General features: G+C 69.4%; 41 protein-coding genes, 1 pseudogene and 1 riboswitch. Of the genes and pseudogenes, 21 read left to right on the top strand and 21 right to left on the bottom strand.

The annotated features are described in order from the left end of the window. Window positions 1-113 precede the first annotated feature (113 nt). Window positions 114-236: pseudogene (locus ACZ7IB_RS25495) on the top strand (short-chain dehydrogenase); the annotation flags it as partial. 23 nt (window positions 237-259) lie between these two features. Here the strand turns inward: ACZ7IB_RS25495 and ACZ7IB_RS25490 are convergent. The 7 genes from ACZ7IB_RS25490 to ACZ7IB_RS25460 all read right to left on the bottom strand — a co-directional run bounded on the left by ACZ7IB_RS25490 (window position 260) and on the right by ACZ7IB_RS25460 (window position 10903). Beyond that, a complete protein-coding gene (locus ACZ7IB_RS25490) occupies window positions 260-781 on the bottom strand; it encodes a DUF4240 domain-containing protein (protein WP_470916001.1) in 522 nt (173 codons plus the stop codon). A gap of 61 nt (window positions 782-842) precedes the next feature. After that, entirely contained in the window at window positions 843-1814 is a 972-nt protein-coding gene (locus tag ACZ7IB_RS25485; protein WP_470915981.1) for a helix-turn-helix transcriptional regulator, read from the bottom strand. 193 nt (window positions 1815-2007) lie between these two features. After that, entirely contained in the window at window positions 2008-4677 is a 2670-nt protein-coding gene (gene aceE, locus ACZ7IB_RS25480) for a pyruvate dehydrogenase (acetyl-transferring), homodimeric type (RefSeq protein WP_470915979.1), read from the bottom strand. A gap of 257 nt (window positions 4678-4934) precedes the next feature. Beyond that, entirely contained in the window at window positions 4935-5558 is a 624-nt protein-coding gene (locus ACZ7IB_RS25475; RefSeq protein WP_093895367.1) for a GntR family transcriptional regulator, read from the bottom strand. A gap of 147 nt (window positions 5559-5705) precedes the next feature. Then, window positions 5706-7517, bottom strand: a complete 1812-nt coding sequence (sucB, locus tag ACZ7IB_RS25470) for a 2-oxoglutarate dehydrogenase, E2 component, dihydrolipoamide succinyltransferase (protein WP_470915977.1) — start codon at window positions 7515-7517, stop codon at window positions 5706-5708. 61 nt (window positions 7518-7578) lie between these two features. Beyond that, a complete protein-coding gene (gene lpdA, locus ACZ7IB_RS25465; RefSeq protein ID WP_470915975.1) occupies window positions 7579-8967 on the bottom strand; it encodes a dihydrolipoyl dehydrogenase in 1389 nt (462 codons plus the stop codon). A 379-nt stretch (window positions 8968-9346) separates the two neighbouring features. After that, window positions 9347-10903, bottom strand: a complete 1557-nt coding sequence (locus ACZ7IB_RS25460; RefSeq protein WP_470915974.1) for a leucyl aminopeptidase — start codon at window positions 10901-10903, stop codon at window positions 9347-9349. Between the two features lie 257 nt (window positions 10904-11160). Between ACZ7IB_RS25460 and ACZ7IB_RS25455 the strand changes: the two genes are divergently transcribed. Then, the gene (locus ACZ7IB_RS25455) at window positions 11161-11991 is read left to right on the top strand and encodes an endo alpha-1,4 polygalactosaminidase (protein ID WP_470915973.1); all 831 of its coding nucleotides are present in this window, start codon (window positions 11161-11163) and stop codon (window positions 11989-11991) included. Between the two features lie 158 nt (window positions 11992-12149). On the opposite strand, the gene cobS is transcribed toward ACZ7IB_RS25455, so the two are convergent. Then, a complete protein-coding gene (gene cobS / locus ACZ7IB_RS25450) occupies window positions 12150-12929 on the bottom strand; it encodes an adenosylcobinamide-GDP ribazoletransferase (RefSeq protein ID WP_470915971.1) in 780 nt (259 codons plus the stop codon). 88 nt (window positions 12930-13017) lie between these two features. On the opposite strand from cobS, the gene ACZ7IB_RS25445 reads away from it, so the two are divergent. Next, window positions 13018-13779, top strand: a complete 762-nt coding sequence (locus ACZ7IB_RS25445; RefSeq protein WP_470915969.1) for a hypothetical protein — start codon at window positions 13018-13020, stop codon at window positions 13777-13779. On the opposite strand, the gene ACZ7IB_RS25440 is transcribed toward ACZ7IB_RS25445, so the two are convergent. From ACZ7IB_RS25440 to ACZ7IB_RS25420, 5 genes are all read right to left on the bottom strand, one after another. Beyond that, window positions 13722-14456, bottom strand: a complete 735-nt coding sequence (locus ACZ7IB_RS25440; protein WP_470915967.1) for a hypothetical protein — start codon at window positions 14454-14456, stop codon at window positions 13722-13724. The genes ACZ7IB_RS25445 and ACZ7IB_RS25440 overlap by 58 nt on opposite strands. Then, complete coding sequence (locus ACZ7IB_RS25435) at window positions 14453-16258, bottom strand: phosphatidylglycerol lysyltransferase domain-containing protein (protein ID WP_470915966.1); 1806 nt, start codon at window positions 16256-16258, stop codon at window positions 14453-14455. Before ACZ7IB_RS25435 ends, ACZ7IB_RS25440 begins: the two co-directional genes overlap by 4 nt. An 84-nt stretch (window positions 16259-16342) precedes the next feature. Continuing rightward, window positions 16343-17455 carry a nicotinate-nucleotide--dimethylbenzimidazole phosphoribosyltransferase gene (cobT, locus tag ACZ7IB_RS25430; RefSeq protein WP_470915964.1) on the bottom strand — a complete coding sequence of 371 codons (1113 nt, stop codon included), beginning with the start codon at window positions 17453-17455 and terminating at the stop codon, window positions 16343-16345. A 95-nt stretch (window positions 17456-17550) separates the two neighbouring features. Further along, window positions 17551-18390 (bottom strand): class I SAM-dependent methyltransferase, encoded by an 840-nt coding sequence (locus tag ACZ7IB_RS25425; RefSeq protein WP_470915962.1) that lies wholly within the window; start codon window positions 18388-18390, stop codon window positions 17551-17553. Window positions 18391-18452: 62 nt separating this feature from the next. Further along, window positions 18453-19655, bottom strand: coding sequence for a bifunctional adenosylcobinamide kinase/adenosylcobinamide-phosphate guanylyltransferase (locus ACZ7IB_RS25420; RefSeq protein ID WP_470915960.1), 1203 nt, complete (start codon window positions 19653-19655; stop codon window positions 18453-18455). A 127-nt stretch (window positions 19656-19782) separates the two neighbouring features. Between ACZ7IB_RS25420 and ACZ7IB_RS25415 the strand changes: the two genes are divergently transcribed. Further along, window positions 19783-19992, top strand: a complete 210-nt coding sequence (locus ACZ7IB_RS25415) for a hypothetical protein (RefSeq protein WP_470915958.1) — start codon at window positions 19783-19785, stop codon at window positions 19990-19992. A gap of 130 nt (window positions 19993-20122) precedes the next feature. Here ACZ7IB_RS25415 and ACZ7IB_RS25410 read toward each other — a convergent pair whose 3' ends face one another. From ACZ7IB_RS25410 to ACZ7IB_RS25400, 3 genes are all read right to left on the bottom strand, one after another. Further along, window positions 20123-21199 (bottom strand): S1C family serine protease, encoded by a 1077-nt coding sequence (locus ACZ7IB_RS25410; RefSeq protein WP_470915956.1) that lies wholly within the window; start codon window positions 21197-21199, stop codon window positions 20123-20125. Window positions 21200-21292: 93 nt separating this feature from the next. Then, window positions 21293-22051, bottom strand: a complete 759-nt coding sequence (locus ACZ7IB_RS25405; protein ID WP_470915954.1) for a class I SAM-dependent methyltransferase — start codon at window positions 22049-22051, stop codon at window positions 21293-21295. 83 nt (window positions 22052-22134) lie between these two features. After that, window positions 22135-22734 carry a DUF3043 domain-containing protein gene (locus tag ACZ7IB_RS25400; RefSeq protein ID WP_470916000.1) on the bottom strand — a complete coding sequence of 200 codons (600 nt, stop codon included), beginning with the start codon at window positions 22732-22734 and terminating at the stop codon, window positions 22135-22137. A 296-nt stretch (window positions 22735-23030) separates the two neighbouring features. On the opposite strand from ACZ7IB_RS25400, the gene ACZ7IB_RS25395 reads away from it, so the two are divergent. The 5 genes from ACZ7IB_RS25395 (at window position 23031) to ACZ7IB_RS25375 (ending at window position 29544) form a co-directional block, all read left to right on the top strand. Then, window positions 23031-23813, top strand: a complete 783-nt coding sequence (locus ACZ7IB_RS25395) for a PspA/IM30 family protein (RefSeq protein ID WP_093893567.1) — start codon at window positions 23031-23033, stop codon at window positions 23811-23813. A gap of 9 nt (window positions 23814-23822) precedes the next feature. Beyond that, on the top strand, window positions 23823-24101 hold the full coding sequence (pspAA, locus tag ACZ7IB_RS25390) for a PspA-associated protein PspAA (protein ID WP_327275649.1): 279 nt from the start codon (window positions 23823-23825) through the stop codon (window positions 24099-24101). 171 nt (window positions 24102-24272) lie between these two features. Next, window positions 24273-25532 carry a sensor histidine kinase gene (locus ACZ7IB_RS25385; RefSeq protein WP_470915951.1) on the top strand — a complete coding sequence of 420 codons (1260 nt, stop codon included), beginning with the start codon at window positions 24273-24275 and terminating at the stop codon, window positions 25530-25532. Next, the gene (locus ACZ7IB_RS25380; RefSeq protein ID WP_470915949.1) at window positions 25529-26224 is read left to right on the top strand and encodes a response regulator; all 696 of its coding nucleotides are present in this window, start codon (window positions 25529-25531) and stop codon (window positions 26222-26224) included. The genes ACZ7IB_RS25385 and ACZ7IB_RS25380 overlap by 4 nt, the downstream gene beginning before the upstream one ends. Window positions 26225-26388: 164 nt before the next feature. Beyond that, window positions 26389-29544, top strand: a complete 3156-nt coding sequence (locus tag ACZ7IB_RS25375) for an efflux RND transporter permease subunit (protein ID WP_470915946.1) — start codon at window positions 26389-26391, stop codon at window positions 29542-29544. A 107-nt stretch (window positions 29545-29651) separates the two neighbouring features. Here the strand turns inward: ACZ7IB_RS25375 and nadA are convergent, their stop codons facing one another. Then, window positions 29652-30839: a quinolinate synthase NadA gene (gene nadA, locus ACZ7IB_RS25370; protein WP_470915944.1), complete on the bottom strand. Its 1188-nt coding sequence runs from the start codon at window positions 30837-30839 to the stop codon at window positions 29652-29654. A 231-nt stretch (window positions 30840-31070) separates the two neighbouring features. Here nadA and ACZ7IB_RS25365 point away from each other — a divergent pair, with 231 nt between their 5' ends. Continuing rightward, window positions 31071-31427, top strand: coding sequence for a HesB/IscA family protein (locus ACZ7IB_RS25365; protein WP_030933606.1), 357 nt, complete (start codon window positions 31071-31073; stop codon window positions 31425-31427). 79 nt (window positions 31428-31506) lie between these two features. Here the strand turns inward: ACZ7IB_RS25365 and ACZ7IB_RS25360 are convergent, their stop codons facing one another. Together ACZ7IB_RS25360 and ACZ7IB_RS25355 are read right to left on the bottom strand one after the other, a co-directional pair. Continuing rightward, on the bottom strand, window positions 31507-32979 hold the full coding sequence (locus ACZ7IB_RS25360; RefSeq protein WP_470915942.1) for a hypothetical protein: 1473 nt from the start codon (window positions 32977-32979) through the stop codon (window positions 31507-31509). 139 nt (window positions 32980-33118) lie between these two features. Then, window positions 33119-33316 carry a hypothetical protein gene (locus ACZ7IB_RS25355; RefSeq protein ID WP_470915939.1) on the bottom strand — a complete coding sequence of 66 codons (198 nt, stop codon included), beginning with the start codon at window positions 33314-33316 and terminating at the stop codon, window positions 33119-33121. A 160-nt stretch (window positions 33317-33476) separates the two neighbouring features. Here ACZ7IB_RS25355 and ACZ7IB_RS25350 point away from each other — a divergent pair, with 160 nt between their 5' ends. Next, complete coding sequence (locus tag ACZ7IB_RS25350) at window positions 33477-34451, top strand: carbohydrate kinase family protein (RefSeq protein WP_398629689.1); 975 nt, start codon at window positions 33477-33479, stop codon at window positions 34449-34451. Window positions 34452-34465: 14 nt separating this feature from the next. Here the strand turns inward: ACZ7IB_RS25350 and ACZ7IB_RS25345 are convergent, their stop codons facing one another. Further along, complete coding sequence (locus ACZ7IB_RS25345) at window positions 34466-35848, bottom strand: aminotransferase class V-fold PLP-dependent enzyme (RefSeq protein ID WP_470915936.1); 1383 nt, start codon at window positions 35846-35848, stop codon at window positions 34466-34468. A 270-nt stretch (window positions 35849-36118) separates the two neighbouring features. Here ACZ7IB_RS25345 and ctaC point away from each other — a divergent pair, with 270 nt between their 5' ends. The 4 genes from ctaC to ACZ7IB_RS25325 all read left to right on the top strand — a co-directional run bounded on the left by ctaC (window position 36119) and on the right by ACZ7IB_RS25325 (window position 40632). Continuing rightward, window positions 36119-37081: an aa3-type cytochrome oxidase subunit II gene (gene ctaC, locus ACZ7IB_RS25340; RefSeq protein WP_470915934.1), complete on the top strand. Its 963-nt coding sequence runs from the start codon at window positions 36119-36121 to the stop codon at window positions 37079-37081. Next, a complete protein-coding gene (gene ctaD / locus ACZ7IB_RS25335) occupies window positions 37078-38814 on the top strand; it encodes an aa3-type cytochrome oxidase subunit I (protein ID WP_470915932.1) in 1737 nt (578 codons plus the stop codon). Before ctaC ends, ctaD begins: the two co-directional genes overlap by 4 nt. Then, the gene (locus ACZ7IB_RS25330) at window positions 38811-39209 is read left to right on the top strand and encodes a cytochrome c oxidase subunit 4 (protein ID WP_470915930.1); all 399 of its coding nucleotides are present in this window, start codon (window positions 38811-38813) and stop codon (window positions 39207-39209) included. The genes ctaD and ACZ7IB_RS25330 overlap by 4 nt, the downstream gene beginning before the upstream one ends. A 160-nt stretch (window positions 39210-39369) precedes the next feature. Continuing rightward, on the top strand, window positions 39370-40632 hold the full coding sequence (locus tag ACZ7IB_RS25325) for a L,D-transpeptidase (protein WP_470915928.1): 1263 nt from the start codon (window positions 39370-39372) through the stop codon (window positions 40630-40632). Window positions 40633-40689: 57 nt separating this feature from the next. Here ACZ7IB_RS25325 and ACZ7IB_RS25320 read toward each other — a convergent pair whose 3' ends face one another. After that, a complete protein-coding gene (locus ACZ7IB_RS25320) occupies window positions 40690-41091 on the bottom strand; it encodes a hypothetical protein (RefSeq protein WP_470915926.1) in 402 nt (133 codons plus the stop codon). Window positions 41092-41278: 187 nt separating this feature from the next. On the opposite strand from ACZ7IB_RS25320, the gene ctaE reads away from it, so the two are divergent. From ctaE to ACZ7IB_RS25290, 6 genes are all read left to right on the top strand, one after another. Continuing rightward, complete coding sequence (ctaE, locus tag ACZ7IB_RS25315; RefSeq protein WP_093893621.1) at window positions 41279-41899, top strand: aa3-type cytochrome oxidase subunit III; 621 nt, start codon at window positions 41279-41281, stop codon at window positions 41897-41899. A 62-nt stretch (window positions 41900-41961) separates the two neighbouring features. Then, on the top strand, window positions 41962-42771 hold the full coding sequence (qcrC, locus tag ACZ7IB_RS25310) for a cytochrome bc1 complex diheme cytochrome c subunit (protein ID WP_470915924.1): 810 nt from the start codon (window positions 41962-41964) through the stop codon (window positions 42769-42771). Then, window positions 42768-43820, top strand: a complete 1053-nt coding sequence (qcrA, locus tag ACZ7IB_RS25305) for a cytochrome bc1 complex Rieske iron-sulfur subunit (protein WP_470915922.1) — start codon at window positions 42768-42770, stop codon at window positions 43818-43820. Before qcrC ends, qcrA begins: the two co-directional genes overlap by 4 nt. Next, window positions 43817-45442 (top strand): cytochrome bc1 complex cytochrome b subunit, encoded by a 1626-nt coding sequence (qcrB, locus tag ACZ7IB_RS25300; protein WP_470915920.1) that lies wholly within the window; start codon window positions 43817-43819, stop codon window positions 45440-45442. The genes qcrA and qcrB overlap by 4 nt, the downstream gene beginning before the upstream one ends. A 125-nt stretch (window positions 45443-45567) precedes the next feature. Further along, window positions 45568-46632, top strand: coding sequence for an anthranilate phosphoribosyltransferase (gene trpD / locus ACZ7IB_RS25295; protein ID WP_470915918.1), 1065 nt, complete (start codon window positions 45568-45570; stop codon window positions 46630-46632). Window positions 46633-46715: 83 nt separating this feature from the next. Continuing rightward, a riboswitch (SAM riboswitch) is annotated at window positions 46716-46833 on the top strand. A gap of 176 nt (window positions 46834-47009) precedes the next feature. Beyond that, complete coding sequence (locus ACZ7IB_RS25290) at window positions 47010-48476, top strand: aminotransferase class V-fold PLP-dependent enzyme (protein ID WP_470915916.1); 1467 nt, start codon at window positions 47010-47012, stop codon at window positions 48474-48476. Window positions 48477-48614: the final 138 nt, after the last annotated feature.

Raw genomic sequence — 48614 nt, 5'->3', positions numbered from 1 at the left:
GGAGTTCTCCGGGCGGGCAGTCGGCGATGAAGCAGAAACCCCCACGGCGCGAGCCGTAGGAATCCCCCTCGTTCACGAGGGGGAGGAAGTCAAGAAGCTGTCTCCGGCGCTCGGCGCTCGGGGAAGGCTTCGCCAGCCCGGACACCGTCGCGGGCGTCGTCGCGATGCTCGGATCGCAGGACGGGGCGTTCATCACGGGCACGGAGATCCGGATCGACGGCGGAACCCACTTCTGACGGGGGCAGGGCCCAGGGCGCGTTCAGCCGGAGCCGAACCGCTCCCAGAGCAGGGGGAAACGTTCGGCCAGCGCCGCGTCGTCCTCGAAACTGACGGGGGCGCCCTCCGGCTCGGAGGTCTGGGGCGGCAGCCCGAGGTCCGGGGTGACCACGCCGGTGAGCTGTTCGTACGCCTCGTCGGCGGCATAGCCGAGATCCTCGGCGTCCCCGTCGATCTCCTCGTCGAAGTCGTCGAGGAGATCGGCGAGGCTGTCCGGATCGTGCAGAGCGCCCTCGAAGATCTCCCGGCCCTGCCCGATCAGCCAGCAGCGGAAGAAGTCGAAGGCGTCGTCGCTCGCGCCGCCGAGCAGTACGGCGGCGGCGCCCCACAGCTCCCAGCGGTAGGCGCGGTTGTAACGGGCCTCGAAGTGCCTGGCGAAATCCAGCACGGCTTCGGGATCGAGCCGCACCAGCCGTTCGACGAGCAGATCGGCCTGGTCCTCGGGGTCGCCCTCGGCGGCCTCGCGGGTGCTGTCGATGATCTCCCAGAACTCCGTCTCGTCCATCACGGGACAAGCATCGGCCTTGACGGCGGGCGACGCACGCGGACGCGGCGAAAAGAAGCCTTCAGCTATAGAGGTCGCGCAGGCGTTCGGTGGCTGCGGTGAAACGCGCCCGCAGCGCGGCCGGTTCGATGACCTCCAACTCCGGCCCCAGGGCCATCAGTTGGCTGTATGCGACATCGAGGGACTCGACCGGCAGGGTGACGGTGAGCTGTCCCTGTGCGTCGGGCGGGCCGGCCGCGTCCAGCGCGTCGTGGACCGCCGAACGGTCCATCGTGTACGGCAGTCGGCGTACACCGTCCTCCGTCACCCGTACCGTCACCTCGGTACGCAGCAGCGAACGGGCGAACTGGGCGGCCCGCTCGTCCCAGAAGCCAGGAAGATCGAACTGCTCGTCGCGTTCGAACCGTTCGTCCGACACCGCGACGGCCGAGAACCGGTCGATCCGGTACACCCGGAAGTCGTCCGCCACACGGGCGCAGAGATACCAGACCCCGGCCTTCAGGACGAGTCCGTGTGGGGCCAGCTCCCGCTCCACCTCGTCGTCCCGGCCGCTGCGGCGGTAGCGGGCGTGGACGATCCGGTCGTCCCAGACCGCCTCCGCGACGGCGGGCAGCAGTTCGGGGGTGACCGGCTCCTGGTACCAGCCGGGAGCATCCAGGTGGAAGCGCTGGGCGGCGCTGTCCGAGGCGTCGCGCAGGGACGGCAGCAGGGCCGCAGACACCTTTAGCCTGGCGGCGGACGCGGCGTCCTCCAGGCCCATCTCGCGCAGGGCGGACGGCAGCCCGGAGAGAAAGAGCGCCTCGGCCTCGTTACGGGCGAGTCCGGTGAGGCGCGTGCGGTACCCGCCGACCAGCCGGTAGCCCCCGGCCCGGCCCCGGTCCGCGTACACCGGGACGCCCGCTTCGGAGAGTGCCTGCGCGTCCCGGGTGACGGTCCGTTCGGACACCTCGAGCTCCTGGGCGAGCTCGGCGGCGGTCATGGCGGGGCGGGACTGCAGGAGCAGCACCATTTTGATGAGACGGGCAGCACGCATGCGGCCATTGTGGCCGCAGTGTGCGGGCTGTGGCCCGCAGGCCCGGGGGTGGCCTCGATCGCCGGCCGGGCTCAAAAGATGTCCTCGGTCGCCGGACGAGCTTGATTTTCAAGCCCGTCCGGCGATCGAGGACAGAGCCTCCGCCCGACCGGGGGCGAGGCGGCAGCCGGGCGTACCCGGCCGCCTTCACGCGTCAGAGCCCGTACCGCTCCCGGGCCTCCTTGACCGCGGACGCGGTCACCTCGCCGCGGCGGGCCAGCTGGGCCAGGGCCGCGACGGTGATCGACTGGGCGTCGACACCGAAGTGGCGGCGGGCCGCATCACGGGTGTCGGAGAGCCCGAAGCCGTCCGTGCCGAGCGAGGACCAGTCCTGCTCCACCCACTGGCTGATCTGGTCCGGGACCTGCCGCATCCAGTCGCTGACCGCGAGGACCGGACCCGGTGCGCCTTCCAGCGCCCGGGTCACGTACGGCACCCGCTGCTCACCGTGGAGCAGCGCCTCGTCGCACTCCAGCGCCTCGCGGCGCAGCTCACCCCAGGACGTGGCGGACCAGACGTCGGCCGTGACGCCCCAGTCCGCGGCGAGCAGCTCCTGGGCCTCCAGGGCCCAGTGGATCGCCGTGCCGGAGGCCAGCAGCTGCAGGCGCGGCGCGTCCGCCGAGGCGGGCGTGCCCTCCTTGAAGCGGTAGAGACCCTTGACGATGCCGTCCTCGACGCCTTCCGGCATCGCGGGCTGCGGCTTCGGCTCGTTGTAGACCGTCAGGTAGTAGAAGACGTTCTCGGCCTCGGGGCCGTACATCCGGCGCAGACCGTCCTTGACGATCACTGCGATCTCGTACGCGAACGCCGGGTCGTAGTTGAGCGACGCGGGGTTCGTGGACGCGATCAGGTGCGAGTGGCCGTCCGCGTGCTGGAGGCCCTCGCCGGTGAGCGTCGTCCGGCCGGCCGTGGCGCCGACGATGAAGCCCTTGCCGAGCTGGTCGGCGAGCTGCCACATCTGGTCGCCGGTCCGCTGCCAGCCGAACATCGAGTAGAAGATGTAGAAGGGGATCATCGTCTCGCCATGCGTCGCGTACGACGTGGCGGCGGCGATGAAGTCGGCCATGGCCCCGGCCTCGGTGATCCCCTCGTTGAGGATCTGGCCGTCCTTGGCCTCCTTGTAGTACATCAGCTGGTCGCGGTCGACCGGCTCGTACGTCTGGCCCAGCGGGGAGTAGATGCCGGCCGAGGGGAACAGCGACTCCATACCGAAGGTACGGGCCTCGTCGGGGACGATCGGAACCCAGCGCCTGCCGGTCTCCTTGTCCCGCATCAGATCCTTGGCCAGGCGGACGAAGGCCATGGTGGTGGCCATCTCCTGCTTGCCGGAACCCTTCTTCAGCGCGGCGAACGCCCGCTCCTCCGGCTCGGGCAGCGCCACCGCGTGCACCCGGCGGGCCGGGGCGGGGCCGCCGAGGGCGGCGCGGCGCTCCTGGAGGTAACGGACCTCGGGCGAGTCGGCGCCGGGGTGGCCGTAGGGCACCAGCCCGTCCGCGAAGGCGCTGTCTGGGATCGGGAGTCCGAGCAGCTCGCGCATGTCCTTGAACTCGTCGACGGACAGCTTCTTCATCTGGTGGTTGGCGTTCTTGGACTCGAAGCCCTTGCCGAGCGTGTAGCCCTTCACCGTCTGAGCGAGGATCACGGTCGGCGCGCCCTTGTGCTCAAGAGCCGCGCGGTAGGCCGCGTAGACCTTGCGGGCTTCGTGGCCGCCGCGGGAGGTGTAGAAGCACTCGGCGATCTTCGCGTCGGTGAGCAGCTTCGCCAGTTCGGCGAGCGCCGGCTCGGCGCCGAAGAAGTGCTCGCGGATGTACGCGACGTCGCGGGTGGCGTACGTCTGGAACTGGGCGTCCGGGACCTCCCGGAGCCGACGGACCAGCGCGCCCGTGGTGTCCAGCTGGAACAGCTCGTCCCAGGCGTTGCCCCAGAGCGTCTTGACGACGTTCCAGCCGGCCCCGCGGAACGCGCCCTCCAGCTCCTGGACCACCCGGAAGTTGGCGCGGACCGGGCCGTCCAGGCGCTGCAGGTTGCAGTTGATGACGAACGTCAGGTTGTCGAGCTGTTCACGCGCCGCGAGGGCGAGGGCCGCGGTCGACTCGGGCTCGTCCATCTCGCCGTCGCCCAGGAAGGCCCAGACGTGCGAATTCGACGTGTCCTTGATGTTGCGGTTGGTCAGATAGCGGTTGAAGCGCGCCTGGTAGATGGCCGCGAGCGGGCCGAGGCCCATCGACACGGTGGGGAACTCCCACAGCCAGGGCAGCCGCCGCGGGTGCGGGTAGGACGGCAGACCGTCGCCGCCCGCCTCCTGGCGGAAGTTGTCGAGCTGCTGCTCGCTGAGCCGGCCGTCGAGGAAGGCGCGGGCGTAGATGCCGGGGGAGGCGTGGCCCTGGATGTAGAGCTGGTCGCCGGAGCCGTCCCCCTCCTTGCCGCGGAAGAAGTGGTTGAAGCCGGTCTCGTACAGCCAGGCGGCCGAGGCGAAGGTGGCGATGTGGCCGCCGACGCCGTGCCGGGCGCCGCGGGTGACCATCGCGGCCGCGTTCCAGCGGTTCCAGGCGGTGATCTTGGACTCCATCTCCAGGTCGCCGTCGAACGCGGGCTCGGCGGCGGTCGGGATGGAGTTGACGTAATCGGTCTCCAGCAGCTTGGGCAGCGCGAGACCGGCGCCCTCGGCGTGCTGGAGCGAGCGGCGCATCAGGTACGCGGCGCGGTGCGGGCCCGCGGCCTTGGTGACGGCATCCAGGGAGGCCGCCCATTCGGCGGTCTCCTCGGGGTCACGGTCCGGGAGCTGGTCGAGCTCGCTCGGAAGCTTTCCTACGGGGTCGGTCATGATCGCCGCCTTCCGGAGTGGAGGGGGGTGGAGAAAGGCCCTGACTGGCAGGACAGGGCGATGGGGCCGGTGGGCCCGCGGAGTGAACTGTAAGTCGCCGATCGATGATCGATCAAAGGATGAACGGAAAAACTTCTCGATATGAAGAAATTGGCATTCGGTGCCGTGAAACGGGGCACGGAGTGACGGGATTTAATGCACAAAAGGGGCGCTCGCCTGCACGGGCGAGCGTCCCTCACGACAGATGCGTACGCCCCTCAGGCGCGCGGTGCGCAGCCGAGCACATGCGCCTTGACCAGCACACCGATGTCCGGGTCCTTCCGCAGGAACGCCTCGATGAGTGCCTCGTGCTCCTCCGCGTACGACTTCTGGACCGTGCCCAGCCACCGGATCGACAGGGCGGTGAACACCTCGATGCCCAGCCCCTCCCAGGTGTGCAGCAGCACGGCGTTCCCGGCGGCCCGCACCATCTCGCGGTGGAACCCCACGGTGTGCCGCACCTGCGCCTCACCGTCGGCCAGCCGGTCCGCCTCGTAGAGCGCCGTCACATGCGGCGCGAGGCGCGAGCAGTCCTCGCCGAGGACCGGAGCCGCCAGCTCGGCCGCGATCTGCTCCAGACCGGCCCGTACCGGATAGCTCTCCTCCAGATCGGCCGCGGTGAGATTGCGGACCCGTACGCCCTTGTTGGGGGCCGACTCGATCAGCCGGAGCGTCTCCAGCTCCCGCAGCGCCTCGCGCACGGGCGTCTGGCTGACCTCCAGCTCGGTGGCGATCCGGCGCTCCACGATCCGCTCGCCCGGTTTCCATCGCCCGCTGACGATCCCGTCCACGATGTGCTCGCGGATCTGTTCGCGCAGCGAGTGGACGACGGGCGGGGTCATGAGGGGCTCCTTCGGGGCAAACCGGTGCTGTCTGCGCCATCACGGCTGCCGGGGCGACCGGTGGTGTCTAGACAATACGGCGGCGCCCCCGCCCGGAAGTGATCCGGACGGGGGCGCCGCTGGTGAGGCTGGTTACAACCGTGGTGCTCAGAGGCCGAGCTCGACCTCGAACTCACCGGCCTCCAGGATCGCCTTGACCGCGGTCAGGTAACGGGCGGCGTCCGCGCCGTCCACCAGACGGTGGTCGTAGGAGAGCGAGAGGTACGTCATGTCCCGCACCGCGATCGTCTCGCCGAGGTCCGGGTGGTTGATGACCACCGGGCGGCGGACCGTGGCACCGATGCCCAGGATGGCTGCCTGGTTCGGGGGCACGATGACGGTGTCGAACAGCGCACCGCGCGAGCCGGTGTTGCTGATGGTGAAGGTGGCGCCGGACATGTCGTCCGGCGTCAGGCCGCCACCGCGGGCCTTCCCGGCCAGCTCGGCGGTCTTCTTCGAGATGCCGGCGATGTTCAGGTCGCCCGCGCCCTTGATGACCGGGGTCATCAGCCCCTTCTCGGCGTCCACGGCGATGCCGATGTTCTCCGAGTCGAAGTACGTGATGGTGCCCTCGTCCTCGTTGATCCGGGCGTTGATGACCGGGTGGGCCTTCAGCGCCTGGGCCGCCGCCTTCACGAAGAACGGCATCGGGGACAGCTTGACGCCCTCACGGGTGGCGAACGCGGCCTTCGCCTGGTTGCGCAGCTTCATCAGCTTCGTGATGTCGACCTCGACGACCGAGGTCAGCTGGGCCTGCGAGTGCAGCGCCTTCATCATGTTGTCGCCGATGACCTTGCGCATGCGGGTCATCTTGACCGTCTGACCGCGCAGCGGGGAGGCCTCCAGCTTCGGCGCCTTCGAGGCTGCATGGCCTCCGGCAGTCACAGCAGCGGCGGCGGCCGGAGCCGGGGCAGCGGCGGCGGCCCTGGCGGCCTCCGCGGCGGCGACGACGTCCTGCTTGCGGATACGGCCACCGACGCCGGTGCCCTTGACCGCGCCCAGGTCGACGCCGTTCTCGGCGGCGAGCTTGCGGACCAGCGGCGTGACGTACGCGCCGTCGTCACCGGAGGTCGCGGCCGGGGTGACCGGAGCCGGAGCGGCGACCGGCGCCGGAGCGGCCGGGGCGGCCGGGGCGACCGGCGCCGGAGCGGCCGGGGCCACCGGTGCCGGAGCGGCGACCGGAGCGGCGGGCGCCACCGGGGCCGGTGCCGGTGCGGGGGCAGCGGCGGCCGGGGCGGCGACGGGCGGGGCCGGGGCGGCGACGGGCGCCGGAGCGGCCGGGGCCGGGGCAGCCACCGGAGCGGCACCGGCGGCACCGATGACGGCGAGCTTGGCGCCGACCTCGGCGGTCTCGTCCTCGGCGACGACGATCTCCAGCAGCACACCGGAAACCGGGGCCGGGATCTCGGTGTCGACCTTGTCCGTGGAGACCTCGAGGAGGGGCTCGTCCTCCGTGACCTCCTCGCCGACCTCCTTCAGCCAGCGGGTGACGGTGCCCTCGGTGACGCTCTCGCCGAGCGCCGGGAGGGTGACATCGGTACCGGCGGCGCCACCGGCCGGTGCGGCCGCGGCCGGAGCCTCGGCCACGGGGGCCGGAGCAGCGGCAGCGGGGGCCTCGGCGACCGGCGCCGGGGCCGGGACGGCCACGGGCTCGGCGGCCGGGGCCGCAGCGGGCGCACCCGTGCCGTCGTCGATGACGGCCAGCTCGGCGCCGACCTCGACGGTCTCGTCCTCGGCGACCTTGATGGCGGCGAGGATGCCGGCCGCGGGGGCCGGGATCTCGGTGTCGACCTTGTCGGTCGAAACCTCGAGCAACGGCTCGTCGGCCTCGACGCGCTCGCCCTCGGCCTTCAGCCAGCGGGTGACAGTGCCCTCGGTGACGCTCTCGCCGAGCGCCGGAAGGGTTACGGAAACCGACATGGTTTCAGTTGCTCCTTACGAAAGTGCGGAAGTAGGTCGGTCGTCGCGCCCGGTCGACTGATCAGTCGTGGGAGTGCAGGGGCTTGCCGGCCAGGGCCAGGTGGGCCTCGCCGAGCGCCTCGCTCTGGGTCGGGTGGGCGTGGATGAGCTGCGCGACCTCGGCCGGCAGCGCCTCCCAGTTGTAGATCAGCTGGGCCTCGCCGACCTGCTCGCCCATACGGTCACCGACCATGTGGACGCCGACCACGGCACCGTCCTTGACCTGGACGAGCTTGATCTCGCCCGCGGTCTTGAGGATCTTGCTCTTGCCGTTGCCCGCGAGGTTGTACTTCAGGGCGACGACCTTGTCCGCGCCGTAGAGCTCCTTGGCCTTGGCCTCGGTGATGCCCACGGAGGCGACCTCGGGGTGGCAGTACGTCACCCGCGGGACACCGTCGTAGTCGATCGGAACGGTCTTCAGACCGGCCAGCCGCTCCGCCACCAGGATGCCCTCGGCGAAGCCGACGTGCGCGAGCTGGAGCGTCGGGGCCAGGTCACCCACGGCCGAGATGGTGGGCACGTTGGTCTGCATGTACTCGTCGACGAGGACGTAGCCGCGGTCCATCGCGACGCCGGCCTCCTCGTAGCCCAGGCCCTGCGACACCGGGCCGCGGCCGATGGCGACCAGCAGCACCTCGGCCTCGAAGGTCTTGCCGTCGGCGAGGGTCACGCGGACGCCGTCCTGCGTGTACTCGGCGCTCTGGAAGAACGTACCGAGGTTGAACTTGATGCCGCGCTTGCGGAAGGCGCGCTCAAGAAGCTTCGAGCTGTTCTCGTCCTCGACCGGGACGAGGTGCTTCAGGCCCTCGATGATCGTGACGTCGGTGCCGAAGGACGTCCACGCCGAGGCGAACTCGACGCCGATGACGCCGCCGCCCAGCACGATCGCGGACTTCGGGACACGGTCCAGCTTCAGCGCGTGGTCCGAGGAGATGATGCGGTTGCCGTCGATCTCCAGGCCGGGCAGCGACTTCGGCACGGAGCCGGTCGCGAGCAGCACGTGGCGGCCCTGGACGCGCTGGCCGTTCACATCCACCGAGGTGGGGGAGGAGAGCCGTCCCTCACCCTCGATGTAGGTGACCTTGCGCGAGGCGATGAGACCCTGCAGACCCTTGTACAGGCCCGAGATCACGTCGTCCTTGTACTTGTGGACGGCCTTGATGTCGATACCCTCGAAGGTGGCCTTGACACCGAACTGGTCGGCCTCGCGCGCCTGGTCGGCGATCTCGCCAGCGTGCAGCAGGGCCTTCGTGGGGATGCAGCCGTTGTGCAGGCAGGTACCGCCGACCTTGCCCTTCTCGATCAGAGCGACGTCCAGGCCCAGCTGCGCTCCGCGCAGGGCCGCGGCGTAACCGCCGCTACCACCGCCGAGGATCACTAGGTCGAAAACGGTGCTGGCGTCGTTCGCCACGTCACGTCCTCCATGCATGTGCGCCGTACGCCGGGCCCCGTCGCTGGGGTATGACCGGCCGGTCGGCTGGTGTTCGGCCGCTTTTGTTATTCGGCCCTGTGGTGGGGGCCCTGTCCTGCCGAGAACCCATCTTCGCACTTGTTGACGGTGGGCGGGACGCGGGGCCCGGGTCTGAGACGGATGATCATTCGTCTCGGGCGGTTACCGCTGCGTAGAAATAAAAAGAATAGGCGCGCAGCGCGGCCTTGGAGGGTGGTGGGAGACGGGAGGGCCTACTGATTTCGTTGAGAGCGAAACCTGTCGGATCCGTGCCGCGATGCCACCGGGGGAACACATACGGCCCCGGACGTATGCCCGGGGCCGTATGTCGGCTGCGACCTCAGCCGAGGTCTCCGGCGGCGGTGCGCTCCGCGAGCTTCACCAGCGTGCGGACGGCGGAACCGGTGCCGCCCTTCGGCGTGTAGCCGTACGGCGCGCCCTCGTGGAAGGCCGGGCCCGCGATGTCCAGGTGCGCCCAGGCGATGCCCTCGCCCACGAACTCCTGCAGGAACAGACCGGCCACCAGGCCGCCGCCCATCCGCTCGCCCATGTTGGCGATGTCGGCGGTCGGGGAGTCCATGCCCTTGCGCAGGTCGGCGGGGAGCGGCATCGGCCAGGAGGCCTCGCCGACCTCCTCGGCGATCTCGTGGATGGAGGTACGGAAGGCGTCGTCGTTCGCCATGATGCCGAAGGTGCGGTTGCCCAGCGCCAGCATCATCGCGCCGGTCAGGGTCGCCACGTCGACGATCGCGTCCGGGTTCTCCTCGGAGGCGCGGGTCAGCGCGTCGGCGAGGACGAGCCGGCCCTCGGCGTCCGTGTTGAGGACCTCGACGGTCTTGCCGCTGTACATGCGCAGCACGTCACCGGGGCGGGTGGCGTTGCCGGACGGCATGTTCTCCGCGAGCGCCAGCCAGCCGGTGACGTTGACCTGGAGGCCGAGACGGGCGGCCGCGACGACGGTTGCGAACACGGCGGCGGCGCCGCTCATGTCGCACTTCATCGTCTCGTTGTGGCCGGCCGGCTTCAGCGAGATGCCGCCCGAGTCGTAGGTGATGCCCTTGCCGACCAGGGCCAGGGTCTTCTCCGCCTTCGGGTGCGTGTAGGCGAGCTTCACCAGACGCGGGCCGTGGGTCGAGCCCTGGCCGACGCCCAGCAGACCGCCGAAGCCGCCCTTGACGAGCGCCTTCTCGTCGAGGACCTGCACCTTGATGCCGTGCTCCTTGCCGGCGGCGGTGGCCACGGCGGCGAAGGACTCGGGGTACAGGTCGTTCGGCGGGGTGTTGATCAGGTCGCGGGCGCGGTTGATCTCCTCGACGACCGCGACGGCACGCTCGGCGGCCGCCTTGAACGCCTTGTCGCGCGCCTTGGCGCCGAGCAGGGCGACCTCGCCGAGCGGCAGCTTCGGGCCGTTGCCGTTCTTCTTGCCCTTGGGCGCCAGCTTGTTCTCGCCGCCCTGGTACGCGGTGAAGGCGTACGCACCGAGGAGCGCGCCCTCGGCGATCGCCTCGGCGTCCTCAACGGACTCGATGGGCAGCGCGAAGCCGGCCTTCTTCGAACCGCTCAGGGCACGGGCGGCCGAGCCTGCGGCCCGGCGCAGCGCCTCGGCGTCGTACGCCGCGTCCTTCTCCGGGACGGAGCCGAGTCCGGCCGCGATGACGACCGGGACCTTGAGGCCGGCGGGCGCGGGGAGCTTGGTCACCTCGCCCTCGGCACCTGTGGCGCCCAGGGCCTCCAGGACGGTGGCGAGCTTTCCGTCGAACGCCTTGTCCACGGCCTCGGCGCCCGGTGCGAGGACCAGGTCCCCGGACTTGGATCCAGCGCCCTTGGCGACGCCGACGACGAGTGCGTCGGCGCGCAGCGTCGCCGCACCGGCAGTGCTGAGAGTGAGAGCAGTCACGGTGGTGAAATCTCGCTTCCGTTGAGTTCGTTGTCGGTCGAGGGGTGGGCCGACCGTGCCCGGCGCATCGTAGACGCCGCCGCAATGTGCCAGGAATGAGCCTACGCGCGCCTTTGCTGCGGGATCACGTCGGCGGGCCGTCGGCGGACCGTGGTGGCGTCGATGCCCCGGTTTCGGGCGGCCGGGGCCGGGCCGTGCGGCTGGAACGGGCCGTGGAAGTAGGGTCGTTGGTGGTGCCGGACCGACGGGGGAGAGCCATGCGCGCCTGTGGAGCTGCACGCGTGATCCGGCCGGGACCGGCGCTGCCGGTCGCCGTACTGATTCTGCTGGCCCTGCTGGCCGGCTGCACCTCGGCACCGGAACCCGCGGGCACGGGCCGTTGGCGGCCGGAGCCGGGCACCGGCTGGCAGTGGCAGCTCTCCGGCCGGCTGGACCCCGCGGTGGACGTCCCGGTGTACGACATCGACGGCTTCGAGCACAAGGCTTCGGCCGTCACCGACCTGCACCGCCGGGGCCGCAAGGTGATCTGCTACCTCTCCACCGGAGCCTGGGAGGAGTTCCGCCCGGACGCCGGGAAGTTCCCCGCCTCGGTACGGGGAAAGGGCAACGGCTGGGCGGGGGAGCGGTGGCTCGACATCCGCCGCACGGACGTCCTGGAGCCGCTGATGGAGGCGCGGATCGCGATGTGCGCGAAGAAGGGTTTCGACGCGGTGGAGCCCGACAACATGGACGGCTACCGGAACCGCACGGGCTTCCCGCTGACCGCCGCCGACCAGTTGCGCTACAACCGGCTCATCGCCCGTATCGCCCACCGCCATGGACTCGCCGTCGGTCTGAAGAACGACCTCGGCCAGATCCCCGAGCTGGAGCCGGACTTCGACTTCGCGGTCAATGAGCAGTGCGCGCAGTACGGGGAGTGCGATGCCCTCACACCGTTCGTGAAGGCGGGCAAGGCCGTCTTCCATGTGGAGTACGAGCTGCCGGTCGCCCGGTTCTGCGCCGGGTCGAAGCGGCTCGGGCTCAGTTCGCTGCGGAAGAGGTACGAGCTGGGTGTGTGGCGCCAGGAGTGCCCGAAGGCCCGCCCCTAGGGTCTTTCGTTTGGATCAGGCCGGATCAGGGAGCGGGGTCTGGTGCTGTGGATCGCAAGGCGGAGGAGGGAGGCATGGCGGAGGCATGCCGACCGACGACAACGCGGCGAGGCGCAGTTCCAGGGCCCGCGAGCCCGGCATGATCCAAACGAGAGGCCCTAACCGAGTGCCAGGACCACCAGGGCCGCCGTCGCCGCCGTCTCCGCCAGTGCGCCGAAGACATCGCCGGTCACCCCGCCGAAGCGCCGTACACAGTGCCGCAGCAGGAGTTGGGCGACGCCGAGGGCGGCCGGCGCGGCGAGGACATGGTGCAGCGCCCCGTACCCGCCGAGGAGCGCACCGGCACCCGCACAGGCCGCGACCGTGACGACCCCGACCGCCACCGCGGCCCGGACTGTGACCGTTCCCGCCACCGTCGCACCCAGCCCTTCCGGACGGGCCGCCGGTACGCCCTGACGGGAAGCCAGGGTGAGCGCCAGCCGGGCGGTGACCGCGGCGACGGCCGCCGCCACCGCGCCGTGCGCCCAGCCCTGCCCGTAGAGCTGGTAGAGGACCGCGACCTGGGTCAGCAGCACGAACAGCAGGGTGATCACACCGAATGGGCCGATGTCCGACTGCTTCATGATCCGCAGGGCAGCGTCGGCGGGCTTGCCGCTGCCCAGGCCGTCGGCGGTGTCCGCGAGACCGTCCAGATGCAGACCCCGGGTCAGCACCGCCGGCACGGCGGCGGAGGCGACCGCGGCGAGCAGCGGACCGGAGCCGAGCAGCAGCAACAGACAGCCGGGCACCGCCGCGAGCAGCCCCACGACGAGGCCGGCCAGCGGTGCGCACAGCATCCCGGCGCGGGCGGTATCGCGGTCCCAGCGGGTGACGCGGACGGGGAGCACGGTCAGGGTGCCGAAGGCGAAACGCAGGCCATGGATGTTCAGGGAGGTCACGGCGCGCAGGCTAATCGCTGTGACCGGCCGATAGATTGTGCATAACGCGACGGATAATGGCAAAAGCGACTTATCGGGAGTGGGTGGCATGGGTCACTGGTTCGATCAGAACATCGTCGAGCCGGGGAAGCTGCCGCTGCTCCTCGCCCTGGCCGCCTTCGTGCTCACCTTCGCCGTCACCCGGGTCATCACCCGGATGATCAGGGCGGGGAAGGGGCCGTTCCGCAACATCACGCCCGGCGGTGTGCATGTCCACCATGTGGTGCCCGGTGTGGTGTTGAGCGTCATCGGCGGCTTCGGGGCGGTGGCCAGCGGACGCCACGGCGTCACGGCGGGGATCTGTGCGGTGATCTTCGGCATGGGCGCGGGGCTCGTACTGGACGAGTTCGCCCTGATCCTCCACCTCGACGACGTGTACTGGACCGAGGAGGGCCGCCGGAGCGTGGAGGTCGTGGTCCTCACCGCGGCGCTGGTGCTGCTGGTCCTGGCCGGGTTCTCGCCGCTCGGCGTGAACGAGCTGAGCAGCGACGAGCAGCAGGGCAGGCTCGGCGTCGTCCTGACCCTGGCCGTCAACTTCTGCTTCGTGCTGATCTCCCTGTTCAAGGGCAAGGCGCGGCTCGCGGTCGTCGGCACCCTCGTCCCGTTCGTCGCGCTGATCGGGGCGATCCGGCTGGCCCGGCCGACCTCGATGTGGGCGAGGCGCTTCTACCGCAACCGCCACCGCGCCCGCGCCCGGGCGGTGCTGCGGGCCTACCACCACGATGTGCGCTGGGTGGGCCCGCGCCGCAGATTTCAGGACCTGATCGGCGGCGCGCCGGACCGGGTTCCGGCCCCCGGGCGCAAATCCTGAGCCCCGCGCCGCAGGGACCGGCGCCGGTCCCTGCGGAGCATGACAGCGCACAGCACGAGGACCGCGGCGATCGCGGCCAGATGCTCCTTGCCCGCCAGATTGTTCTTGAAGATCATCTCGGCCACCATCGCCGCGATCACCAGTGCCCCGGTGAACCAGGCCCGGTAGACGTAACACACGTAGACGGCCAGCCCGACCACCGCCGCCGACGGGCCGGTGTCGATGATCCGGGCATCGGACGCGGGCAGCCCGAACAGCCCTTCGGGGTCGATCGAGACACCGATCCGCGCGTACATCGTTCCGGCCAGCGTCGCGACGTACGCGATCAGCAGCGTGCGCCACCGGCCCAGACAGATCTCGGCGGTCCCGAACACCAGCAGGATCTGCGCCAGCGCCCCCCACACCGGCAGGTCCAGCGCCGGGACGAACAGCGACAACGGGGTACGCAGCAGGGCTTCCCACAGCGGATCCTCGGCCCGCACCGCCCCGAGCTCGCACACCGGCCCGGCGCCCCACGACTGGTTCTGCACCGCATGGAGCAGCGCCGTCAGACAGACCGAAGCCAGCGCCATCGGGACAGCCCCCAGCCGGGAGGCGGCGAGCCCTGCGCGCACGGCCCCCGCGAGCGGACCCCACTCGCGGCGAGCCGCCCGGCCCAGCGCGCGTACGGGGCTCATCCACCGGCCCCGAGATGCGAGCGGTGCATCCACTTGGGCAGACCGGGTGCCTCCAGGAACCCTTCGGCGCGGCCCGCGGCGAGGCCGATGCGCAGGAGGTCGGAGCTCTTCTCGAAGAGCATGAAGCGTGGCTCCCAGATCGGTCGGTACTTGGCGTTGGCGCGGTAGAGCGACTCGATCTGCCACCAGCGCGAGAAGAAGCTGAGCATGGAGCGCCACAGCCTCAGCACCGGTCCGGCGCCGAGCCGTGAACCCCGCTCGAAGACGGACCGGAACATCGCGAAGTTCAGTGAGACCTGGGTGATCCCGATCTCTTCGGCACGCTGCAGGAGTTCGATGACCATGAACTCCATCAGACCGTTCTCGGCGTCCCGGTCACGGCGCATCAGGTCCAGCGAGAGGCCGTTCGGTCCCCATGGCACAAAGCTCAGTACGGCGCGCAACTCGCCGGGCTCGCCGCCCTCTTCGGTGGGCGAGTTGCGGCATTCGAGCATCACGCACTGCCCGTCTGCCGGATCGCCGAGCCGGCCCAGCGCCATCGAGAAGCCGCGTTCGGTCGCCCCGTCGCGCCAGTCGTCGGCGCGCCGCACCAGTTCGGCCATCTCGTCGTCGGGGATGTCGGCGTGCCGGCGCACGGTCACTTCGTACCCGGCGCGCCTGATCCGGTTGTACGCCTGGCGGACGGTCCGCATCGCGCGTCCTTCCAGGGTGAACTCGGCGGTCTCCACGATCGCTTCGTCGCCCAGCTCCAGGGCGTCGAGGCCGTGCCGCGCGTAGACGGTGCCGCCCTCCTCGCTCACGCCCATCACCGCCGGGATCCAGCCGTGCTCGCGGGCCTCGGCCAGCCATGGCTCGATCGCTCCGGGCCAGGCCTCCAGGTCGCCGATGGGATCACCGGAGGCGAGCGAGACCCCGCCGACCACCCGGTAGGCGACGGCGGCCTTCCCGGTCGGCGACCAGATGACGCTCTTCTCCCGGCGCAGCGCGAAGTAGCCGAGCGAGTCGCGGTCGCCGTGCTTGTCGAGCAGCGCCCGCAGCCGGGCCTCGTCCTCGGGGGTGATCGGGTCGACGGCCCGGCGGGCCCGGAACGCCGCGTACACGACGGCGATCAGCAGCAGCGTGGAGAGGATGTTGATGGTGACATTGACCCAGCCAGGTGTGGTGATTCCGGGGAAATCGACATCGTTGGCGGCGACCGAGACCAGCCGCAGGGCGCCGTAGCGCCAGCGGTCCAGGAAGGACGAGCGGTAGTCGTCGCGCGCGGTGTTGGTGAGGGTGACCAGGCCCGCGGCGATCAGCGAGGTGACCAGCAGCCCGCCGACCGCGACGACGGCGGCCAGCTTCGGATTGGACCGGTCACCCTTCGCGTAGAACTCGCGCCGCCCGAGTACGAGCGCCAGGACGAAAGCGGCCGTCAGCGTCAGCGAGATCCAGTTCTGCGGGTACTGCCGGACCTCCGGGAACGGAATCACCAGGGCGAAGAGCAGCAGCAGAAGACTGCTCACCGCCATGTTCACGATCCACGCGGCTCGCTTGCGGCGGCGCATGGTGACCGCGAGGAAGAGCGCGACCACCCCGGAGGAGAAGCCCGCGGTGAGCAGGTACGGGGTGAAGTAGTTCGCGGTGTTGTGCCGGCGCAGATCGTTGCCGAGAGTGACCCAGACGGCGCTCAGGAAATTGATGAACGACACGACGCGCAGATACCAGATGGCGAACGCGGCGCTGCGGCGTGACCGGACGGTGCTCGGTGGCCGGGTGCTGCCCCGCCCGGATTCCTCGGTGGCCAATCGGACCTCTCCCATGAAAAGCGATCATATGGTGCATCGCGCTGCATGAGGGGACTGTGCTGCGGCCGGTGATCGGCGGCCGCAGCACTGCCGGGTCCGTCAGCCGTCGGTCGCGTCGCCGTCCGCGTCGCTTCCGTCGGCTCCTTCGCCGGCACCGTCCTTCTCGTCGGCGACGGGTGCACGCTCGGGCAGCTCCGCCGCCAGCGCGGCCGCGGCCCGAACAAGCGGAAGTGCGAGCAATGCCCCACTTCCTTCGCCCACGATGACGCCGTGGTCCAGCAACGGGTTGAGTGCCATCCGGTCCAGCGCCTTGGTCTGCGCCGGCTCGCCGCTCGCCTGGCCCGCCAGCCACCAGTCCGGCGCCCGGAAGGCCGCCCGCTGCCCCACCAGCGCACAGGCCGACGAGACCACACCGTCCAGAATGACCGGCAGCCTGCGCACCGCGCACTGCAGCAGGAACCCGGTCATCGCCGCCAGGTCCGCACCGCCCACCGTGGCCAGCAGCTCCAGCTGATCACCGAGGACCGGCCTGGCCCGCCGCAGCGCGTCCCGGATCGCCGCACACTTGCGCATCCACGCCAGATCGTCGATCCCCGCACCGCCACGCCCGGTGACCACCGAGGCGTCCGTGCCGCACAGGGCCGCGATCAGCGTGGCCGCGGCCGTCGTACCGCCGACGCTCAGATCGCCGAGCACCACCAGATCGGTGCCCGAGTCGGCCTCCTCGTCGGCGATCGCCATGCCGAGACGTACCGCCTGCTCGGCCTCCTCGGCCGTCAGCGCGTCCTCGATGTCGATCCGGCCGCTGCCGCGCCGCACCCGGTGACGTACCACCGACTCGGGCAGCAGCCCGGGGTCGCAGTCCAGAGCGGCGTCGACGATCCGCACCGGTACGGAGAACTGGCGCGCCAGCACGGCGAGCGGGGTCGCACCCTCCAACGTGGCCCGAACCAGCTCGTACGCAGTCCCGGCCGCGCGCCCGGAGACACCCAGTTCGGCAACCCCGTGGTCACCGGCGAAGAGCACCACGCGCGGCTGCTCGATCGCCTTGACCGGTACGGACTGCTGGGCGGCCGAGAGCCATTCGCCCAGCTCGTCCAGGCGGCCGAGGGCGCCCGGGGGAACGACCAGGCGCTCCCGCCGTTCCTCGGCGTCGCGCCGTACGCCGCCGTCGGGGCGTTCGATCAGGTCGGAGAAGTCGTCCAGATTCACGGGGGTCTGCCTCGCGGGTCGATACGTGGAGTGGGCCGGTGAGCCCGGCGGCGGGCTCACTGCGGAACAGTACCCGCCACGTTTCTGACACCTGGTCAGCGCGAGGTTCTGCCCCCGAACCGCAGCTGCGTCATCGCGGGCGTCAGGGTCCGCAGCCCCGGGAACAGCGACTGGATCCGGATCAGCTCGCCCATCGCGCCCCGCCCCCGCGGCAGCCGCAGCGCCCGCACGTCGGTGATCCCCGGGTGCGCACTGCGCAGCTTGTGCCGCTCGCCGGGGTTCATTGCCCAGCGCATCGGCGGAATGGTCATCCCGCCGGCCTTCGACGTGCCGGCCACCGTGCCCCTGGCCAGCCAGCGCGCCATCGTGTCCAGTACGAGGATGCCGCCGGGCAGCCGTTCGGCACAGGCCGCCAGGATCCTCCGTACCTCCTTGGGGGGCAGATACATCAGCAGACCCTGCGTCGTGACGACAACACCGCGGCCCTCCGGGTCCTCGACCTCGTCCAGCCAGGACAGATCGGTCGCCGAACGGGACAGGGTGCGCAGCCGGTCCGAGGCGGGCAGCAGCGCCCGGCGCAGTTCGGCGACCTCGGGCAGTTCCACGCTCAGCCAGTTCAGCAGGCCGTTGTCGACCCTCCAGAAGCCGGTCTCCAGACCGTCGCCGAGCGCGACCACAGTGGCCTGCGGCCGGTCGGCGAGATACCCCTGCACGGCCAGGTCGAAGCAGCGCGAGCGCAGCCCTTGGGCCTGTGAGTGGAACGCGTTCGGCCGCCCGAACCGTTCCTCGAAGGGGTAGTCCAGATCCTTCAGCAACCGGAGCGCCATCGGATCATCCAGCACGGGATAGGGCTGCCCCGCCTCGTACGCCCGGTTGTAGAGCGTCCACAACAAGGTCTCCGGAACCCCGTTCAGCATCGGTCGCACACGTGCCATGTCCGCTCCTCCTGTTCTCGCGTTCCTTTCCTGCCTTGCGTTTCTGCGTTCCGGAGTCCCGGTCAGCCGCGCAGCGTCAGCACCTGTCCGGACACCACCAGCAGCACCTGTTCGCACTCATCGGCGAAAGCGGCGTTCAACCGGCCCAGCTCGTCCCGGAACCGCCGCCCGGCAGCCGTCGCGGGCACCACGCCCGAGCCGGTCTCGTTGGTCACTGCGACGACCGTGCGCCGTGTTCCACGCACCGCGGCGACCAGCTCGGCGGTCCGCTCCCGCAACGCGCTCTCGCCGCCGTTCGCCCACGCCGCGTCGTCCCAGGCATCCACCCGGTCCATCGCATCCGTCAGCCACAGCGACAGGCAGTCGATCAGCAGCGGCGGTCCGTCCGACTCCAGCAGCTCCACCAGCTCACAGGTCTCCTCGGTGCGCCAGGCGGCCGGCCTGCGGTCCCGGTGCAGCCCGATCCGGGCCACCCACTCCGCGTCCCCTTCCCTGCCTCCACCGGTCGCCACGTACACCACCTCGGGGAACGTCTCCAGACGCCGCTCGGCCTCCACCGACTTCCCCGACCTGGCACCGCCCGTCACCAGCGTGCGCCGCGGCACGTCCGGCACCGAGTGGTACTCGCCCACCACCAGCGTCGTCCCGTCGGGCACGGCCCGCGCGCCGGCCGCCGCGAGCCGCCGGTCCAGTTCGGCGCCGGGCGGTGCGTCATGGTCCAGATGGACGGCGACGATCTCGGTGGTCGGTCCGATCGCCTCGACGGCCCGCAGCCGCGCCACCGCGTCCGGCCGCCCGACCACATCGCCGACCACCATGTCGTAGGGCTGTGCCACCCGGTCCGCGAGACCGGAGGGCGCGGCGCCCGGCGGCAGGTAGAGCAGCCGTGCGCCCTCCGGAGCCGTCACCTCGTAACCCGTCCCCGGCGCGTCCATCGGCACCGCCCTCACCCGGTGACCGCTGATCAGCGTCAGCTCCCGCCCGTCCGGCACGCGTCCCGCCGGAGGCAGTCCGGCGGGCAGCTCCACGGCGGGCCCGTCGTGCGGATGGGTGAGCAGCACCTGCCGTACGCCGGTGAGCGAATGCCCCGCACGGGCCGCGGCGAACACGGCCCCCGGGGTGAGATCGAGCAGCAGCGCGTCGTCGACGAGCAGCGCCGTCGCGGCCCGCGAGCGCATACCGCGGGCGGCGGCGCAGGCGGCACAAGGACATTCGGGCCGCGGCAGCCCGTCGGGGGCTCCGGTGCCGAGCAGAGTCAGTTCCACGTCTCCGATCCTCCCGCGTCCGCGCAGCGGGTGCGCGACTTGGGGGTGTCCGGGCGGGCGCAGGACCCGTTCCCGCACTGGTTGGAGGCACTAGGCTGCGGGCAGCAAAGTGACCCAGGAGGCGGACATGGCGTGGACGTGGCGGTTCGAGAAGTCCGACGGTACGGAGACGGAGCCGGCCCTGCAGCCGGAGGAATTCACTACGCAGGGCGATGCGGAGTCCTGGATCGGTGAGCACTGGAAGGAACTCCTCGACGGCGGGGCGGACCAGGTGACGCTCTTCGACGACACGACAAAGATCTACGGCCCCATGAGCCTCCAGGCCGACCAGGGCTGATCGGCCCCGGCGCGTGAACAGCCGTACGGGCCTGGGCCTGTCTCCGACCCGTACGGCCGGCGATCGGGGTCGTGCGGCGGTCATCAGGCCCGTACGGCCCCGATCAGGCCTGTACGGCGGCGACCGGGAGCTAGATCTCGCCCAGGGTGACCTGCGCCGTCTTCTCCGCCCCGTTGCGCAGATACGTCACCGTGACCTTCTGGCCCGGCTTGTCCGAGGCCAGCGCCTCCGACAGGGACGTGATCGTCGGGACCGGCACATCTCCGAGCCTGGTGACGACATCGCCGATCCGCAGCCCCGCCTTGTCCGCGGCGCCGCCCTTCGACACGCCGACCAGCGCCACCCCGACCGGCTGGTAGGTGTCGTCGACGACCGTGCGTCCGGTGATGTTCAGCGCCGCCCGGCCCGAGTCGGTGACCTTGCCGCTCTTGATGATCTGATCGGCGATCGTCTTCACCATCGATACGGGGATCGCGAACCCGATCCCCGGCGCCGCGCTGTCACCGATCTGCGGGTCGATGGCCCCCAGCGTCGGGATGCCGATCACCTCGCTGTTCAGGTTGACCAGCGCACCGCCGCTGTTGCCCGGGTTGATCGCCGCCGAGGTCTGCACCATGTTCGCGATCGTCGCGCCCGTGCCACCGCCCCCGCGGCCTTCGCTGACGGTCCGGCCGAGCGCCGAGACGATGCCCTGGGTGACGCTGGAGGACAGCCCGAGCGGCGAGCCCATCGCCAGCACGATCTGTCCCACCTCGACCTTCTCCGAGTCGCCGAACTTCGCGGGCTTCAGCCCTGCCGGGACGTCGGCGAGCTTGATGACGGCCAGATCCTGTTCCGGATAGGCGGCGACCAGCGAGGCCCGCAGCACCTTCTCGCCGGTGGCGACGGTGACCTTGAACGTCTTCTCGTCGCCGACCACATGGGCGTTGGTGACGATATGGCCCTTGGAGTCGTAGATGACGCCGGAGCCCAGGCTGTTGGAGGCTTCGATCTGCACGACCGACGGCAGGACGTTCTTGATCACGTCCTGGTATTCGTTCTGCAGATCGCCGACGGTCCGGGAAGCGGAGGCCGAGGTGGCGGGTTGGGCCGTCGGAGAATCGGAGTTCGCGTCCGAGCAGCCGCTCACCAGGGCGACTGCGCAGACACCTGCGGTCAGAGGCAGCAGCAGGCGGCGTACACGGCTGCGGGAGTGGGATGCATCCATGTCCGAATTATTACTTTTAACCCTATTGGGGGCCCGTTGGGTTCGGCCGATCGGGCACGCCGCCGGACAACTCCGGCGGCGTACCGGAAAGTTCTAGCCCCGCACTCCGCACAGATGAAGCAGCGCGGCCACCCGGCGGTACGGATCGGTCCGTCCGGCGCGGTCCTCCGCAGCCAGTAGCCGCTCCAGTTCGTCGGCGGCCGGCAGTTCCACGTCGTTGCTCACGTTGTCCGTGAAGACGCGCACCCCGTACCAGGCGTGCAGGGGCGCCGCGATGCCGGCGAGTGTGGCCGTCAGCGCGGCCAGCCGGTCGGCCCTCACCGCGAGCCCCAGCCGATTGGTGTACGCATCCGTGTCGAAGGCGGTCAGCGCCGCGTCCCAGTCCCCGGCGGACCCGGGCCGCATCGCCAGCGCATCGGCGTTCCGTACGAGCAGCGAGAGCAGTCCGCCCGGGGCCAGCATCCGGGCAAGTCCGGCCAGCATCGCGTCCGGCTCCCGGACATACATCAGCACGCCGTGGCAGAGCACCACGTCGAAGCTGCCGGGCAGGAAGTGCACCCCGGTGTCCAGGCCGTTGCCCTCGATGAGCCGGACCCGTTCACGGATGCCTGCGGGCTCGCTGCCGAGCGCCTCACGGGCCACCCGCAGCATCTCGGCGTCGGACTCCAGGCCCGTCACGCTGTGACCGGCCCTGGCCAGGCGCAGCGCCTGGGTGCCCTGGCCCATACCGACGTCGAGGATGCGCAGCCGCTGCCCGACCGGGAAGCGGGCCGCGATCTGCTCGTCGATCTGCCGGGCGACGAGCTCCTGGCGGACGGTGTTGCGCAGCCCGCCGAGCCCTTTCAGCCACACCGAGGAGGCTCCCGTGAATCCGGTGACGGTGGCGGGGGCGGCGCCGGCGGACGGACCGCCGGCCGAGCCGGAGATATCCGTACTCAGGGCCGCTCTCCACGTTTGACCTGCGGCTTCGGCAGCCGGAGCCGACGCATCTGAAGCGTACGCATCAGACCGTAGGCGACCGCGCCACGCTTCGGCGTATCGGGGAAGCGCTCGTTCAGCTGCTTCTTCAGGCGGAACGCGAGCCCGATCGAGTCGATGACGATCAGCACGATCACGATGAGCCAGAGCAGCAGCGAGATGGTCTGGATGTTCTGCACCTGGATCACGCTGAGGATCAGAATGATCACGGCGAGCGGCAGGAAGAACTCCGCGATGCAGAAACGCGAGTCCACGTAATCGCGGACGAAGCGCCGCACCGGGCCCTTGTCGCGAGCCGGTAGATAGCGCTCGTCGCCACTGGCGAGCGCCTCACGCTGCTTGGCCATGTCCACACGGCGCGCTTCGCGCTGCCGCTTCATGGCCTCCTTGCGGTCGAGCGGCGCGCCACTGGAGGCACGGCGGCGCTGCGACTGGGCATCGCTGCGCTTGGGGGTGGGGCGACCTTTGGGGGCCTGCGGGTCGCGGGGCTGCTTGGAGAGGTCCGCCGTCACCTTGCCGGTGGGCGCCTTCTCTTCCTTCGAACGGCTACGGAACACAAGGCCCAAGGGTACGGGTTCGATCGCCGCTGCCCCAGGCCGGTCGGGAACGATCCGGCAACAGCCTGCGTCCTCGCAGGTGTCCCCATGGGTTTGCCGCGGACGTCTCGACCGGTTTCCCTGACCGCCACCTACTCCCTGGGCCGGAGCGGTGACCGGGTGCAGTCGTCCTTGGGGAGGAGCACATCTGTGCTCGAACAGTGCGGTAATAGAGGCAGGGCCCGTACTGTGGGTTCTGTTGGAGTGCTGGAGCTCAGTCCGTCAGAAGGGGGCGCGCGAAGCCCATGAGCGGTGTCATGAAGCGTATGGGGATGATCTTCCGCGCGAAGGCAAACAAGGCCCTTGACCGGGCCGAGGATCCGCGCGAGACCCTCGATTACTCGTACCAGAAGCAGCTGGAGCTGCTTCAGAAGGTGCGCCGCGGCGTCGCCGATGTGGCGACCTCGCGCAAGCGGCTGGAGCTGCAGCTGAATCAGCTGCAGGGCCAGTCGTCCAAGCTGGAGGACCAGGGCCGCAAGGCGCTCGCGCTCGGCCGAGAGGACCTGGCCCGCGAAGCGCTGTCCCGGCGCGCCGCACTCCAGCAGCAGGTCACCGACCTGGAGACGCAGCACACCACGCTGCAGGGCGAGGAGGAGAAGCTCACTCTCGCGGCCCAGCGGCTGCAGGCCAAGGTCGATGCCTTCCGTACCAAGAAGGAGACCATCAAGGCCACCTACACCGCGGCCCAGGCGCAGACCCGGATCGGCGAGGCCTTCTCCGGGATCTCCGAGGAGATGGGCGATGTCGGCCTGGCGATCCAGCGTGCCGAGGACAAGACCCAGCAGCTGCAGGCCCGGGCCGGTGCGATCGACGAGCTGCTCGCCTCCGGCGCCCTGGACGACCCGACCGGGACGGCGAAGGACGACATCGCCGCCGAGCTGGACCGGATCTCCGGTGGTACGGATGTGGAGCTGGAGCTGCAGCGCATGAAGGCCGAGCTGGCCGGCGGCTCCACCCAGCAGCAGGCGATCGAGGGCGGCCCGCAGGATGCGGCGCAGCAGCAGTCGTCGCAGTCCCCGCACAGGTTCGACAAGAGTTAAGGCAGCGTCATGATCGTACGGATCATGGGGGAGGGCCAGGTCGCACTGGCCGACAGCCATCTCGCCGAGCTCAACAAGCTCGACGACGAACTGCTCGCCGAGATGGAGAGCGGCGACGGCCCCGGCTTCCGCTCCACTCTCCACGCGCTCCTGGCAAGGGTGCGCGAGTTCGGCACACCCTTGCCGGACGACTCCCTGGAGCCGTCCGAGCTGATCCTGCCGTCGTCCGACGCGACCCTTGAAGAGGTGCGCGCCATGCTCCGGGACGACGGTCTGATCCCCGGCTGACGCCGGTCGCTCTCCAGCACCCGCACAAGTCCGTGCCCCGTGTCCGGTCCGCCGGACACGGGGCACGGCTGTGTCCACGGCGCGGCGCGGTTGCGGTTCGGCGCGCTCCGTGCCGGTTTCTCCGTACGACCCGGACCGATTCGCGCGCGACACGCCGTAACGTAGCTTGACGTGACCACCCTCGGAACCGGGGTTCTGCGCATCCGGCACTGGCTGCGCGACCATCCCCTCGCGCTGGACACCGCGCTCGCCCTGGCCGTACTGGTGGTCATGATCATCGGGTCGTTCGTCCGCCCGGGCGCACCGAACGGTCCGGCCTTCGGCACTCGCAGGCCCGAGGCGAGCGGTGTGGTCCTGATGGTGCTCGGTGCCGTGGCACTCATCTGGCGTCGGCGCAATCCCATGGCGGTGCTCGCGGCCACCGCCGGGCTGACGGTCGTCGAGCTGGTGAGGTCCGACCCGCCCGCGCCCGTGGTGATGAGTACCGTCATCGCGCTGTACACCGTTGCCGCCCGCACCGACCGGCCCACCACCTGGCGGGTCGGTCTGCTGACCATGGCCGCGCTGACGGCCGCCGCGATGCTCTTCGGTGCGGCGCCCTGGTACGGCCAGGAGAACTTCGGTGTCTTCGCCTGGACCGGCATGGCCGGCGCCGTGGGGGACGCCGTACGCTCCAGGCGCGCCTTCGTCGACGCGATCAGGGAGCGCGCCGAACGGGCCGAGCGCACCCGTGACGAGGAGGCCCGGCGCCGGGTCGCCGAGGAGCGGCTGCGGATCGCCCGCGATCTGCACGACGTCGTCGCCCACCACATCGCCCTGGTCAATGTCCAGGCCGGGGTGGCCGCCCACGTCATGGACAAGCGCCCCGACCAGGCCAAGGAGGCGCTGGCCCACGTCCGGGAGGCCAGCCGCTCCGCGCTCAACGAACTGCGGGCCACCGTCGGGCTGCTGCGCCAGTCCGGCGACCCGGAGGCGCCGACCGAACCTGCCCCGGGGCTCGCGGTCCTCGACGAACTGGTGGACACCGTCCGGCGGGCCGGGCTCCCGGTCGAGGTGGCCTGCACCGACCGGCGGCCCCCGCTGCCCGCGGCCGTCGACCTGGCCGCGTACCGGGTGATCCAGGAGGCGCTGACCAATGTGCGCAAACACGCGGGCCCCGGGGCGAAGGCCGAGGTGAGTGTCGTACGGGTCGGCGCCACGGCCGAGGTCACCGTGATCGACAACGGCTCGGGCGGAGGCGTCCGCAACGGAGAGGGCGGCGGTCACGGCCTCCTCGGCATGCGCGAACGCGTCACCGCACTCGGCGGCTCCCTCACCGCCGGGCCCCGCTACGGCGGCGGATTCCGGGTTCATGCGATCCTGCCCGTCAAGGCCCGCACGGCAGAGCCCAAGGAGCCGGGCGCGGCGGGCCGGACGGGGGAAAACACATGACACCGCCCATCAAGGTGCTGCTCGTCGACGACCAGGCGCTGCTGCGCAGCGCGTTCCGGGTGCTGGTCGACTCGGAGGCCGATATGGAGGTGGTCGGCGAGGCGGCGGACGGAGCACAGGCCGTGGAACTGGCCCGCTCGACGCGTGCCGACGTGGTGCTGATGGACATCCGGATGCCCGGTACGGACGGACTCGCCGCGACCCGGATGATCAGCGCCGATCCGGAACTGGCGGACGTACGGGTCGTCATGCTCACCACCTTCGAGGTGGACGAGTACGTGGTGCAGTCGCTGCGGGCCGGGGCGTCCGGCTTCCTCGGTAAAGGGGCGGAACCGGAGGAACTGCTCAATGCCATCCGTATCGCCGCGGGCGGTGAGGCGCTGCTCTCGCCGGCCGCGACCAAGGGCCTGATCGCCACCTTCCTTGCGCAGGGCGGCAGTTCGGGCGGTGACGGGCCGGGCGCCGCGGAATACTCCGAGCGGCTCGCCGCGCTCACCGGCCGCGAACGCGAGGTGCTGGTCCTGGTCGCGGGCGGGCACTCCAACGACGAGATCGCCGAGCGGCTCGTCGTCAGCCCGCTCACCGTCAAGACCCATGTGAACAGGGCGATGGCGAAGTTGGGAGCCCGGGACCGGGCCCAATTGGTAGTGACTGCGTATGAATCGGGCCTGGTGCGCCCCAGGGTGGAGTGACGGGTGGAGATACGGCGTACTCCACCTGCGGTATGCGCGGCATAAGAAAGCGACCTGGGACCGACGCTTTCGGTCTTGCGGATGGTGGATCGTATAGCGGGGCCGGGTCTGTCCCTCAGCCGCCCGCCCATCTGCCGCGCAAGCCACAGAAGAGAGACCCACCCATGTCCTGGCTGTCCAGATTCAGCCTCGCGCAAAGGGCCCTGATCGGGCTGATCTCGATCGTCGCGCTCGTCTTCGGAGCGATCGCGATCCCGCAGCTCAAGCAGCAGCTGCTGCCCACCATCGAACTCCCGATGGTGTCGGTGCTCGCCCCCTATCAGGGTGCGTCCCCCGATGTGGTCGAGAAGCAGGTCGTCGAACCCCTCGAGAATTCCATCAAGGCCGTCGACGGCGTCACCGGCACCACCTCGACCGCCAGCGAGGGCAACGCCGTCATCATGGCGACCTTCGACTTCGGCAGCGAGGGCACCAAGCAGCTCGTCGCCGACATCCAGCAGGCGGTGAACCGCGCCCGCGTCCAGCTTCCCGACGATGTGGACCCGCAGGTCGTCGCCGGCTCCACGGACGACATGCCGACCGTCGTCCTCGCCGTCACCTCCGACAAGGACCAGCAGGCGCTCGCCGACCAGCTGGACCGCACCGTCGTTCCCGCGCTGGAGGACATCGAGGGCGTCGGTCAGGTCTCCGTCGACGGTGTGCAGGACCTCCAGGTCTCCATCACGCCCGACGACCGGAAGCTCGCGGCCGCCGGTCTGAACGCCGGATCCCTCGCCCAGGCCCTCCAGGCGGGCGGCGCCACGGTCCCGGCCGGTTCGTTCTCGGAGCAGGGCAAGAGCCGCACCGTCCAGGTCGGCGGAGCCTTCACCTCCTTGAAGCAGATCGAGGACCTGCGGGTCGTCGGTCAGGACCCGGCCACCGGCAAGCTCGGCAAGCCGGCCCGCATCGGTGACATCGCCACGGTGAAGCAGGAGCCGTCCACCGCGGTCTCCATCACCCGTACCAACGGCAAGCCGAGCCTCGCCGTGATGGCCACGATGGACAAGGACGGCAGCGCCGTCGCCATCTCGGACGCCGTCAAGGACAAGCTCCCCGACCTCCGCAAGGACCTCGGCGCCGGCGCCGAACTGACCGTCGTCTCCGACCAGGGCCCCGCCGTCTCCAAGGCGATCTCCGGTCTGACCACCGAGGGCGCGCTCGGCCTGCTCTTCGCCGTCATCGTGATCCTGGTCTTCCTCGCGTCGCTGCGCTCGACCCTGGTCACCGCAGTCTCCATCCCGCTCTCCGTGGTCCTCGCGCTGATCGTGCTCTGGACCCGCGACCTGTCACTCAACATGCTCACGCTCGGCGCGCTGACCATCGCGATCGGCCGCGTCGTCGACGACTCGATCGTGGTCCTGGAGAACATCAAGCGTCACCTCGGCTACGGCGAGGAGCGCCAGTACGCGATCATCACCGCGGTCAAGGAAGTGGCCGGCGCGGTCACCTCCTCGACCCTCACCACGGTCGCCGTCTTCCTGCCGATCGGTCTCGTCGGCGGCATGGTCGGCGAGCTCTTCGGCTCGTTCTCGCTGACCGTCACCGCGGCCCTGCTGGCCTCCCTGCTGGTCTCGCTGACCGTCGTCCCCGTCCTGTCCTACTGGTTCCTGCGCGCACCCAAGGGCAGTACGGAGAACCCGGACGAGGCCCGTCGCAAGGCCGAGGAGAAGGAAGCCCGCAGCAGGCTCCAGCGGCTGTACGTCCCGGTGCTGCGCTTCGCGACCCGGCGCCGTATCACCAGCATCGTCATCGCCATCGTGGTGCTGTTCGGCACCTTCGGCATGGCTCCGCTGCTGAAGACCAACTTCTTCGACCAGGGCGAGCAGGAAGTCCTCTCCGTCAAGCAGGAGCTGACCCCCGGCACCAGCCTGGCGGCCGCCGACGCGGCGGCCAAGAAGGTCGAGAAGGTCCTCGCCGGCGACAAGGGTGTCAAGGACTACCAGGTCACCGTCGGCTCCTCCGGCTTCATGGCGGCCTTCGGCGGTGGTACGGGCTCCAACCAGGCCTCGTACCAGATCACCCTGAAGGACGCGGGCGACTCCGAGGCCGTGCAGAAGCGCCTCGACACGGAGCTCGGCAAGCTCGACGGCATCGGTGACACCACCATCTCCGCGGGCGGCAGCTTCGGCAGCCAGGACCTCAGCGTCGTGGTCAAGGCCGCCGACGCGGACGTCCTGAAGAAGGCGTCCGAAGAGGTACGGGCCGAGGTGGCCAAGCTGAAGGACGTCACCGACGTCCAGAGCGACCTGGCGCAGAGCGTGCCGCGGATCTCGGTCAAGGCCAACGCCAAGGCCGCCGACGCCGGTTTCAACCAGACCACGCTCGGCGCGGCCGTCGCCGGAGCGGTGCGCGGCACCCCGTCCGGCAAGGCGATCATGGACGACACCGAGCGTGATGTCGTCATCAAGTCCGCCCACCCGGCCACCACGATGGCCGAGCTGAAGAACCTCTCCCTCGGCCCGGTCAAGCTCGGTCGGATCGCCGACGTCGAGCTGGTCCCCGGACCGGTCTCGATGACGAGGATCGACGGCCAGCGCGCCGCGACGATCACCGCCAAGCCCACCGGTGACAACACCGGCGCGGTCAGCGCCTCGCTCCAGAAGAAGATCAACGCGCTGAAGCTCCCGGACGGCGCCACCGCCACCATCGGCGGTGTCTCCGAGGACCAGAACGACGCGTTCCTGAAGCTCGGCCTGGCCATGCTGGCCGCGATCGCGATCGTCTTCATGCTGCTGGTGGCGACCTTCCGGTCCCTGATCCAGCCGCTGATCCTGCTGGTCTCCATCCCGTTCGCGGCAACCGGCGCGATCGGCCTGCTCGTGGTCACCGGCACTCCGATGGGTGTACCGGCGATGATCGGCATGCTGATGCTGATCGGCATCGTGGTCACCAACGCGATCGTGCTGATCGACCTGATCAACCAGTACCGGACGCAGGGCATGGGCGTCGTCGAAGCGGTCATCGAGGGCGGCCGCCACCGGCTCCGTCCGATCCTGATGACCGCCCTGGCGACGATCTTCGCCCTGCTCCCGATGGCGCTCGGCGTCACCGGCGAGGGCGGCTTCATCTCACAGCCGCTCGCCGTCGTGGTGATCGGTGGCCTGGTCACCTCGACGCTGCTGACGCTGCTCCTGGTGCCGACGCTCTACGCGATGGTGGAGCTCCGCAAGGAGCGCCGGGCGAAGAAGAAGGCGATCAAGCGGGCGAAGAAGGCGGGCGTGTCCGCCCCGGCCCAGCCGGAGGAGACCACCTCCGAGGAGCCGGAGCCCGCGAAGGCGTAAGACACGGGGCACGCGAAGGCCCCGGCACCGTCGAAACGGTGCCGGGGCCTTCGCGCGTCGCCGGCACGTCCGTCGCAGGCGCGCCACCTCCTACCGCAGCGCACCTCCTACGGCAGCGCCAGCATCCGCTCCAGCGCGAGCTTCGCGTACTTCTCCGTCTCCGGGTCGACCTCGATCCGGTTGACCAGGTTCCCCTCGGCCAGCGACTCCAGCGCCCACACCAGGTGCGGCAGGTCGATCCGGTTCATCGTCGAGCAGAAGCACACCGTCTTGTCGAGGAAGACGATCTCCTTGTCCTCGGCCGCGAACCGGTTCGCCAGGCGCCGCACCAGGTTCAGCTCGGTGCCGATCGCCCACTTCGAGCCGGCCGGCGCCGCCTCCAGGGCCTTGATGATGTACTCCGTCGAGCCGACGTAGTCCGCCGCCGCCACGACCTCGTGCTTGCACTCCGGGTGCACCAGCACATTGACGCCCGGAATCCGCTCGCGCACATCGTTGACGGACTCGACGGAGAAGCGCCCGTGCACCGAGCAGTGGCCGCGCCACAGGATCATCCTGGCGTTGCGCAGCTCCTCGGCGGTCAGGCCGCCGTTCGGCTTGTGCGGGTTGTAGAGGACGCAGTCCTCCAGCGACATCCCCATGTCCCGGACCGCGGTGTTCCGCCCCAGGTGCTGGTCGGGCAGGAAGAGCACCTTCTCCCCTTGTTCGAAGGCCCACTCCAGCGCCCGCTTCGCGTTGGACGAGGTGCAGATCGTCCCGCCGTGCCGCCCGGTGAAGGCCTTGATGTCGGCGGAGGAGTTCATGTACGAGACGGGTACGACCTGCTGGGCGACCCCTGCCTCGGTCAGCACGTCCCAGCACTCGGCGACCTGCTCGGCGGTGGCCATGTCGGCCATGGAGCAGCCCGCGGCCAGGTCCGGCAGTACGACCTTCTGGTCGTCGGTGGTCAGGATGTCCGCCGACTCGGCCATGAAGTGCACACCGCAGAAGACGATGTACTCGGCCTCCGGCCGGGCGGCCGCGTCCCGGGCGAGCTTGAACGAGTCGCCGGTGACGTCCGCGAACTGGATGACCTCGTCGCGCTGGTAGTGGTGGCCGAGGACGAACACCTTGTCCCCGAGCTTCTCCTTGGCCGCGCGGGCACGCTCCACCAGGTCCGGGTCGGACGGGGATGGCAGGTCGCCGGGGCACTCGACGCCGCGCTCGCTCTTCGGGTCGGCCTCACGGCCGAGCAGGAGCAGGGCGAGGGGCGTCGGCTGGACGTCGAGATCCTGAACGGGGTGGGCCGTGGTCACGTCACGTACCCTTTCTTTTCTGCGGAAAGCCTTTTCGTCGAATTGACGTTATCTATGATATCCGGTTCACGTCACTTTGACGACGGCCATAGTGTCTATGTGACGCATACCGCCGAGTGGCCTGTGTGCGAGCATGAATGGAACAGGCAAGCGCTCGGCCCGGAATGAATCCGCGGTCCCGACGGTTGCAACGTCGGCAAGCAGTGTCCGTACAACCCGGGAGAGAAGCAGATGTCCGTATCGGACGAGACCACCACCGTGAGCGACGGCATCCTCCTGTCCGACGCCGCCGCAGCCAAGGTCAAGGGCCTGCTGGAGCAGGAAGGCCGTGATGACCTGGCGCTGCGCGTCGCCGTCCAGCCCGGCGGCTGCTCGGGCCTGCGCTACCAGCTCTTCTTCGACGAGCGTTCCCTCGACGGCGACGTCGTGAAGGACTTCGACGGCGTCAAGGTCGTCACCGACCGGATGAGCGCTCCGTACCTGGGTGGCGCCTCCATCGACTTCGTCGACACCATTGAGAAGCAGGGCTTCACGATCGACAACCCGAACGCCACGGGCTCCTGTGCCTGCGGTGACTCCTTCAGCTAAACCCTGACGGAATCGGCAGAACGAACGGTGGCGGCCCGGAATCCGGGACCGCCACCGTCGTCGTATGCGCGGGCGCGTGTCAGGCGCGGGGCACATCGCCGCCCGACGCCGCGTCGACCACCGTCCGGTCACCGAGCGGGGCGTCCAGCGTCACCGTCCGGGTCAGCTCCTTGGCGATCATGATGCAGACCTTCTTCTCGGCCGGCTGCGACTCCGTCACCGTCACCCGCACCGTCTTCCCGTCCTCGGTCGCGCTCGCCGCGTACTTACTGCACACCCCGCCCCAGAACGTCACCGACAGGGTTCGCCCGTCGGCGCTGTACGACAGGATCTGCCGCCGGGACTTCTCCGTGTCCCCCGGGGACGGGGGCGTCGCCGGTACGTCCTTCGCCAGGTACGCGGGGTCCACGGCGATCTGCGACACGGTGGCACCCGTGCCACCCGCGGCCGGCCGCACCGAGAAGAGCCAGGACGGTACGAGCGTCTGCTTGCCCGCCACGTACTGCTTGGTCAGTCCGAACACCGCCTTGTCGACCGTCACGGTCGTCGTCGGCCGCTCCGCCCCGGTCCGCGTCCCGCAGTGGACCTTCGGCGACTTCAGGCCATTCTCCAGCGGTACGGGAGTGGCACACCCGCCGACGTCCGCGCGCCCGTCCGTCCGGGACGCCGCCCCGTTCAGCTGCTTCAGCGCCTCGCCCGCACTGATCACCGGATAACTGTCGCCCTTCTCCAGGCCCTTCAACTGCCCACTGCCGCCGACCACTTCACCGCCCGAACCCACCTGGATCCCGGTCGACCAGCCGTAGGTGGGAAGTCCGTCCACCACCGGGTCGGCGTTAACCACCCGTACCGAACCCATGAGTTGGCGGGCGTCGAGGGCGGCGTCGTCCTGGCCCACCGCCTTCAGGACCGGTGCCGCGGCAGCCCTGGCGGCACTCTCGCTCACCGGGGAGCCGCTGTCGCCCGGGGCCGGTTTCTTGCTCGAACAGACCGTGGTGCTCTCGCAGTTGTCCGTACCGCCGGAGCCGTACCGCGCGAAACTCCAGGTGCCCGGAGCCTGCTTGTTCACCCGGAGGACCGGGCCCGAGCCGTCCCCGTCGGACCCCACCTTCCAGGACGTGCCCTCCGCCTGCGGCGTGCCCTGCACCCCCAGCGCCTTCGCCAGCCGGGCCACCTCCGCCGCGGAGACGGTCCCCTCCGCGCGCTGCACCGCGGCCGTACGCGGCCCCTCGGGCAGCTTGCCGGACGCGCGGTAGACCACCTGGCCGCCGTGCGGATCGGGCTCGCCGGGTGCGATGCCGGGTGGGATGCCCGGCGAGGACCCGTCGGGCGCCGTCGGGTCGCCCGCACGTTCGTCCAGGGCAAGCTGGGAAGGGGTGTGCTCCCCGCTGCCCGCCGCGCCGCTGCTCCCGCCCTCCCCGTCCGCGGCGGTCGCGGCCCAGTACGCACCGCCGCCCCCGGCCAGCAGTACGGCTGCCGCCACCGAGGCCACGGCGAGCGGTGAACGCCGCCGGGGGCCGGTCACATCGTTGTCGGGTCGCTCGGTGCTCACCGGATCGCTCCTTCGCCTGCATCGCCGTCACAGGCCGTCACCCGGCCTGCCGTGCGTCCCGCGGGTGGGGACAACGGTGGGACGGGGCACAGGAGCGCACGGTTCCCTCGGGGGGTGTTGGACGCGATCGGTGCCGGTCTCAGTCGCCGTAATCGGACATGGCGTCGATCAGCCGAGCGGAGGCGGCGGGCACGGTCACCCCGTGAATCAGGGACGGCGCCACCCGAACGGGGGCAGACTTCGCGGGGACCACCCAGTGCGGAGCCATCCGTGCGCAGTCACCGCGGAGCTCGGCCAGGCTGATCTCGGACTCGCGTGTGGCGCTGTGGTTCGACATATCCGCACCGTAGGCACTGCACGCCTCAGGAAGAAAGCCCTACTATCGGGTAGTTTTCCCCCCTTCAGGGCGAGTGTGGGGAACGGGTAGCGTGAACTGTCACGCCGCCCCGGGAACACAGTCACCCGTTCCCCCCGATCTCCGCAGGAGCAGTCTCCCCGTGCGAATCGCAGTCACCGGCTCCATCGCCACCGATCACCTCATGACCTTCCCCGGCCGTTTTGCCGACCAGCTGGTCGCGGATCAGCTGCACACGGTCTCGCTCTCCTTCCTGGTCGACAACCTCGATGTGCGCCGGGGCGGTGTCGCCGCCAATATCTGCTTCGGCATGGGTCTGCTGGGCACCAACCCGATCCTGGTCGGTGCCGCGGGCTCCGACTTCGACGAGTACCGTGCCTGGCTCGACCGCCACGGCGTCGACACCGGTTCGGTACGGATCTCCGAGGTCCTGCACACCGCCCGGTTCGTCTGCACGACGGACGCCGACCACAACCAGATCGGCTCCTTCTATACGGGCGCGATGAGCGAGGCCCGGCTCATCGAGCTGAAGGCCGTCGCCGACCGCGTCGGCGGCCTCGACCTCGTCTCGATCGGCGCCGACGACCCCGAGGGGATGCTCCGCCACACCGAGGAGTGCCGCTCCCGCGGAATCCCGTTCGCCGCGGACTTCTCGCAGCAGATCGCCCGGATGGACGGCGACGAGATCCGGATCCTCCTCGACGGCGCCACGTACCTCTTCTCCAACGAGTACGAGAAGGGGCTCATCGAGTCCAAGACCGGCTGGAGCGACGAGGAGATCCTGGCCAAGGTCGGCCACCGGGTCACCACGCTGGGCGCCCGCGGTGTCCGGATCGAGCGGGCCGGCCAGGAGACGATCGAGGTCGGCTGCCCGGAGGAGGAGATCAAGGCCGACCCGACCGGTGTCGGCGACGCCTTCCGGGCCGGTTTCCTCTCCGGTCTCGCCTGGGGCGTCGGCCTGGAGCGCGCCGCCCAGGTCGGCTGCATGCTCGCCACCCTGGTGATCGAGACGGTCGGCACCCAGGAGTACACCCTGCGCCGCGCCCACTTCATGGACCGCTTCACCAAGGCGTACGGCCACGACGCCGCCGCCGAGGTCCGCGCGCACCTGGGCTGAGCCGAAGAAGCACCTCAGGTCAGCCGGCGGACCACATAGGCCGAGCCACGGTCCGCCGGCTCCTCGCCCACGTACTCCTGCTCGCGCATCGCGCACCAGGCCGGGATGTCCAGGCGTGCCGCCTCGTCGTCGGAGAGCACGGTCACCGTCCCGCCCAGCGGTACCTCCCCGATCACCTTTGCCAGCTCGATCACAGGGATCGGGCAGCGCTTCCCGAGGGCGTCGACCACCAGGGACGCGGTCACGGCAGGGGAGGGGGACGCGGAAACGGGAGCCCCCAGCCTCTCCCGTACCTCTGCCACCACCCGCGGCAGCACGTCCAGGAAGCGCTCGACCTCCTCGTCCGCGGTACCGGCCGGCAGCGACACCCGTACGTTCCCCTCCGACAGAACCCCCATCGCCCTGAGCACATGGCTCGGCGTCAGCGTGCTGCTGGTGCAGGACGAACCGGATGATACGGAGAATTCGGCCCGATCCAGTTCATGGAGCAGTGTCTCTCCATCGACATAGAGACAGGAGAAGGTCACCAGATGCGGCAGCCGCCGCACCGGATCGCCGACCACCTCCACATCGGACACCAGCTGCGGCACCCGGGCCCTGATGCGGTCCACCAGGGCCCGCAGCCGCACCGACTCCGCCGCCGCCTCCGCCCGCACCGCCCGCAGCGATGCCGCCGCGGCCACGATCGCCGGAAGATTCTCGAACCCCGCGGCCCGCCCGGACTCCCGTTCGTCGGCCGGTCCTTGAACCGCGAACCGCACCCCCTTGCGTACCGCCAGCAGCCCGACACCCGAGGGCCCGCCCCACTTGTGCGCGCTGGCCGCCAGCAGCGACCAGCCGTCCGGCGCCGGCCCCCAGCCCAGCGACTGCGCGGCATCCACCAGTAGCGGCACCCCCGCCGCCCGGCACAGCTCCGCGACCTCGGCCACCGGCTGCTCGGTGCCCACCTCGTGATTGGCCGACTGCAGACAGGCCAGCGCGGTGTCCTCGCGCAGCACCTCTGCGTACGCCGCTGCACTCACCGCCCCCGACCGGTCCACCGCGACCTCGGAGACCGATCCGCCCTGTGCCTCATGGGCGGCGGCCGAATGGAGCACCGATGAGTGCTCCACCGCGGAGAAGACCAGATGGCGGCCGACACGCCGACGCCCAGCGAGAGCCCCGGAAATTCCGGAGTGCACCGCCCGCGTACCCGAAGGAGTGAATGTGAGCTCGTCCGGACGGCACCCGACGGCCTCCGCGGCGGCCTCCCGGGCCGCGTCCAGCAACAGCCGGGCCCGCCGTCCCTCGCGGTAGAGCCTGGCCGGGTCGGCCCACCCCTCGTCCAGCGCGGCAAGCAGCGCCTGGCGGGCGACGGGGTGCAGGGGGGCGGAGGATGCGGCGTCGAAGTAGGGCACGCGGCCACGCTAGCCCGCGCCGGGACCGAACCCGGGGACGGGCCGCCCGCCCAGCCAGGAGAGGGGGCGTCAGATGGCGGCCGGAGGCCCGTATTCCACCCCTTCGGGGTGTCGGGCGGCGCGTTGGGCACCCTCCCCGCGCGACCCCAAATAGCGTCCAGTAGGGTTTGGTCCGCATAAACATCCAAACCCCTGCCCGCGTCAGGGCGGCGACCGACCAGACAGACGGCCGCGCCGACCGCGCGGGCGAGACTCTCGGGAAGGCGCTACGTGAGTCCCAACGGCTCCGACCGCTCGTCGCGGCGCCCGATGCGGCGGAAGCTGCCGCAGGTGCTGACTGCGGGCCTGATCCTGGCGACCGCCACCGGTTGCACATACAAGGACTTCCCCCGCCTTGGTATGCCCACGCCGGTAACAGAAGAGGCACCACGGATCCTTTCCCTCTGGCAGGGCTCGTGGGCGGCAGCGCTCGCCACGGGCGTGCTGGTCTGGGGCCTGATCCTGTGGAGCGTCATCTTCCACCGGCGCAGCCGCACCAAGGTCGAGGTTCCTACGCAGACCAGGTACAACATGCCCATCGAGGCGCTGTACACCGTGGTCCCTCTGATCATCGTCTCGGTGTTGTTCTACTTCACCGCGCGCGATGAATCGAAGCTCCTCTCGCTCTCCCCGAAGCCTGCCCACACGATCAACGTGGTCGGCTACCAGTGGAGCTGGGCCTTCAACTACATCGAGAACGTGGACGGGTCCACCGCCACGGGCAACGAGATCCCCAAGGAGCTCGACGCCATCCCGGAAAGGTTCCGGAAGGACTTCCCCAAGGGGGCGGAAGGCGTCTACGACTACGGCGTCCCGGGAACCCGGAACCCGCAGAACGGCAACCCGGGTCCGACCCTGTGGCTGCCGAAGGGTGAGAAGGTCCGCTTCGTTCTGACTTCGCGTGACGTCGTCCACTCCTTCTGGGTGGTGCCGTTCCTCATGAAGCAGGACGTCTTTCCGGGCCACACCAACGCCTTCGAGGTGACTCCCAAGGAGGAGGGCACCTACATGGGCAAGTGCGCCGAGCTCTGCGGCGCCGACCACTCCCGGATGCTTTTCAACGTCAAGATCGTCTCCCCGGAGCGCTACCAGGCGCACCTCAAGGAGCTGGCGGAGAAGGGCCAGACGGGCTACGTGCCGGCCGGCATCGAGCAGACTGACCCGGCCAGGAATGCGGAGACGAACAAACTGTGAGCATCCTCAACGAACCTCAGGGTGCCGCGGCAGCAGACGACTCGTACGAGGACGAGCTGCCGGTCCGGCGGAAGCAGCCGGGAAACGTCGTCATCAAGTGGTTGACCACCACTGACCACAAGACGATCGGCACGATGTACCTGGTCACATCGTTCGCGTTCTTCTGCATCGGCGGTCTGATGGCGCTCTTCATGCGCGCCGAACTGGCCCGTCCCGGCACGCAGATCATGTCGAACGAGCAGTTCAACCAGGCGTTCACGATGCATGGCACGATCATGCTGCTGATGTTCGCGACGCCGCTGTTCGCCGGGTTCGCGAACTGGATCATGCCGCTGCAGATCGGCGCGCCCGATGTGGCGTTCCCGCGGCTGAACATGTTCGCGTACTGGCTGTACCTCTTCGGCTCGCTCATCGCGGTGGCCGGCTTCCTCACCCCGCAGGGTGCGGCCGACTTCGGCTGGTTCGCCTACTCCCCGCTCTCGGACGCCGTCCGTTCGCCGGGCATCGGCGCCGACATGTGGATCATGGGTCTGGCCTTCTCCGGCTTCGGCACGATCCTCGGTTCGGTCAACTTCATCACCACGATCATCTGCATGCGTGCCCCCGGCATGACGATGTTCCGCATGCCGATCTTCGTCTGGAACGTCCTGCTGACCGGTGTGCTGGTCCTGCTGGCCTTCCCGGTCCTCGCCGCCGCGCTCTTCGCGCTGGAGGCGGACCGCAAGTTCGGTGCGCATGTATTCGACGCGGCCAATGGCGGCCCATTGCTCTGGCAACACCTCTTCTGGTTCTTCGGCCATCCAGAGGTGTACATCATTGCCTTGCCATTCTTCGGAATCATTTCCGAAGTGATCCCGGTGTTCAGCCGGAAGCCGATGTTCGGATACATCGGTCTGATCAGCGCGACGATCGCGATCGCAGGCCTCTCCGTGACCGTGTGGGCGCACCACATGTACGTCACCGGCGGTGTGCTGTTGCCGTTCTTCTCGTTCATGACATTCCTCATCGCGGTACCGACCGGTGTGAAGTTCTTCAACTGGATCGGCACGATGTGGAAGGGATCGCTGTCCTTCGAGACACCGATGCTCTGGGCCGTCGGCTTCCTGATCACCTTCACCTTCGGTGGTCTGACCGGTGTGATCCTGGCGTCGCCCCCGATGGACTTCCACGTCTCGGACTCGTACTTCGTCGTCGCGCACTTCCACTACGTCATCTTCGGCACCGTGGTTTTCGCGATGTTCTCCGGATTCCACTTCTGGTGGCCGAAGTTCACCGGCAAGATGCTGGACGAGCGGCTCGGCAAGATCACGTTCTGGACGCTGTTCGTGGGCTTCCACGGCACGTTCCTGGTGCAGCACTGGCTGGGTGCCGAGGGCATGCCGCGTCGTTACGCGGACTACCTCGCCGCAGACGGCTTCACCGCACTGAACACGATCTCGACGATCTCCTCGTTCCTGCTCGGCCTGTCGATGCTGCCGTTCTTCTACAACGTGTGGAAGACCGCGAAGTACGGCAAGAAGATCGAGGTCGACGACCCGTGGGGCTACGGCCGTTCGCTGGAGTGGGCGACCTCCTGCCCGCCGCCGCGGCACAACTTCCTCACGCTGCCGCGGATCCGTTCCGAATCCCCGGCGTTCGACCTGCATCACCCGGAGATCGCGGCGCTCGAGCAGCTGGAGCACCACTCCGCGGATGACAAGGCCCTCGCTGGTGGCAAGGAGGCCGGTAAGTGAAGATCCAGGGCAAGATGTTCCTCTGGCTGAGCGTCTTCATCCTCGCCATGGCCGTCACGTACGGCGTGTGGTCGAAGGAGCCGGCCGGTACCACCGCGCTCGTCCTGGCCTTCGGCCTGAGCGTCATGATCGGCTTCTACCTGGCCTTCACGGCGCAGCGGGTCGACGCCATGGCTCAGGACAACAAGGAGGCCGATGTCGCGGACGAGGCCGGCGAGGTGGGGTTCTTCTCCCCGCACAGCTGGCAGCCGCTCTCGCTGGCCGTCGGTGGTGCCCTCGCTTTCCTGGGCATCGTCTTCGGCTGGTGGCTGCTCTACTTCTCGCTCCCGGTGATCCTGATCGGTCTGTTCGGCTGGGTCTTCGAGTACTACCGCGGTGAGAACCGCACCCAGTGACAGCGAGTCACCGCTCCACCTGACGGGGGGCCTGTACTTCTCCACCAAGGGAAGTACAGGCCCCCCGTTTGGCATGCGCTTCTCCGCCAAAAGAAGTGCAAATCCCCCGTTTGCAGTCACATTGCGCGCTTATAGGGATGAATCTTCATAGCGTGTGTTCATGAACCACGCGCCGCGCTTCCGCCCCGTAGTGAGCTGCACTCTGCTGGTCGTGACCCTGGTCGCAGGTGTGACCGCCTGCGGTGGGTCAAATGGCCACCCGCTCGCGGCGAAACCGTACGACGCGGCGGACGAGATCTCCTTCAACGTCCCCGAGGGCGACGAGAAGGCCGACTCCGACAAGCCGCTCGAAGTAACCGTCAACGACGACGACGGCCGGATCACGGACGTGTCGGCCGTGGACGCGATCGGACGCCATCTGGCCGGCGAGCTCGACGCCGACGGGAAGCGCTGGCACTCCACCTCCCCGCTCGCCGCCGGCGCCCGCTACACGGTCCGGGTCAGCATGGAGGACGGGGACGGCGACCCGGGCAGCCGCACGCTCTCCTTCGAGACCGACTCCGCCAAGGCCAAGAAGCTCCTGAAGGTCGCCTTCGGCCCTCAGGCGGGCACCTACGGCGTCGGACAGCCCATTACGGCGGAACTCAGCGCTCCGGTCAAGGACAAGGCGTCCAGGGCCATCGTGGAGCGCGCCCTGCGGGTCCGCTCCAAGCCCGCCGTGACCGGCTCCTGGTACTGGGTCGACGACAAGATCCTGCACTACCGCCCCAAGGACTACTGGCCCGCCAAGGCCACCATCGAGGTCACCAGCGGTCTGACGGGCATCAAGGTCACCGACACGCTGTACGGAGCCCCCGCGAAGGCGCTGAAGCTCACCACGGGCGACCGTGTCGAGGCCATCACCGACGCCGCAGCGCACACGATGACCGTCAAACGCAACGGGAAAGTGATCAACACCATTCCGGTGACCACCGGCAAGCCCGGCTTCTCCACCCGAAACGGCGTCAAGGTCGTGCTGAGCAAGGAGTACTCCGTACGCATGCGCGGGGAGACCATCGGCATCTCGGAGAATTCCGACGACGGGTACGACCTGCTGGTCTACTACGCGACCCGCGTCACCTGGAGCGGCGAGTACGTGCACGCGGCCCCCTGGTCCACCGGTTCGCAGGGGTACGCGAACGTCAGCCACGGCTGTACGGGCATGAGTACCAGCCTGGCCGAGTGGTTCTTCAACACCGTGCGCACGGGCGACATCGTCCAGGTCGTCGGCAGTCAGGGCGAGACGATGACGCCGTTCGACAACGGCTACGGCGACTGGAACCTTTCCTGGGCCAAATGGCAGCAGGGCAGCGCTCTGCGGAAGAACGACACCCCGGACCGCACAGACACTTTCCAGGCGGCGCGACTGCGCCCCGAGGTCTGACCGGCCCGGGGAGTGCGCCGCCCCTCAGTGGGACCGCGGACAGAACCCCGGCAGGGCTCAGGCGTCCACGCAGTCCCTGCTGCGCAGCAGAGCGGCCAGGGCGTCCGCGAACCCGACCGGTTCGACCGGAAGGGTCACCGCGGCGTCCGCACGGCTCCAGGTGGCCAGCCAGGCGTCCTGCGGGCGCCCGATCAGCAGCAGTACGGGCGGGCAGTGGAAGATCTCGTCCTTGATCTGCCGGCAGACGCCCATGCCGCCCGCGGGTGCCGTCTCGCCGTCCAGCACACAGACATCGATGCCGCCCCTGTCCAGTGCGTCCAGGACGGCGGGCAGGGTGGCGCACTCAAGGAACTCCACCGGTGGCACATCAGCCGCGGGCCTGCGCCCGGCTGCCAGCCTCACCTGCTCACGGGTGTTGGCGTCGTCGCTGTAGACCAGGACCGTGGCGGTCGGCTGCATTGTTCCTCCGTGACATCTGTGTCTTCGGGGCTTTCCGGGCATGAACCGATGCGCGGATCGTACTCCGCCCGATGGGCTGTCAGCACCGCCCGGGACAGCGGATTCATGGGCCGTTCGGGGAGGGCACACCCTGTTGACACACCGAACGGCACCCCCCGGAGTGAGGGCGGGATAAGGGACCGACATAATGTCGGTCGTGGCGACAGCAACGACAGTAGAAACCGGGCACGCGCACCCGTCGGTCAATCGACCGAACCTCACCAGCGTCGGAACCATCATCTGGTTGAGTTCCGAGCTGATGTTCTTCGCGGCCCTCTTCGCGATGTACTTCACCCTGCGATCGGTGATGGGACCGGACCACTGGAAGGAAATGGCTTCGGCCCTGAACTTCCCGTTCTCGGCGACGAACACCACGATCCTGGTGCTCTCCTCACTCACCTGCCAGCTCGGCGTCTTCGCCGCGGAGCGGGGCGACGTGAAGAAGCTCCGTACCTGGTTCGTGATCACTTTCGTGATGGGTGCGATCTTCATCGGAGGCCAGGTCTTCGAGTACACCGAGCTGGTGAAGAAGGACGGCCTCTCGCTGTCCTCCGACCCGTACGGCTCGGTGTTCTACCTGACGACCGGCTTCCACGGGCTGCATGTGACAGGCGGTCTCATCGCCTTCCTGCTCGTTCTGGGCAGGACATACGCAGCCAAGAGGTTCACCCACGAACAGGCGACCGCAGCCATCGTCGTGTCCTATTACTGGCACTTCGTCGATGTCGTGTGGATCGGCCTCTTCGCCACGATCTACATGATCAAGTAACCGGGCTCGAACCCGAACCACATCCAGCATCGACGCAGAAGATCCTGACACCGGGGTAATCCGTGAAAAAGCTCTCCGCACGACGACGCCATCCGTTGGCGGCGGTCGTCGTACTACTCCTCGCGCTGGCGGCCACTGGGGGGCTGTACGCCGCGTTTGCGCCCGCGAGTAAGGCGCAGGCCGACGACACCGCCCAGTCCCTCGCCATCGATGAGGGCAAGAAGCTGTACTCCGTCGGTTGCGCCAGCTGCCACGGAACCGGCGGTCAGGGCTCCACCGACGGGCCGAGCCTGGTCGGCGTGGGCTCCGCCGCCGTGGACTTCCAGGTCGGTACGGGCCGTATGCCGGCGCAGCAGCCGGGTGCCCAGGTACCGAAGAAGAAGGTCATCTACAGCCAGGCCGAGATCGACCAGCTCGCGGCGTACGTCGCGTCGCTCGGCGCCGGTCCGATCGTTCCGACCAAGAACCAGGTCAGCCCTGACGGTGCGGACATCGCCAAGGGTGGCGACCTGTTCCGTACCAACTGCGCGCAGTGCCACAACTTCACGGGTGAGGGTGGTGCGCTGTCGAACGGCAAGTACGCGCCCAGCCTCGAAGGCGTGGACCCGAAGCACATCTACGAGGCCATGCAGACCGGCCCGCAGAGCATGCCGTCCTTCCCGGACACGACGATGCCCGAGCAGCAGAAGCGGGACATCATCGCGTACGTCCAGACCGTGAACAGCGCCCAGTCGGAGAACCCGGGTGGTCTCAAGCTGGGCGGCCTGGGGCCGGTCAGCGAGGGCTTGTTCGCCTGGATCTTCGGGCTCGGCGCACTGATCGCAGTTGCCATTTGGGTCGCGGCCCACACCGCTAAGGCCAAGAAGTCATGAGTAGCCAAGAGATTCCAGACGAGAACCTGCCCGCTGAGCAGGACACCGCGCACGGCGCGGTAAAGGTCGCGGACGACCCGTTCGCCGACCCGGGGCTGCCGGCCCACAAGCCGCGCATCCAGGACATCGACGAACGGGCCGCGAAGCGCTCCGAGCGCGCCGTGGCGTTCATGTTCACGCTGTCCATGCTGGCGACGATCGGCTTCATCGCCTCGTACGTCATCTTCCCGGTCGACAAGATCGTGTACATCTGGCCCTTCGGCCATGTGAGCGCGCTCAACTTCTCCCTGGGTCTGACCCTGGGCGTGGCCCTCTTCGCGATCGGCGCCGGTGCCGTCCACTGGGCGCGCACCCTGATGTCCGACGTGGAGGTCGCCGACGACCGGCACGCCATCGAGGCCGAGCCCGAGGTCAAGGCGAAGGTCCTCGCAGACTTCGCGGCAGGTGCCGAGGAGTCCGCGTTCGGCCGGCGCAAGCTGATCCGCAACACCATGTTCGGCGCGCTGGCCCTGGTGCCGCTCTCCGGTGTGGTGCTGCTGCGCGACCTCGGTCCGCTGCCGGAGAAGAAGCTCCGCAACACCCTGTGGGCCAAGGGCAAGCAGCTCATCAACATGAACACGATGGAGCCGCTGCGTCCCGAGGACGTCGCCGTCGGTTCGCTGACCTTCGCCATGCCCGAGGGGCTGACGGAGGAGGCGGAGGACTTCCAGAACCAGATCGCCAAGGCCGCGCTGATGATCATCCGCATCGAGCCGGACAACATCAAGGACAAGCGCGAGCGCGAGTGGGCCCACGAGGGAATCGTGGCCTTCTCCAAGATCTGCACCCACGTCGGTTGCCCGATCAGCCTGTACGAGCAGCAGACGCACCACGTGCTCTGCCCGTGCCACCAGTCCACCTTCGACCTCTCCGACGGCGCCCGCGTCATCTTCGGTCCGGCCGGTCACGCCCTTCCGCAGCTGCGGATCGGTGTGAACAGCGAGGGCAACCTCGAGGCGCTCGGTGACTTCGAAGAGCCCGTCGGTCCTGCATTCTGGGAGCGCGGATGAGTACTGCGACCGACACACAGCGCAAGGCGCCCGCCGGCGAGCGGGTGGCCGACTGGGCGGACGGCCGGCTCGGGATCTACTCCCTGGCCAAGGCCAACATGCGCAAGATCTTCCCGGACCACTGGTCCTTCATGCTCGGTGAGATCGCCCTCTACAGCTTCATCATCATCATCCTCACGGGTGTGTATCTGACGCTGTTCTTCCACCCGAGCATGAACGAGGTCGTGTACCACGGCTCGTACGAGCCGATGCAGGGCATCAAGATGTCCGAGGCCTACGCCTCGACACTGGACATCAGCTTCGACGTCCGCGGTGGTCTGCTGGTTCGCCAGATCCACCACTGGGCCGCGCTGATCTTCCTGGCCGGCATGTTCGTGCACATGATGCGCGTCTTCTTCACGGGTGCGTTCCGCAAGCCGCGTGAGATCAACTGGCTGTTCGGCTTCCTGCTGTTCGTGCTGGGTATGTTCACCGGCTTCACCGGCTACTCGCTCCCGGACGACCTGCTCTCCGGTACGGGTGTCCGCTTCACCCAGGGCGCGATCCTGTCGATGCCGATCGTCGGCACGTACATCTCGATGTTCCTGTTCGGCGGAGAGTTCCCCGGTCACGACTTCGTCGCCCGGTTCTACTCGATCCACATCCTGCTGTTGCCGGGCATCATGCTCGGCCTGCTGGTGGCGCACCTGATCCTGGTCTTCTACCACAAGCACACGCAGTTCGCGGGTCCCGGCCGCACCAACAAGAACGTCGTCGGTATGCCGTTGCTGCCGGTGTACATGGCGAAGGCCGGCGGTTTCTTCTTCCTGGTCTTCGGCATCATCGCCGTCATCGCGGCCATCGCCTCGATCAACCCGATCTGGGCCATCGGCCCGTACCGCCCGGACCAGGTGTCCACCGGCGCCCAGCCCGACTGGTACATGGGCTTCGCCGAGGGTCTGATCCGAGTGATGCCTGGCTGGGAGATCAACCTCTGGGGTCACACGCTGGTCCTTGGTGTGTTCATCCCGCTGATGGTCTTCGGACTGGTACTCGGGATCATCGCGGTCTACCCGTTCGTCGAGTCCTGGGTCACCGGTGACAAGCGTGAGCACCACATCCTGGACCGCCCGCGCAACGCCCCGACCCGGACGGCCTTCGGCGTCGCCTGGATCACCGAGTACGTCATCGTCTTCATCGGCGGTGGCAACGACCTGTGGGCCACGCACTTCCACCTGTCGCTGAACGCCATCTCCTGGTTCATCCGGATCTTCATCTTCGTGGGACCGGTCCTCGCGTTCATCGCCACCCGGCGGATCTGCCTCGGCCTCCAGCGCCGCGACAAGGAGAAGGTGCTGCACGGGCGCGAGTCCGGCATCATCAAGCGCCTGCCGCACGGTGAGTTCGTCGAGATCCACGAGCCGCTCGGCCCCGAGCAGCTGCACACGCTCACCGCGCACGAGCAGTACAAGCCGGTCGAGATCGGCCCGACGGTCGACGAGAACGGTGTCGAGCGCAAGGTGCCCGTACTGCAGAAGCTGCGGGCCAGGCTCAGCAAGGGCTACTTCGGCGAGGACAACCAGATCGCCAAGCCCACCGCCGAGGAGTACAAGGAGATCACCAGCGGCCACGGTCACCACTGATCGCCTGAACTGATCGCCACAGCAGGAGCCCCGTCCATCCGATGGACGGGGCTCTTCGCTGTCCGTGGCGCTCGATAGGGTGGGGGCAACCCCTTTTATCGGCTATGGACCCCCAGGAGCGGACCATGAACGTTGTGACCCCGGTCGGCGGCGACAGCGTGGCGGACCGTTCCTGGCCCGGCGTGCTGAACCCGCTGCTGCGCGGCGAGGACCTGACCGCGGACGACACCGCATGGGCGATGGACCGCATCATGAGCGGTGAGGCGACCGATGTGCAGATCGCCGGTTTCGCGGTGGCCCTGCGCGCCAAGGGCGAGACGGTCGACGAGGTGTCCGGCCTGGTGCGCGCGATGTACGAGCACGCCAACACGATCCACGTACCCGGTCGCACGGTCGACATCGTCGGCACCGGCGGCGACCTCGCCAAGACGGTCAACATTTCCACGATGTCGGCGATCGTCATCGCGGGTACCGGCGCCAAGGTCGTCAAGCACGGCAACCGCGCCTCCTCGTCGGCGAGCGGTTCCTCCGATGTGCTGGAGAAGCTCGGCGTCAATCTGGAGCTCAGCGCGCAGCGGGTCGTCGAGGTCGCCGAGGAGGCGGGCATCACCTTCTGCTTCGCGGTGAAGTTCCATCCCGCCCTGCGGTACGTGGCCAGGGCCCGCAAGGAACTCGGTGCCCCGACCACGTTCAACATCCTCGGGCCGCTCACCAACCCGGCCAAGGTGCGTTCCCAGGCCATCGGCGTCGCCGACCTGCGGATGGCGCCCATCGTCGCCGGTGTTCTCGCCGAGCGCGGCAATTCGGCGCTGGTCTTCCGCGGTGACGACGGCCTGGACGAGCTGACGACCACCGCGACCTCGCGGGTCTGGGTGGTCCGGGACGGATCGGTGCGCGAGGAGGCGTTCGACCCGCGCGACGTCGGTCTGGAGCTGGTGCCGGTACAGGCGCTGCGCGGCGCCGACGCCTCGTACAACGCGGATGTGGCCCGCCGGGTGCTGGCCGGCGAGCGAGGCCCCGTACGGGACGCCGTGCTGCTCAACTCGGCGGCGGCGCTGGTCGCGCTGGACCCGGCGGACGGCACGCTGAACGAGCAGCTCGCCGCAGGGATCGCGAAGGCCGCCGAGTCCATCGACTCGGGGGCGGCCCGGCAGGCGCTGGAGCGCTGGGTGGCGGTCAGCAACGCCTGACCGGACGGAATATGACGCAGGGCGCGGTCCAGATCTTGGACCGCGCCTTGCGCGTTGACGCGCGTATGGCAAGATGCTGGGCAGGTCATGAGTGACAGCGACTACGGCCCCGGCCCGCTGTCCGGCAACCCTCCGTCCGTGGCGGGGTGCCCCGGGTGAAGACCAGGCCGTGGGCAGCGAGGTCTGCGGCAAGCGCGGGCCCCTCGGCATCTGTGAATGCCAGCCCCCGGGGTCCTGGTCCCTAGGGAGTCTCTTGTGAGCAAGCGAATGCGATAGGGCTTATCGGCCCTTCTCCGCACACCCTTTTTTCACCCTCTGCTGCGCTGCCGCGTATCCGCCGGCGCATGCAATTCGCCTGCCTGTTACGGGAGTTCGCCATGTCTGTCTTCACCGCTGCCGCCGACCAGTCGCTTTGTGCCCCTCTGCCGGTTCTGGGCAAGGATGTAACGGTTCCGCTGGTCACGGGTGGTGAAGTCACGTACGCCGCTCTCGACTACGCCGCCAGCGCCCCGGCCCTGCAGCGCGTCTGGGACGACGTCGCCGCGTACGCCCCGTACTACGGCAGCGTCCACCGCGGCGCCGGGTACCTCTCGCAGCTCTCCACGGACCTCTTCGAGAACAGCCGCGCGACCGTCGCGGAGTTCCTCGGCTGCCGCCTTGAAGGGGGTCCGGGCGAAGCCCGGTCGGGCAAGGGCGGTGGTGGGCGACGGGAGGGCGACCAGGTGATCTTCACCCGCTCGACCACCGACTCCCTCAATCTGCTGGCCGCCGTCGTCCCCGCCGACTGCCAGGTCTTCGTGTACGAGACCGAGCACCACGCCTCGCTGCTGCCGTGGCGCGACGCCCGGGTGACCTACCTGAACGCCCCGCGCACCCCGGCCCAGGCCGTCGAGACGCTGGAGCGGGCGCTCGCCGACCGTGACCCCTACGGCCCCGCGCTGGTCTGCGTCACCGGCGCCTCCAACGTCACCGGAGAACTGTGGCCGGTCAAGGAACTGGCGGCCGCCGCGCACGCGCACGGTGCCCGGATCGTGCTGGACGCCGCGCAGCTCGCCCCGCACCACCCCGTCGACATCGCAGAGCTGGACGTCGACTGGGTCGCCTTCTCCGGACACAAGCTGTACGCGCCGTTCGGCTCGGGTGTGCTCGCGGGCCGCGCCGACTGGCTGCAGGACGCCGAGCCGTACCTGGCCGGCGGCGGCGCCTCGCGCAAGGTGGCCCGCCGCACGGATGGCGGTGTGGACGTCGAGTGGCACTCCACCGCCGCCCGCCACGAGGCCGGTTCCCCCAACGTCATCGGCGCGTACTCCATCGCCTCCGCCTGCAAGGCGCTGACCGAGGCGGGCTTCGACAACCTGGTCGCGCGGGAGCAGCACCTCGTCACCGCGGTCCGGGCCGGACTCGCCGGCGTCCCCGAGGTCAAGGTGCTCTCGCTGTTCGGTGACGACGCCCCGCGGGTCGGCGTCATCTCCTTCGTGGTGGAGGGCTGGAACAGCTCGCACTTCGCCGCCGCGCTCTCCGCCGAGTACGGCATCGGGGTTCGCGACGGACTGTTCTGCGCCCACCCGCTGGTCCGTACCTTGCTGGGCAGCGACCCGCAGGAGGTCGGCGAGTGCGGCGCGCCCGAGGACGAGCCGGGCGAGCTCCCCCAGTCTCGAACGGACTCGACCGGCGGGACCCCCTCGCTCAACGCGATCCGGGTGAGCTTCGGCGCCGGTACGCCGGACGAGCACATCGAGCGATTCGTCCGCGCGGTCAAGGAACTGGTGGGCAAGGGCGCCCAGTGGAAGTACCGCACCGAGGACGGCCGCTGCGTCCCGGACCGGGGCGCAGCGCAGCTCTGACGGGCGCGCAACAGTTCGGCGGGGGGGGGGGGGGGGGGGGGGTCCCCCGCCGAAAGGGTCCGGCGGAAGAGGGGGGGGGCCCCGGCGTTTAGGGAGAGGGGGGAGGGGGGCTCCAAGTTCTGTTTTGAGTGCATACGG

It is taken from the genome of Streptomyces sp. NPDC037301, from assembly GCF_055602785.1.
This window is presented reverse-complemented; position numbering and strand designations above follow the sequence as displayed.

Coding starts and splice junctions, on each gene's coding strand:
- ACZ7IB_RS25490 (WP_470916001.1), bottom strand. CDS start 781: ATGGACGAGACGGAGTTCTGGGAGATCATCGACAGCACCCGCGAGGCC.
- ACZ7IB_RS25485 (WP_470915981.1), bottom strand. CDS start 1,814: ATGCGTGCTGCCCGTCTCATCAAAATGGTGCTGCTCCTGCAGTCCCGC.
- aceE (WP_470915979.1), bottom strand. CDS start 4,677: ATGACCGACCCCGTAGGAAAGCTTCCGAGCGAGCTCGACCAGCTCCCG.
- ACZ7IB_RS25475 (WP_093895367.1), bottom strand. CDS start 5,558: ATGACCCCGCCCGTCGTCCACTCGCTGCGCGAACAGATCCGCGAGCAC.
- sucB (WP_470915977.1), bottom strand. CDS start 7,517: ATGTCGGTTTCCGTAACCCTTCCGGCGCTCGGCGAGAGCGTCACCGAG.
- ACZ7IB_RS25455 (WP_470915973.1), top strand. CDS start 11,161: ATGCGCGCCTGTGGAGCTGCACGCGTGATCCGGCCGGGACCGGCGCTG.
- ACZ7IB_RS25445 (WP_470915969.1), top strand. CDS start 13,018: ATGGGTCACTGGTTCGATCAGAACATCGTCGAGCCGGGGAAGCTGCCG.
- ACZ7IB_RS25440 (WP_470915967.1), bottom strand. CDS start 14,456: ATGAGCCCCGTACGCGCGCTGGGCCGGGCGGCTCGCCGCGAGTGGGGT.
- ACZ7IB_RS25435 (WP_470915966.1), bottom strand. CDS start 16,258: ATGGGAGAGGTCCGATTGGCCACCGAGGAATCCGGGCGGGGCAGCACC.
- ACZ7IB_RS25425 (WP_470915962.1), bottom strand. CDS start 18,390: ATGGCACGTGTGCGACCGATGCTGAACGGGGTTCCGGAGACCTTGTTG.
- ACZ7IB_RS25415 (WP_470915958.1), top strand. CDS start 19,783: ATGGCGTGGACGTGGCGGTTCGAGAAGTCCGACGGTACGGAGACGGAG.
- ACZ7IB_RS25410 (WP_470915956.1), bottom strand. CDS start 21,199: ATGGATGCATCCCACTCCCGCAGCCGTGTACGCCGCCTGCTGCTGCCT.
- ACZ7IB_RS25395 (WP_093893567.1), top strand. CDS start 23,031: ATGAAGCGTATGGGGATGATCTTCCGCGCGAAGGCAAACAAGGCCCTT.
- pspAA (WP_327275649.1), top strand. CDS start 23,823: ATGATCGTACGGATCATGGGGGAGGGCCAGGTCGCACTGGCCGACAGC.
- ACZ7IB_RS25380 (WP_470915949.1), top strand. CDS start 25,529: ATGACACCGCCCATCAAGGTGCTGCTCGTCGACGACCAGGCGCTGCTG.
- ACZ7IB_RS25375 (WP_470915946.1), top strand. CDS start 26,389: ATGTCCTGGCTGTCCAGATTCAGCCTCGCGCAAAGGGCCCTGATCGGG.
- ACZ7IB_RS25365 (WP_030933606.1), top strand. CDS start 31,071: ATGTCCGTATCGGACGAGACCACCACCGTGAGCGACGGCATCCTCCTG.
- ACZ7IB_RS25355 (WP_470915939.1), bottom strand. CDS start 33,316: ATGTCGAACCACAGCGCCACACGCGAGTCCGAGATCAGCCTGGCCGAG.
- ACZ7IB_RS25325 (WP_470915928.1), top strand. CDS start 39,370: ATGAACCACGCGCCGCGCTTCCGCCCCGTAGTGAGCTGCACTCTGCTG.
- ACZ7IB_RS25320 (WP_470915926.1), bottom strand. CDS start 41,091: ATGCAGCCGACCGCCACGGTCCTGGTCTACAGCGACGACGCCAACACC.
- ctaE (WP_093893621.1), top strand. CDS start 41,279: ATGTCGGTCGTGGCGACAGCAACGACAGTAGAAACCGGGCACGCGCAC.
- qcrA (WP_470915922.1), top strand. CDS start 42,768: ATGAGTAGCCAAGAGATTCCAGACGAGAACCTGCCCGCTGAGCAGGAC.
- qcrB (WP_470915920.1), top strand. CDS start 43,817: ATGAGTACTGCGACCGACACACAGCGCAAGGCGCCCGCCGGCGAGCGG.
- trpD (WP_470915918.1), top strand. CDS start 45,568: ATGAACGTTGTGACCCCGGTCGGCGGCGACAGCGTGGCGGACCGTTCC.
- ACZ7IB_RS25290 (WP_470915916.1), top strand. CDS start 47,010: ATGTCTGTCTTCACCGCTGCCGCCGACCAGTCGCTTTGTGCCCCTCTG.